This is a genomic window from Micromonospora sp. NPDC048040 (assembly GCF_055587185.1).
Genome location: NZ_JBVJGT010000021.1, coordinates 54,593 through 101,067, shown reverse-complemented (window position 1 = coordinate 101,067; position 46,475 = coordinate 54,593). Strand labels below are relative to the sequence as shown.

The 46,475-nt window shown below is 74.3% G+C and carries 39 protein-coding genes, 1 rRNA gene and 1 pseudogene; 30 read left to right on the top strand and 11 right to left on the bottom strand.

The genetic code is table 11. The features are described 5' to 3' along the window. Nucleotides 1–93 (top strand): 5S ribosomal RNA (rrf, locus tag ACZ6O2_RS20865); the annotation flags it as partial. Between the two features lie 554 nt (nt 94–647). On the opposite strand, the gene ACZ6O2_RS20860 is transcribed toward rrf, so the two are convergent. Then, complete coding sequence (locus ACZ6O2_RS20860) at nt 648–1,322, bottom strand: hypothetical protein (protein WP_466023962.1); 675 nt, start codon at nt 1,320–1,322, stop codon at nt 648–650. A gap of 69 nt (nt 1,323–1,391) precedes the next feature. Here ACZ6O2_RS20860 and ACZ6O2_RS20855 point away from each other — a divergent pair, with 69 nt between their 5' ends. The 3 genes from ACZ6O2_RS20855 to ACZ6O2_RS20845 are packed head-to-tail and all read left to right on the top strand — an operon-like array spanning nt 1,392 to nt 5,769. Continuing rightward, nucleotides 1,392–4,010 carry a valine--tRNA ligase gene (locus ACZ6O2_RS20855; protein WP_466023961.1) on the top strand — a complete coding sequence of 873 codons (2,619 nt, stop codon included), beginning with the start codon at nt 1,392–1,394 and terminating at the stop codon, nt 4,008–4,010. Beyond that, the gene (locus tag ACZ6O2_RS20850) at nt 4,007–5,341 is read left to right on the top strand and encodes a bifunctional folylpolyglutamate synthase/dihydrofolate synthase (protein ID WP_466023960.1); all 1,335 of its coding nucleotides are present in this window, start codon (nt 4,007–4,009) and stop codon (nt 5,339–5,341) included. Before ACZ6O2_RS20855 ends, ACZ6O2_RS20850 begins: the two co-directional genes overlap by 4 nt. Beyond that, nucleotides 5,338–5,769, top strand: a complete 432-nt coding sequence (locus tag ACZ6O2_RS20845; RefSeq protein WP_350710886.1) for a DUF4233 domain-containing protein — start codon at nt 5,338–5,340, stop codon at nt 5,767–5,769. The genes ACZ6O2_RS20850 and ACZ6O2_RS20845 overlap by 4 nt, the downstream gene beginning before the upstream one ends. A gap of 39 nt (nt 5,770–5,808) precedes the next feature. Here ACZ6O2_RS20845 and ACZ6O2_RS20840 read toward each other — a convergent pair whose 3' ends face one another. Next, nucleotides 5,809–7,179 (bottom strand): VOC family protein, encoded by a 1,371-nt coding sequence (locus tag ACZ6O2_RS20840; RefSeq protein ID WP_466023959.1) that lies wholly within the window; start codon nt 7,177–7,179, stop codon nt 5,809–5,811. A 143-nt stretch (nt 7,180–7,322) separates the two neighbouring features. Between ACZ6O2_RS20840 and ndk the strand changes: the two genes are divergently transcribed. Beyond that, complete coding sequence (gene ndk / locus ACZ6O2_RS20835; RefSeq protein WP_350710882.1) at nt 7,323–7,748, top strand: nucleoside-diphosphate kinase; 426 nt, start codon at nt 7,323–7,325, stop codon at nt 7,746–7,748. Nucleotides 7,749–7,854: 106 nt separating this feature from the next. On the opposite strand, the gene sigJ is transcribed toward ndk, so the two are convergent. Next, on the bottom strand, nt 7,855–8,733 hold the full coding sequence (gene sigJ / locus ACZ6O2_RS20830) for an RNA polymerase sigma factor SigJ (RefSeq protein ID WP_466023958.1): 879 nt from the start codon (nt 8,731–8,733) through the stop codon (nt 7,855–7,857). Further along, complete coding sequence (locus tag ACZ6O2_RS20825; protein ID WP_350710878.1) at nt 8,730–9,170, bottom strand: carboxymuconolactone decarboxylase family protein; 441 nt, start codon at nt 9,168–9,170, stop codon at nt 8,730–8,732. The genes sigJ and ACZ6O2_RS20825 overlap by 4 nt, the downstream gene beginning before the upstream one ends. A 209-nt stretch (nt 9,171–9,379) precedes the next feature. On the opposite strand from ACZ6O2_RS20825, the gene ACZ6O2_RS20820 reads away from it, so the two are divergent. From ACZ6O2_RS20820 to ACZ6O2_RS20810, 3 genes are all read left to right on the top strand, one after another. Next, complete coding sequence (locus tag ACZ6O2_RS20820) at nt 9,380–10,936, top strand: alkaline phosphatase D family protein (protein WP_350710877.1); 1,557 nt, start codon at nt 9,380–9,382, stop codon at nt 10,934–10,936. 405 nt (nt 10,937–11,341) lie between these two features. Then, nucleotides 11,342–14,485, top strand: a complete 3,144-nt coding sequence (ileS, locus tag ACZ6O2_RS20815) for an isoleucine--tRNA ligase (RefSeq protein WP_350710875.1) — start codon at nt 11,342–11,344, stop codon at nt 14,483–14,485. Nucleotides 14,486–14,655: 170 nt separating this feature from the next. Further along, a complete protein-coding gene (locus ACZ6O2_RS20810; RefSeq protein ID WP_466023957.1) occupies nt 14,656–15,354 on the top strand; it encodes a lysophospholipid acyltransferase family protein in 699 nt (232 codons plus the stop codon). A 4-nt stretch (nt 15,355–15,358) separates the two neighbouring features. Here the strand turns inward: ACZ6O2_RS20810 and ACZ6O2_RS20805 are convergent, their stop codons facing one another. Both ACZ6O2_RS20805 and ACZ6O2_RS20800 read right to left on the bottom strand, forming a co-directional pair. Continuing rightward, nucleotides 15,359–16,831, bottom strand: a complete 1,473-nt coding sequence (locus tag ACZ6O2_RS20805) for a cryptochrome/photolyase family protein (RefSeq protein ID WP_466023956.1) — start codon at nt 16,829–16,831, stop codon at nt 15,359–15,361. 51 nt (nt 16,832–16,882) lie between these two features. Then, a complete protein-coding gene (locus tag ACZ6O2_RS20800) occupies nt 16,883–18,025 on the bottom strand; it encodes a hypothetical protein (protein WP_466023970.1) in 1,143 nt (380 codons plus the stop codon). Between the two features lie 678 nt (nt 18,026–18,703). Between ACZ6O2_RS20800 and ACZ6O2_RS20795 the strand changes: the two genes are divergently transcribed. From ACZ6O2_RS20795 to ACZ6O2_RS20760, 8 genes are all read left to right on the top strand, one after another. Next, on the top strand, nt 18,704–20,689 hold the full coding sequence (locus ACZ6O2_RS20795) for a TIGR03960 family B12-binding radical SAM protein (protein WP_466023955.1): 1,986 nt from the start codon (nt 18,704–18,706) through the stop codon (nt 20,687–20,689). Between the two features lie 192 nt (nt 20,690–20,881). Next, nucleotides 20,882–21,601 (top strand): TIGR03936 family radical SAM-associated protein, encoded by a 720-nt coding sequence (locus ACZ6O2_RS20790; RefSeq protein ID WP_350710910.1) that lies wholly within the window; start codon nt 20,882–20,884, stop codon nt 21,599–21,601. 131 nt (nt 21,602–21,732) lie between these two features. Further along, complete coding sequence (locus tag ACZ6O2_RS20785; protein WP_466023954.1) at nt 21,733–24,852, top strand: Rne/Rng family ribonuclease; 3,120 nt, start codon at nt 21,733–21,735, stop codon at nt 24,850–24,852. Between the two features lie 116 nt (nt 24,853–24,968). Further along, nucleotides 24,969–25,484, top strand: coding sequence for a hypothetical protein (locus ACZ6O2_RS20780; protein ID WP_466023953.1), 516 nt, complete (start codon nt 24,969–24,971; stop codon nt 25,482–25,484). A 165-nt stretch (nt 25,485–25,649) separates the two neighbouring features. Further along, nucleotides 25,650–25,964 (top strand): 50S ribosomal protein L21, encoded by a 315-nt coding sequence (rplU, locus tag ACZ6O2_RS20775; protein ID WP_088982529.1) that lies wholly within the window; start codon nt 25,650–25,652, stop codon nt 25,962–25,964. Nucleotides 25,965–25,975: 11 nt separating this feature from the next. Beyond that, nucleotides 25,976–26,230, top strand: a complete 255-nt coding sequence (rpmA, locus tag ACZ6O2_RS20770) for a 50S ribosomal protein L27 (RefSeq protein WP_013288010.1) — start codon at nt 25,976–25,978, stop codon at nt 26,228–26,230. A gap of 93 nt (nt 26,231–26,323) precedes the next feature. Next, nucleotides 26,324–27,802, top strand: a complete 1,479-nt coding sequence (obgE, locus tag ACZ6O2_RS20765; protein WP_350710862.1) for a GTPase ObgE — start codon at nt 26,324–26,326, stop codon at nt 27,800–27,802. A gap of 70 nt (nt 27,803–27,872) precedes the next feature. After that, nucleotides 27,873–28,322 carry a GNAT family N-acetyltransferase gene (locus ACZ6O2_RS20760; RefSeq protein ID WP_350710860.1) on the top strand — a complete coding sequence of 150 codons (450 nt, stop codon included), beginning with the start codon at nt 27,873–27,875 and terminating at the stop codon, nt 28,320–28,322. Nucleotides 28,323–28,419: 97 nt separating this feature from the next. Here ACZ6O2_RS20760 and ACZ6O2_RS20755 read toward each other — a convergent pair. Together ACZ6O2_RS20755 and ACZ6O2_RS20750 are read right to left on the bottom strand one after the other, a co-directional pair. Further along, nucleotides 28,420–28,797 (bottom strand): annotated as a pseudogene (locus ACZ6O2_RS20755) (DUF6766 family protein); the annotation flags it as partial. 35 nt (nt 28,798–28,832) lie between these two features. Further along, nucleotides 28,833–29,312, bottom strand: coding sequence for a DUF4383 domain-containing protein (locus ACZ6O2_RS20750; protein ID WP_350710856.1), 480 nt, complete (start codon nt 29,310–29,312; stop codon nt 28,833–28,835). Between the two features lie 257 nt (nt 29,313–29,569). Between ACZ6O2_RS20750 and ACZ6O2_RS20745 the strand changes: the two genes are divergently transcribed. Genes ACZ6O2_RS20745 through ACZ6O2_RS20735 form a run of 3 tightly spaced genes read left to right on the top strand, consistent with a single transcriptional unit; the run spans nt 29,570 to nt 31,510 of the window. After that, on the top strand, nt 29,570–30,346 hold the full coding sequence (locus tag ACZ6O2_RS20745) for a hypothetical protein (RefSeq protein ID WP_466023952.1): 777 nt from the start codon (nt 29,570–29,572) through the stop codon (nt 30,344–30,346). A gap of 31 nt (nt 30,347–30,377) precedes the next feature. Then, complete coding sequence (locus ACZ6O2_RS20740; RefSeq protein WP_466023951.1) at nt 30,378–30,830, top strand: phage holin family protein; 453 nt, start codon at nt 30,378–30,380, stop codon at nt 30,828–30,830. After that, the gene (locus ACZ6O2_RS20735; protein ID WP_466023950.1) at nt 30,827–31,510 is read left to right on the top strand and encodes a DUF3618 domain-containing protein; all 684 of its coding nucleotides are present in this window, start codon (nt 30,827–30,829) and stop codon (nt 31,508–31,510) included. Before ACZ6O2_RS20740 ends, ACZ6O2_RS20735 begins: the two co-directional genes overlap by 4 nt. Nucleotides 31,511–31,748: 238 nt before the next feature. Here the strand turns inward: ACZ6O2_RS20735 and ACZ6O2_RS20730 are convergent, their stop codons facing one another. Together ACZ6O2_RS20730 and ACZ6O2_RS20725 are read right to left on the bottom strand one after the other, a co-directional pair. Continuing rightward, nucleotides 31,749–32,807: a glycosyltransferase family 2 protein gene (locus ACZ6O2_RS20730; RefSeq protein ID WP_466023949.1), complete on the bottom strand. Its 1,059-nt coding sequence runs from the start codon at nt 32,805–32,807 to the stop codon at nt 31,749–31,751. 162 nt (nt 32,808–32,969) lie between these two features. Further along, nucleotides 32,970–34,217, bottom strand: a complete 1,248-nt coding sequence (locus ACZ6O2_RS20725; RefSeq protein WP_466023948.1) for a cytochrome P450 — start codon at nt 34,215–34,217, stop codon at nt 32,970–32,972. A gap of 286 nt (nt 34,218–34,503) precedes the next feature. Here ACZ6O2_RS20725 and ACZ6O2_RS20720 point away from each other — a divergent pair, with 286 nt between their 5' ends. Beyond that, complete coding sequence (locus ACZ6O2_RS20720) at nt 34,504–34,896, top strand: hypothetical protein (RefSeq protein WP_466023947.1); 393 nt, start codon at nt 34,504–34,506, stop codon at nt 34,894–34,896. Nucleotides 34,897–34,989: 93 nt separating this feature from the next. On the opposite strand, the gene ACZ6O2_RS20715 is transcribed toward ACZ6O2_RS20720, so the two are convergent. Next, entirely contained in the window at nt 34,990–35,208 is a 219-nt protein-coding gene (locus ACZ6O2_RS20715) for a DUF397 domain-containing protein (RefSeq protein WP_088992395.1), read from the bottom strand. Between the two features lie 68 nt (nt 35,209–35,276). On the opposite strand from ACZ6O2_RS20715, the gene pepN reads away from it, so the two are divergent. The 10 genes from pepN to ACZ6O2_RS20665 all read left to right on the top strand — a co-directional run bounded on the left by pepN (nt 35,277) and on the right by ACZ6O2_RS20665 (nt 46,443). Continuing rightward, a complete protein-coding gene (pepN, locus tag ACZ6O2_RS20710; RefSeq protein WP_350710842.1) occupies nt 35,277–37,790 on the top strand; it encodes an aminopeptidase N in 2,514 nt (837 codons plus the stop codon). 69 nt (nt 37,791–37,859) lie between these two features. Next, a complete protein-coding gene (gene nadD, locus ACZ6O2_RS20705) occupies nt 37,860–38,456 on the top strand; it encodes a nicotinate-nucleotide adenylyltransferase (protein ID WP_350710840.1) in 597 nt (198 codons plus the stop codon). 110 nt (nt 38,457–38,566) lie between these two features. Continuing rightward, complete coding sequence (gene rsfS, locus ACZ6O2_RS20700) at nt 38,567–38,977, top strand: ribosome silencing factor (protein ID WP_350710838.1); 411 nt, start codon at nt 38,567–38,569, stop codon at nt 38,975–38,977. Then, nucleotides 38,974–39,603 carry a histidine phosphatase family protein gene (locus tag ACZ6O2_RS20695; RefSeq protein WP_350710836.1) on the top strand — a complete coding sequence of 210 codons (630 nt, stop codon included), beginning with the start codon at nt 38,974–38,976 and terminating at the stop codon, nt 39,601–39,603. Before rsfS ends, ACZ6O2_RS20695 begins: the two co-directional genes overlap by 4 nt. A 39-nt stretch (nt 39,604–39,642) precedes the next feature. Further along, nucleotides 39,643–40,503, top strand: coding sequence for a DegV family protein (locus ACZ6O2_RS20690; RefSeq protein ID WP_466023946.1), 861 nt, complete (start codon nt 39,643–39,645; stop codon nt 40,501–40,503). Between the two features lie 117 nt (nt 40,504–40,620). After that, nucleotides 40,621–41,388, top strand: coding sequence for an SDR family NAD(P)-dependent oxidoreductase (locus tag ACZ6O2_RS20685; RefSeq protein WP_466023945.1), 768 nt, complete (start codon nt 40,621–40,623; stop codon nt 41,386–41,388). Nucleotides 41,389–41,513: 125 nt separating this feature from the next. Further along, nucleotides 41,514–42,455, top strand: a complete 942-nt coding sequence (locus tag ACZ6O2_RS20680) for a ComEA family DNA-binding protein (RefSeq protein WP_466023944.1) — start codon at nt 41,514–41,516, stop codon at nt 42,453–42,455. A gap of 41 nt (nt 42,456–42,496) precedes the next feature. Continuing rightward, nucleotides 42,497–44,902, top strand: coding sequence for a ComEC/Rec2 family competence protein (locus ACZ6O2_RS20675; RefSeq protein ID WP_466023943.1), 2,406 nt, complete (start codon nt 42,497–42,499; stop codon nt 44,900–44,902). Between the two features lie 123 nt (nt 44,903–45,025). Then, a complete protein-coding gene (gene holA / locus ACZ6O2_RS20670; protein WP_466023969.1) occupies nt 45,026–46,006 on the top strand; it encodes a DNA polymerase III subunit delta in 981 nt (326 codons plus the stop codon). Then, complete coding sequence (locus tag ACZ6O2_RS20665; protein ID WP_350710828.1) at nt 46,003–46,443, top strand: hypothetical protein; 441 nt, start codon at nt 46,003–46,005, stop codon at nt 46,441–46,443. The genes holA and ACZ6O2_RS20665 overlap by 4 nt, the downstream gene beginning before the upstream one ends. The last annotated feature ends 32 nt before the right edge of the window (nt 46,444–46,475 follow it).

Genomic DNA, 46,475 nt, shown 5'->3' with positions numbered 1-46,475 from the left:
ACGCCCGGTTACATTCCGAACCCGGAAGCTAAGCCCTCCAGCGCCGATGGTACTGCACTCGGGAGGGTGTGGGAGAGTAGGACACCGCCGGACAACCTTTCGTTCAGGGCCACCCCCGTTTGGGGGTGGCCCTGAACGCATTCCCGGGCCTTTGTTCGCCGACCCGGAAAGACGTTCCGGCGGACACGGTGAAGACGCCTGCGGACCGGGAAACGACCCTTCCTGCGGGCATGGGGAAAGGGATGCTTGTCGGGGCCCCAATGTGGGCATGAACGCGGCCACCAGGGCCACCAGGGCCGCCATGGTGACTGGGCACCGCCCCCGCCGAACCGAGCCCGGCCGGGAAGACCCCCGCAAGCACGGGAAAGCGGCCCGTCGCGGACCCGCAACATGGGCGTGAACGCGGGCCGTGAAGGCACGGACGACGGGTGACCTCGACGGGGGTGGGGCCTGCCGTGCCCGGCGTAGGGATCAAGCCTGACCGCCCGGAGCCGGGCACGGCAGGCCCCACCCCACCCACCCGACACCGCAACAGATGCTCAGGCAGCACCCACCCCACCCGGCACCGCAACAAACGAGAACGAGTTCAGGCAGAGGGCCACCCGACCACCCCAGCCCCCACAACCGGACACGGAGGCGGGGCGGCGTCACTTGCGGGTCTGTATCTCCTCGCGCATCTCGCGGAACAGCCCGCCGGCGTCATCGACGGAGCGGCCGGGGAACATCGCCATCACGACGCTGCCGTGGTCGGCCCACCCGCAGACGGCGAAGTCGCCGCCGTCGCCGCTGGTGGTGCCGCACTTCATCACGCCGCCCAGACGGCCTGCGGGCACCTCCCGCAGCCCCGTCACCTTGCCGGTCTCGTCAGTCAGCAGGCCGAACAGACTGTCCAGGTCCCGCTCCGGCTGCCAGAGCAGCGTCGTGCCGCCGAAGACGAGCACCGAGCGCTTGTCGTCTGCCGGGTCCCGGTAGACGGTGCCGAAGCTGCCGTCCAGGTCGATGTCGGCGGCGAAGCCGCTGCGCAGGTAGTCCGACGTGCTGCGGGCCCGTTCGCTGTCGTCCCGGACCAGTCCCGCCACCCGGTCCGGGGTGGTCAGGTCCGCGTCCTTCTGCTGGACCACCCGCCACCCGGCCGTACCCAGGGTGGCGGCGCCCGCGAGCCCGACCAGCGCCGCCACGGCCCAGGCCACCCGCCGGCGCCGCGACCGGCGCCCGGTGGCGTGCTCCGGGTCCCGGTTGCTGAGCTGGATGGGCTCGTCGGTCAGGTCGATCGGCTCGGAGCCGTCGTTGACCGTCCGCTCGGTGAGATGTGCGTCGGACATAGCCGACACCGTACGCGAACGGCAGGTGGCGCACGTCGGGTCCGGAGAAGCCCTCCGTAGACTTTCAGGGTGACCGAGAGACTGGATGCCCGACGCCCCGACGCCCCGACCCTGCCCGGCCAGTACCAGCCGGGCGAGGTAGAGCAGCGACGGTACGAGCACTGGGTAGCCGCCGGCCACTTCCGGGCGTCGGCGGAGAGCGACAAGCCCCCCTTCACCATCGTCATCCCGCCGCCGAACGTCACCGGCTCCCTGCACATGGGCCACGCCCTCGACCACACGGTGCAGGACGCGCTGGTGCGGCGTAAGCGGATGCAGGGCTACGAGGCGCTCTGGCTGCCGGGCATGGACCACGCCGGCATCGCCACGCAGAACGTGGTGGAGCGGCGGCTCGCCGGCCAGGGCCTGTCCCGGCACGACCTGGGGCGGGAGCAGTTCGTCGAGCGGGTCTGGCAGTGGAAGGCCGAGTCCGGCGGCGCCATCCTGGGGCAGATGCGCCGTCTCGGCGACTCCGTCGACTGGGACCGCGAGCGCTTCACGATGGACGAGGGGCTGTCGCGCGCCGTACAGACGATCTTCAAGAAGCTGTACGACGACGGCCTGATCTACCGGGCCAACCGGATCATCAACTGGTGCCCCCGGTGCCTGACCGCCCTGTCGGACATCGAGGTGGAGCACACCGACGACGACGGCGAGCTGGTCTCGATCCGCTACAGCGACGAGGTGGTCGTCGCCACCACCCGGGCGGAGACGATGCTCGGCGACACGGCGGTGGCGGTGCACCCGGACGACGAGCGCTACCAGCACCTGATCGGCACCGAGGTCGAGCTGCCGCTGACCGGGCGGCGCATCCCGATCGTGGCCGACGCGCACGTCGACCCGTCCTTCGGCACCGGCATGGTGAAGGTGACCCCGGCGCACGACCCGAACGACTTCGAGATCGGCCAGCGCCACGACCTGCCCGCGCTCACCGTGATGGACGAGCGCGGCGTGATCACCGTGCCGGGGCCGTTCGAGGGCCTGGACCGCTTCGAGGCGCGCCCCGCGATCGTCGCGGCGCTGCGCGAGCAGGGCCGGATCGTCTCGGAGAAGCGCCCGTACGTGCACGCGGTGGGCCACTGCTCGCGCTGCCGTACGACGGTCGAGCCGCGGCTGTCGCTGCAGTGGTTCGTGAACACCTCGCCGCTGGCCAAGGCCGCCGGGGACGCCGTGCGCGACGGGCGGGTGCGGATCGAGCCGGCCGAGCTGGCCAAGCGGTACTTCGCCTGGGTCGACAACATGCACGACTGGTGCATCTCCCGGCAGCTGTGGTGGGGTCACCGCATCCCCGTCTGGTACGGCCCGGACGGCGAGGTCGTCTGCGTCGGCCCGGACGAGCAGCCGCCCGCCGGGGAGGGCTGGCGTCAGGACGAGGACGTCCTGGACACCTGGTTCTCCAGCGCCCTCTGGCCGTTCTCCACGCTCGGCTGGCCCGAGCAGACGCCTGACCTGGCGAAGTTCTATCCGACGAGCGTCCTGGTCACCGGCTACGACATCCTCTTCTTCTGGGTCGCCCGGATGATGATGTTCGGCCTGTACGCGATGGACGGCCGGCAGCCGTTCGACGTGGTGGCCCTGCACGGCATGGTCCGCGACCAGTTCGGCAAGAAGATGTCGAAGTCGTTCGGCAACGTGGTCGATCCGCTGGACTGGATCGACCGTTTCGGCGCCGACGCCACCCGGTTCACCCTGGCCCGGGGCGGCAACCCCGGGCAGGACGTGCCGGTGAGCGAGGAGTGGTGCCAGGGCTCCCGCAACTTCTGCAACAAGCTCTGGAACGCCACCCGCTTCGCGCTGATGAACGGCGCGCACACCGACGGTCCGCTGCCGGCCGCCGAGCAGCTGTCGACCGTCGACCGGTGGATCCTGTCCCGGCTGGCGCACGTCACCGCCGAGGTGGACGAGCAGTTCGAGGCGTACGAGTTCGCGAAGGTGTGCGACCTGCTGTACCACTTCGCCTGGGACGACGTCTGCGACTGGTACGTGGAGCTGACCAAGCCGGTGCTCGCCGAGGGGGACACGGCCGCCGAGGCCACCCGCCGGGTGCTCGGGCACGTGCTGGACCAGCTGCTGCGGCTGCTGCACCCGATCATCCCGTTCGTCACCGAGGAACTGTGGATCGCGCTCACGGGGGGCGAGACGGTGATGACGGCCGCCTGGCCGGCGGCCGACCGTACCCTCGTCGACGACGCCGCGGAGGCCGAGGTCGGCACCGTCCAGCGGGTGGTGACCGAGATCCGGCGGTTCCGCTCGGACCAGGGGCTGCGCCCGACGCAGCGGGTCGCCGCCCGGCTCGACGGCCTGGCCGCCGCGGGCATCGTCGCGCACGAGCCGCTCATCCGGTCGCTGGTGCGGTTGGACCCGGCCGGCGACGGCTTCCAGGCCAGCGCGACCCTCGCCATGCCCGGCGAGGTGAGCGTGGCCCTGGACACCCGGGGGTCGATCGACGTGGCCGCCGAGCGGGCCCGGCTCACCAAGGACCGGGCGGCCGCCGAGAAGGAGGCCGCGCAGGCCCGGGCCAAGCTCGACAACCCCGCGTTCGTCGGCAAGGCGCCGGAACCGGTGGTCGCCAAGATCCGCGACCGCCTCGCCGTCGCCGAGGCCGACCTGGTCCGCATCGACGCCGCTCTGGAGGCGCTGTCCTCGTGACCGACCGCACCGATTTCGCCGCCGTCGAGGCCGAGCTGGCGGGCCGCGGGTTCACCCGCATGGCCTTCGAGCTGGACAAGATCGAGTCGCTGCTGGACCTGCTCGGCAGCCCGCAGCGGGCGTACCCGTCGATCCACCTGACCGGCACCAACGGCAAGACCTCGACGGCCCGGATGATCGACTCGCTGTTGCGGGCGTTCGGGCTGCACACCGGCCGCTACACCAGCCCGCACCTGGAGACCGTCCGGGAGCGGATCAGCCTGGACGGCGAGCCGGTGGGCGAGGAGCGGTTCACCGCCACGTACCGGGAGGTCGAGCCGCTGGCCCGGCTGGTGGACGAGCGCTCGGCGGAGCCGCTGACGTACTTCGACATGACCACCGCGCTGGCGTTCGCGACGTTCGCCGACGCCCCGGTTGACGTGGCGGTGGTCGAGGTGGGCCTGGGCGGCGCCGAGGACGCGACCAACGTGATCCAGGCCGGGGTGTGCGTGCTCACCCCGATCGGGCTGGACCACACCGAGTGGCTGGGCGACACCATCCAGGACATCGCGCTGGCCAAGGCTGGCATCATCCACTCCGGCGCGACGGTCATCTCCGCCGCGCAGGAGGAGGAGGCGGCCCGGCCCGTCCTGGAACGCTGCGCCGAGGTCGGCGCGACCATCGCCCGGGAGGGCTCCGAGTTCGGGGTGCTCCGGCGGGCGGTCGCCGTCGGCGGGCAGGTGCTCACCCTGCAGGGCCTCGGCGGCGTCTACGAGGAGGTCTTCATCCCGCTGCACGGCGCCCACCAGGCGCAGAACGCGGCGGTGGCGTTGGCGGCGGTGGAGGCGTTCCTCGGCGCCGGCGCGAAGCGGCAGCTCGACGTCGAGACCGTCCGGGAGGGGTTCGCCACGGCCACCTCGCCCGGCCGCCTGGAGCGGGTACGTAGCGCGCCGACCATCCTGCTCGACGGCGCGCACAACCCGCACGGCATGGCCGCCACGGTGACCGCGTTGCAGGAGGAGTTCGCGTTCAGCAAGCTGGTGGCGGTCGTCGGCGTCCTCGGCGACAAGGACGCGGCCAGCCTGCTGGAACTGCTGGAGCCGGTGGTCGACCAGGTCGTGGTGACCCGGAACAGCTCGCCCCGGGCGATGCCGGCCCGGGAACTCGCCGCGCTGGCCGCCGAGGTCTTCGGCCCCGACCGGGTCGAGGTCGCCGAGGAGATGCCGGACGCGATCGAGACGGCGGTGGCGATGGCCGAGGAGGACGTACCGGGGGAGCTGAGCGGGGTCGGGGTGTTGGTCACCGGATCGGTGGTGACCGTGGCCGACGCCCGCCGGCTGCTGAAGCGATGACCGGCCCGGTGCGGGGCACCGCGGGCGACGACCGCCCGGAGGGCACGGCTGCCGGGGGCGACCCGGGCCGTCCGCCGGCGGGTGGGCCGCGACGGTCCGGGCTGCGGAACCCGGAGCGAGCGGTGCGCGGGCTGGGGGCCGGCACGCTGATCCTGGAGGCGCTGGTGCTGGTCCTGGCCATCCAGCCGATCCGCATGGTCGGCGGCGACCTGGGTGGCGCGGCGATCGGCGCGGTCCTGGCGCTGGCCGTGGCGGCGGTGCTGCTGGCCGGCATGATGCGCCGGCCGTGGGCCTGGCACGCCGGCACCGTCCTGCAGGGACTGCTGATGCTGGCCGGCCTGCTGCACTGGTCGCTGCTCGCGCTGGGCGTCGTCTTCGCCCTGGTCTGGGCCTACGCCCTGCACGTCCGCCGGGTCATCCTCGGCTGACGGGCTGACGGGCCGACGGCCGTCAGCCCGGCAGCGGGGTCAGGCGTCGGCGCGTTCGCGCCACTGGGTGAGGGCGATGCCGTGGCCGTCCGGGTCGCGGAACGCGGCCGCCCACACCTCCAGCTTCGTGCCCCGGTTGACCACGCGGGGGGCGTACGTGAACCGGACGCCGGACCCGCGCAGCCGCTCGTACGCGGAGTCGATGTCGTCCACCTCGAGGTTGACGTGCACCAGGCGGCGGCTGATCGGCGCCGCCTCGGTCACCTCCCGCAGCACCAACCGGGTCGTCCCGGAGGCGAGGACGGCGTTGCCGGAGCCCCGGTCGACCTCGGTGAAGCCCAGGTCCCGGTAGAAGGCCAGGGAACGCGGCAGGTCGGTGACCAGCAGCGTCAGGCCCACCCCGGCGATCGGCGCGCCGAGATCGTCCTCGTCCTCCACGACCCCGGTCTCGTCGTCACCGGTGGTCGCCTCGGGGCCGAAGATCGCCTCGTCCAGCTCCTCCGGGCTGATCCGCTCCTCGCGCGCCCGGTCCCGGGGCGGGATCGGGTCGTCCAGGGGCAGGTCGATCGGGTCGAGCGGCTCCGCCGGCGGCCCGGGCGGGTCGGTGCGCCCGCCGGCCGGGGCCGGCGGGTCGAACCGCTCCTCGGCGGGCGGGCGGGGCGTCGGGGTGGCCCGGCGTGGCAGGGTGCCGGTCGTGGACTGTTCGACGAGGGTGCCCTCCAGCACGACCGGCCCGCCGGGGCGCTGGTGCACCACGACGGGCTCGCGCTCCTCCGGGCGCCGGACGGGCTCCCCGCCGAGCGGATCGCCGAGCGGATCGCCCAGCGGGTCGACCAGCGGCTCGCGGAAGTCGTCCCGGAAGTCGTCGTCCGGCGCACGGTCGGCCCACGGCGGCGCCTCCTGCTGGAGCAGCACGTCGTCCAGCGGGTCCGGGCCCGCGTACTCGGGTGGGAGGTCGGCGGCGACGGTGGCGGCGGATTCGGCGTGGGTGGGCACCTCGTCCCAGAGCACGCGGACGTGCCGCTGGTCGTCCAGGGCCACCCGGATCGGCAGCGTCTGCCCCAGCGACGGCCACTTCGCCACCGGCACCCGCGGCTCGATGATCTTTTTGGAACGGGGCGGCAGGCCCGGCGCGTCGATCACCAGTTGCAGCTCGCAGCGGCCGAAGGCGTACTGGGTGGGTGGCTCGGAGGCGCTGTGCACGTGGCCCACGCCGACCACCCAGGTGCGCCCGCCGCCGCGCACGGTGGCCAGCGCGATGGCCAGCACCAGCAGGGCGACCCCGAGCGCCACGATCGCCCAGCTGGTCATGCCCAGCCCGAAGAGGATCACGAAGGTGGCCACGGTGCCGAGCACCGCGGCGATCAGCTTGCGTACCGGCGCGATGGGCCGGTTCCCGCCATTCGCCACTGTGGACCTCCCGGGGGTCAAGGGCCAGGCTAGGCCGGATCGGCCGCCGGGGGAAAGACCGGCCGCCGCGCCGGCGCCGGGACCGGGTCGCTAGGCTGACCGTACCCAGCCCGACCGCCTTTCGCGCACAGGAGGAATCCAGCGTGTCCAGCAGCAGCCCCGATGAGCGCACCCTCGTACTGATCAAGCCCGACGCGGTCCGCCGCGGGCTGGTCGGCGAGGTGATCTCCCGCTTCGAGCGCAAGGGGTTGCGGATCGACGCGCTGGTGTCCCGGACCATGGACGCCGCGCTGGCCGACGAGCACTACGCCGAGCACGTGGACAAGCCGTTCTACCCGCCGCTGAAGGACTTCATGACCGGCGGCCCGCTGGTGGCGCTGGTGCTCTCCGGCGACCAGGTCATCGACGTGGTGCGGGGGCTGGTCGGGTCGACCGACGGGCGCAAGGCGGCGGCCGGCACGATCCGCGGCGACCTCTCGCTGTCCAACCGCGAGAACCTGGTGCACGCCTCCGACTCGCCGGACAGCGCGAAGCGCGAGATCGCGCTCTGGTTCCCCGAGCTGGGCTGACGGCCGACCGACGCCGCGAGCAGCGGTCGTGCCGGACCCGGCACGACCGTCCGCTCAGGGCGTCCGCCGCGACGCGTCCAGGCCGTCGACCGGCACGACCGTCCGGTCAGGCCGTCCACGGCAGCTTGTCCGGGTTGCCGACCACGTAGAACCCGGTGATCCGGCCGCCGGCCGCGCCCAGGGTCAGCGCGTACCTGCCGCCGTCGGGGCGGATGATCAGGGCGGCCGGCTGGCCGTTGAGTTCCAGCCGGCGCGCGGTGAAGTGTCGGCCCGGGCCGTACAGGCCGACGAAGAAGCGGGCGACCCGGTCCGCGCCGGTGACGGGGTTGCGCGCCGCCTTGACCCGGCCGCCGCCGTCGGTCCAGGCGATGGCGTCCCTCGCCACCAGCCCGGTCAGCGCGGCCAGGTCACCGTCGCGGGCGGCGGCGAGGAAGGCGTCCAGCAGCCGTTCCTGCTCGGCCCGGCCGGCGGTGAACCGCCGCCGGTCCTGCCCGATCCGGGCCACCGCCCGGTGGTGCAGCTGCCGGCAGTCCGCCACCGACCGGTCCAGGATCTCCGCGATCTCGGCGTACGGCAGGTCGAAGGCGGTGTGCAGCACGTAGACCGCGCGCTCCGGCGGGGTGAGGCGTTCCAGCAGGTGCAGCAGGGCGGTGGAGATCGAGTCGCGCAGCTCGACGGAGTCCAGCGGCCCGAACGGTGACGGCGCGGTCGGCACCGGCTCGGGCAGCCACGGCCCGACGTACGTCTCCCGGGCGGCCCGCCGGGCGCGCAGCCGGTCCAGCGCCAGGTGGGTGACCACCCGGGACAGGTAGCGGCGCGGCTCGGCGACCGCCGCCCGGTCCGCCCCCAGCCAGCGCAGGTACGCCTCCTGGAGCACGTCCTCCGCGTCGTGCCGGCTGCCGAGCAGGCGGTACGCCAGGGCGAGCAGCATCGGCCGGTGCGCCTCGAGCGCACCGGCCGCCTGCGTCGCGTCGGTGACCGTCACACGTCCGTCGGGAGTTCGTTCCGGCAGGTCACGGCGATACGGTTCCACACGTTGATTGTCGCGATGGCCATCAGCAGGTCGACCAGCTCCTTCTCGGGCCACACCTTCGCCGCCGCGTCCCAGACCTCGTCGGGCACCCCGTGCTCGCCGAGGCGGGTCACCGCGTCGGTGAGCGCCAGCGCGGTCCGCTCCCGCTCGTCGAAGAAGGGCGCCTCGCGCCAGGTGGAGACCGCGAAGAGCCGCCGGCTCGACTCGCCCTCGGCGAGCGCGTCCCGGCTGTGCATGTCGACGCAGAACGCGCAGCCGTTCAGCATCGACGCCCGCATCTTCACGAGGTGGAGCACGGTGTGGTCGACGTTGGCCCGGACGTACTTCTCCAGCCCCAGCACCGCGTGGTACGCCTCCGGCGCCACCTTGGCCGCGTTGATCCGCTGCATGACAACCTCCCTGATCCGTGGTGGTGACACCGACACGACGACACGACGGGGGTTCGGCGTGACGGTCCGGGCCTGTGACGCCGGTCATGCCGGCCGGACCACCGACCACCCCGGACCACCGGAGTTCCGGCCCCGGTCACCCGGCACGCCGCCGCCGGTCATCTCCGCCCGGTAGACCCACGGGGGCAGTCCCCGATCCGGGAGGAACGATGACCGAACTTGACCGACGTACGTTGCTGCGCGCCGGCCTGATCGCAGGTGCCGGTGTCGCCGGCGGCGCCCTGCTCGGCGCGCCCGCCGCGCCCGCCGCACCGGCCTGGCGGCCGACCGGCCGACCGGTGCTCACCCACGGCGTGCAGAGCGGTGACGTGACCGCGGACTCCGCGTTGGTGTGGACCCGTGCCGACCGCCCCGGTCGGATGCTGGTGGAGGTGAGCCGCCGGCCGGACTTCCGCGGTGCCCGGCGGGTACGCGGACCGGTGCTCGACCCGACCGGCGACTTCACCGGCAAGGTGCGGCTGCGCGGGTTGCCCGGTGGCGAGCGGCTGCACTACCGGGTCCGGGTGGAGAGCCTGGACCGGCCGGGACTGGCCAGCGAACCGCTGACCGGCACGCTGACCACCGCCCCGGGTCGGCACGACCGCGGGGACGTCCGGTTCGTCTGGACCGGTGACATCGCCGGGCAGGGCTGGGGCATCGCCCCGGACCTCGGCGGCATGTCGATCTTCCGGGCCATGCGGGCCACCCGGCCCGACTTCTTCCTGTGCAGCGGCGACACCGTCTACGCCGACGGCCCGCTCGCCGAGACGGTGACCCTGCCCGACGGGCGGGTCTGGCGCAACCTGGTCACCCCGGAGAAGAGCAAGGTCGCCGAGACGCTGGCCGAGTACCGGGGGCAGTTCGCGTACAACCTGCTCGACGAGCACCTGCGCGCGTTCGTCGCGGAGGTGCCGCAGATCAACCAGTGGGACGACCACGAGGTGACCAACAACTGGTACCCGGGGGAGATCCTGACCGACGCGCGGTACACCGAGCGCCGCGTCGACGTGCTCGCCGCCCGGGCCCGGCAGGCGTTCGACGAGTGGCTGCCGGCGCCGGTCGACGGGCCGCGGTACCGGCGGCTGTCGTACGGGTCGCGGCTGGACGTCTTCGTGCTGGACATGCGGACCTGGAAGGACCCCAACGACGGCAACACCTACGCCGACCCGGCGCGTGGCCTGCTCGGCCGGGAACAGCGGGAGTGGTTGATCCGGGAACTGACCCGGTCCCGGGCCACCTGGAAGGTGATCGCCGCCGACCTGCCGATCGGGCTGGTGGTGCCGGACGGGGCCGCCGCCCAGGAGGGCGTCGCGCAGGGCGACCCGGGCGCGCCGGCCGGGCGGGAGCTGGAGTTCGCGCAGGTGCTCGGCGCGGCGCACCGGGCCGGGGTGACCGGGATCGTCTTCCTCACCGCCGACGTGCACTACACCGCCGCGCACCACTACGACCCGGCCCGGGCGTCGGTCGCCGAGTTCACCCCGTTCTGGGAGTTCGTCTCGGGGCCGGCGCACGCCGGCGCGTTCGGCCCGAACGCCCTGGACGGCACGTTCGGGCCGAAGGCGGTCTTCGTCAACGCTCCGCCGCGGGCCAACACCTCCCCGGCCGAGGGCTTCCAGCACTTCGGTGAGGTCGCCGTCGACGGCGCGTCCGGTGCCTTCACCGTCCACCTGCGCGACCGCGACGGGGTCTCCCTCTGGACGACCACCCTGCCCGCCCCGACCCGCTGACCTCGCCGTCCGTCCGTCGACCATGAGGCTGTCGCCACCACCCGCCGGGGGCACCGTGACAGCCGCATGGTCGCCGCGGGTGGGATCAGCGGGTGTCGAGCAGGGCCCGGCGGCGAGCGGCCGCCGTTACTCGGCGGCGATCCCGGCGGGCGGTCGGGTAACCTTGACGGCCGTAAGGCGATGACCCGGCCATCACCGGCGAGCCTCCGGAAGAACAGCCGGGTGACCGGCCCAGTAGAACCGGACGGGTCCGGCCCGTCACAGCCGGCCAACGAGCGGGCGGTCGATCCTGACCGCCAAGCGGGGTGGTACCGCGGGCCACCCGGGGCGCCGGCACGGCGTACCGGATCGGCTCGTCCTCGCAGACCCACACGACCGTGAGCTGCGCGAGGAGAGCGACCCCCGATGGCCTATCCGTTGCACGACCCGACCGCCGCCGTCCCGGCGAGCCCGGACCTGCCCGCGGTCGAACGCCGGGTCCTGGAGCACTGGACGGCCGACAAGACCTTCGAGGCCAGCGTCGAGGCCCGTCCCGCCGGCACGGACGGGAAGAACGAGTACGTCTTCTACGACGGCCCGCCGTTCGCCAACGGCCTGCCGCACTACGGCCACCTCTTCACCGGCTACGTCAAGGACGTGGTGCCGCGCTACCAGACCATGCGCGGACGCCGGGTGGAGCGGCGCTTCGGCTGGGACTGCCACGGCCTGCCCGCCGAGGTGGTCGCCGAGAAGCAGCTCGGCATCACCAGCAAGGCGGAGATCCTCGACCTGGGCGTGGCCCGGTTCAACGAGGCGTGCCGCACCTCGGTGCTGGAGTTCACCCAGGACTGGGAGCGCTACGTCACCCGGCAGGCCCGCTGGGTCGACTTCGCCAACGACTACAAGACCCTCGACCTGGACTACATGGAAAGCGTCATGTGGGCCTTCAAGACCCTGCACGACAAGGGTCTGGTCTACGAGGGCTTCCGGGTGCTGGCGTACTGCTGGCGCTGCGAGACGCCGCTGTCGAACACCGAGACCCGGATGGACGACGTCTACCGGGACCGGCACGACCCGACGCTGTCGGTGTGGTTCGAGCTGACCCCCGACGAGAGCGCGCCGGAGCTGGTGCGCGGGCCGGTGCGGCTCGGCGTCTGGACCACCACGCCGTGGACCCTGCCGTCCAACCTCGCGCTCGCCGTCGGCCCCGACATCGAGTACGCGGTGCTGGAGCGCGACGGCGCGCGGTACGTCGTCGGGGCGGCCCGGCTGGCCGCGTACGCCAAGGAGCTGGAGGGGTACGAGCAGGTCGGCACCGTCTCCGGCCGCGACCTCGTCGGCCGCCGCTACACCCCGCTGTTCGACTTCCTCGTCGAGCAGGCGGGCCCGAACGCCTACCAGGTGCTCGGCGCGGAGTTCGTCACCACCGAGGACGGCACCGGGATCGTGCACCTGGCCCCGGCCTTCGGCGAGGACGACCAGAACACCTGCAACGCCGCCGGCATCCCGACCATCGTCACGGTGGACGACCACACCCGGTTCACCGCGCTGGTCCCGCCGTACCAGGGCGAGCAGGTCTTCGACGTCAACAAGCCGGTGATCCGGGAGCTGAAGGAGCGGGGGGTGGTGCTCAAGCAGGACACCTACACCCACTCCTACCCGCACTGCTGGCGCTGCGACACCCCGCTGGTCTACAAGGCGGTGTCGTCGTGGTTCGTCGCGGTGACGCAGTTCAAGGACCGGATGGTCGAGCTGAACCAGCAGATCAACTGGACCCCGGGGCACATCAAGGACGGCTCGTTCGGCAAGTGGCTGGCCAACGCCCGCGACTGGTCGATCAGCCGGAACCGGTTCTGGGGTTCGCCGATCCCGGTGTGGAAGTCCGACGACCCGAACTACCCGCGGCTGGACGTCTACGGCTCGCTGGAGGAGATCGAGCGGGACTTCGGCGTACGCCTGACCGACCTGCACCGGCCGGCGGTGGACGAGCTGGTCCGCCCCAACCCGGACGACCCGACGGGGAAGTCGATGATGCGCCGGGTGCCGGAGGTGCTGGACTGCTGGTTCGAGTCCGGCTCGATGCCGTTCGCCCAGGTGCACTACCCGTTCGAGAACCGCGACTGGTTCGAGCACCACTACCCGGGCGACTTCATCGTCGAGTACATCGGGCAGACCCGCGGCTGGTTCTACACCATGCACGTGCTGGCCACCGCGCTGTTCGACCGGCCGGCGTTCCGCAACTGCCTCAGCCACGGCATCCTGCTCGGCTCCGACGGGCGCAAGATGTCCAAGAGCCTGCGCAACTACCCGGACGTCTACCACGTGTTCGACTCGTACGGCTCGGACGCGATGCGCTGGATGCTGATGTCCTCGCCGGTGCTGCGCGGCGGTGACATGGCGGTCACCGAGTCGGGCATCCGGGACGCCGTCCGGCAGGTGCTGCTGCCGCTGTGGAACGTCTGGTACTTCTTCTCGCTCTACGCCAACGCGGACGGCCACACCGCGAAGCGGCGGGTGGACTCCACCCACCTGCTCGACCGGTACGTGCTGGCGAAGACGAACGAGCTGGTGTCGACCGTCGGCGCGCAGATGGACGCGTACGACATCTCCGGCGCCTGCGCCACCGTGCGGTCCTACCTGGACGCGCTGACCAACTGGTACGTCCGGCGCTCCCGGGACCGGTTCTGGTCCGGCGACGCGGACGCGTTCGACACGCTCTGGACGGTGCTGGAGACGCTGTGCCGGGTGGTGGCGCCGCTGGCGCCGCTGACCGCGGAGGAGATCTGGCGCGGCCTGACCGGTGAGCGGTCGGTGCACCTGACCGACTGGCCGGACGCGGCGCAGTTCCCGGCCGACCACGAGCTGGTCGCCGCGATGGACGCCACCCGGGCGGTCGCCTCGGCGGCGCTGTCGCTGCGCAAGGCCAAGGGGCTGCGGGTGCGGCTGCCGCTGTCGAAGCTGACCGTCGCCTCCCCGGCGGCGGAGCAGCTGCGGCCCTTCGCCGACCTGGTCGCCGACGAGGTCAACGTGAAGGCGGTGGAGTTCACCGGCGAGGTGTCCGCGTACTGCCAGCAGGTGCTGACGGTGGTGCCGCGCGCGCTCGGCCCCCGGGTCGGCAAGCAGGTCCAGCAGGTCATCAAGGCGGTCAAGGCGGGCGAGTGGGAGCTGGTCGACGGCGCCCCGGTGGCCGCAGGCATCACCCTCGCCGAGGGCGAGTACGAGCTGCGCCTGGTCGCCGCCGACGCCGAGCACTCCGCGCCGCTGCCCGGCGGCGAGGGCGTGGTCGTGCTGGACACGGAGGTCACCCCCGAGTTGGCCGCCGAGGGGCTGGCGCGGGACGTCGTCCGGGTGGTGCAGCAGGCCCGCCGGGACGCCGACCTGGACGTCTCCGACCGGATCGCGCTGCTGCTGTCGGCCTCCGAGGAGGTGCGCGCGGCGGTGGCCGGGTACACCGACTTCGTCGCCCGGGAGGTGCTGGCCGACTCCGTCGACTTCGCCGACGGGGTGGCGGGCTTCACCGGCGAGGTCGGCGAGGGCGACCGGGTGACGGTCGCCGTCCGGCGGGTATGAGGCACTAAGACGGTGGCGGTCCGGCGTGCTCCGCCGGGCCGCCACCACCGGCCCCGCCCGCGCCCGACAGGCCCGCTCACCAGCCGGTCGGCCCGCCACCCCCGCGGGGCCACGTGGACCCGTCCGCTACCGTGACACCGCCTGCCCGCACACGATCCGCCGGAGGACCAGTGCCCCTGCTCTACACCATCGGCAAGCTCACCGTGGCGCCCGCGCTCCGGTTGGCCTTCCGTCCGACCGTGGAGGGGTTGGAGCACATCCCGGAGACCGGTGGTGCGATCTTCGCGGGCAACCACCTCTCCGTCGCCGACGAACTCTTCCTCGGCACGGTCGTGCCCCGGCACCTGGCGTTCTGGGCCAAGTCGGAGTACTTCAAGGGCACCGGCCCGAAGGGCGCCTTCTCCAAGTTCGTGCTCACCGGCCTGGGGGCCATCCCGGTCGAGCGGGCCGGCGGCCGGGCGGCGCTGGCCGCGTTCGACGCCGCCATCCCGGTGCTCAAGGCCGGCGACCTGGTCGCCGTCTATCCCGAGGGGACCCGCTCGCCGGACGGCCGGCTCTACCGGGGGCGCACCGGCGCGGCCCGGCTGGCGGTGGCGGCCGGCGTGCCGGTCATCCCGGTCGGCATGATCGGCACCGACAAGGCGCAGCCCATCGGCACCCGGGTGCCCCGTCCCGGCCGCGCCAAGATCACCGTACGGTTCGGCAAGCCGCTGGACTTCACCGGCCGGCCGGACGACCGCACGTCGCTGCGGGAGATCACCGACGAGATCATGACCGAGATCCAGAAGCTCACCGGGCAGGAGTACGTGCCCCGCTACGCCCCGCCCCGCGCGCAGCCGCCGCTCGCCGGCGAGCAGGGCGCCGGCTGAGCTGTCACGGTGCGGCGTCGCCGCGCCGCTTCTCCTGGCGGACGACGTCGTCCACGTCGCCGAGCCGGCCGAGCTGGGCGATGGCGCGGGCCATCCGCGCGTTGGGCGGGATCCGGTCGCGGTTGCGGGCCAGGAAGGCCCAGTAGCCGGCGGTGTACGGGCACGCGTGCTCGCCGACCCGCTTCTTCGGGTCGTACCGGCAGCCGCCGCAGTAGTCGCTCATCCGGTTGACGAACGCGCCGCCGGAGACGTACGGCTTCGTGCTCATCCGGCCGAGGTCGGCGTACTGGCTCATGCCGACGACGTTGACCGTCATCACCCAGACGTAGCCGTCGACGAAGCTGCGGTGGAAGAAGTCCACCATCTCGGCCGGACGCCAGCCGCGCTGCAACCCGTAGTTGCCGAGCACCATCAGCCGCGGGATGTGGCGCACCCAGCCGTGGTCGCGCAGGTCGGCCAGGACGTCCGACAGGCAGTGCGCCTGCACCGCGTCGGCGTCGAGGTCGCGGAACCAGTCCGGCACCGACCGGCGGGCCGTCAGCTCGTTGCTGGCCTGGTAGCCGGGGCCGAAGTACCAGTACAGGTTCCAGACGAAGTCCCGCCAGCCGATCAGTTGCCGGACGAAGCCCTCGACGCTGGCCAGGGGCGCGCCGTCCCGGCGGTACGCCTGCTCGGCGCCGCGGACCGCCTCCATCGGGTCGAGCAGGCCGAGGTTGAACGAGGACGACAGCAGGCTGTGCGCCAGCCACGGGTCGCCGGCCAGCATCGCGTCCTCGTACGGGCCGAACTGGGCCAGCCGGTGCCGGAGGAAGTGCCGCAGCCGCGCCTTCGCCTCCTTCGTGGTGGCCGGGAACCGGCGCGGGCCGTCCCGCCCCACGAACCGGATGCCCTCCCGCTCCCAGCGGTCCAGGTCGGCCCGGACCTCGGCGTCGATGTCGTCCTCCTTCGGCATCGGCGGGGCGGGCAGGTCCAGGCGTTCGGCCCCCTTCGGCGGCGGCCGGCGGTTCTCGACGTCCAGGCTCCACCGGCCGCCGACCGGCTCGTCGGAGTCGACCAGCACCCGGTGGTGCTCGCGGGCGAACCGGTAGAACGCCTCCATCCGCAGCGCGCCCCGCTTCGCGTCCGCCCACCGGGCGAAGTCGTCCAGGGCGGTCACGAAGCCGCGCGGCGGCAGCACGGTGACCCCGTCCAGGCCGCGGACGAACTCCAGGGCGGCGCGCGAGGTCGGGTGGCACACGTCCAGCGGCTCGCGTACCTTCCGCAGCCCCTCCCGGTAGGTCTCGGTGCGCAGGAAGATCGCCTGGTCGCCCAGCTCCGCCGCCCGGTGACGCAGGGCGGAGAGAACCAGGTGCGCCTTCTGCCGGTGGAACGCGCGGCGCCGGAAGACCGCCTTCGACTCGATCAGCAGCACCGGCTGGCGGCGGTCGTCGAGGAAGTGCGGCCCCAGCTGATCGGCGAAGAGCCAACGCCGCGGCATGCCCGGATTGTCCCCCGGGAGCCAGCTTCGGCGAGGGAAGAAAGGCCCGGTTCAGCCCTGTTTGGCGGTAACGATTTGGTCCCGCAGGGTGCCGAGCAGGGTGGCGCTGTCGTCGACGGAGAGCCGGGTGAAGACCGCGGTGGCGATGCTGCCGTGGTCGACGGAGGTGCAGACCACCACGTCGCCGCCGTCGACGCGGCCCACCGCGCAGCGCGCGTGCCGGCCACGTACGCCGGTGTCGACCTCCTGCGCCTCGCCGAGGGAGTACTGCTCGGTGAGCCGGGTGATCTCGTCCTGCGCGTCCGACTCGGGGGTGAACCGGAAACCGGTGCCGCCGAAGACCGTCACCCGCTTGCCGCCGGGCGTGCCGTAGACGCCGGCGAAGGTGTCCTCGGCCAGCCAGTGCGCCTTGCGTACCTCCGCCTCCAGTTGCCTGGCGGTCTCCTTGCTGCGGCTGTCGTCGCGCAGCCGCAGGTCGGCCACCTCGGCGGGCAGGGCGGCGCTGGCCGGGTACTGCGTGACCATCGGCGTCCCGTAGTAGGCCGGGCAGCCGCAGCAGCAGGCCAGGGTGAGCAGCAGCACCCACGGCCAGCGGCGACGCTTGCGGACGGCGACCGGGACGTACCCCTTGGGGGCCTGGAAGCCGGGCGGCGGCCCGGCCGGCGGCGTCTTCGCCCGCCGCTGCCTCGGCGGCGTGGGCGGCGGGGGCGGGGCAGGCGCCGGCCGCACCGGGACGGGCGCCCGGGAGGCCGGCGGCGGGGCCGGGTAGGCGACCGGCGGCGGCGACACCGGGTAGGCGACCGGCGGCGGGGCGGAACGCGGCGGGGGCGGCGGCGCGGGGGAGCGGACGGGCGGTGCCGGCGGCACGGGGTGTGACCGGGCCGGTGGCGCGGCCGGGTACGGCAGCGTGGGTGGCAGCGGCGGCAGCTCGGCCGGCGGCAGGTCCCACCCGCCGGTGTCCGCGCCGGCCCACGGGTCCACCGGGGTGCGGTGCTCGGGCGGCTCCGTCGGGCTCGGCGGCACCGGCGTGGGCTCGGCCGACTCGCCCCAGGCCCGCTTGCGCGGCGGCGGGGGAGGGACGGGCGCGGAGCCGCTCCACCGGGGTGCGGGGGGCTGCTCGTCGGCGGGGAGCATGCGGGTGCCCTGCGGTCCGGCCGCCGGGCGGTCGGCCGGCGGTTCGTCGGCGGGGAGCATCCGGGTGCCCTGCGGCCCGGCCGCCGGGCGGTCCGTCGCGGGCCGGTCGGCGGGGAGCGGGCGGGTGCCCTGCGGTCCGGCGGCGTCGGTGCCCTCCGCTCCGGCGGTGTCGGACCCCTCCGGCCCGGCGGTGTCGGACCCCTCCCCTCCGGCGGTGTCGGACACCTTCGGCCCGCTGGCGAGGGCGCCGTCCGGGGCGGTGGCCGCGTCCTGCCGGGCGTCGGCGGTGCCCTGCGGAGCGTCGGCGTCCGGCGGAGCGGTGGCGGTGGCCGGCGGGGCGGTCACGTCGGCGTCGGCGCGGTCGGTCGCGGTCGCCTCCGACCCCTCGACGGGCAACTCACGGGTGCCCTCCGGGCCCGCGGGGCCGGCGGGGGCGGCGGGGGCGGCGGCTGCGGGGGAGGACGTGTGCTCCTCGGTGACCGCCGGATCCCGGCCCTGGTCCGGGCCCGGGATGCTCCCGTCGGCCGGCCGGTCCGGTCCCGGCTGCGGCTGCGGCATCGCGGCAATCTCCTCTCGCGCCGGTCCGAGGTTAGTACCGACTCGCCAGCGCGGCGATCCCGGCCACCGCTCGGGCGGCAGGGGCCGGGCCGACGTCCGGTCGGAAGCTGTGGCGACCGACCGGCCCGCGCGGCGGCGTCCGCGCGGTCGCCGCCGACGGGGCGCGTACCCTTGGGCATCATGAGCGTCCCGTCCACCACGCCGCGTCCCGTCGCGGCCAATTCCGTCTGGCCCCGGCTGGAGCCGCTGCTGCCCCAGGTGACCAAGCCCATCCAGTACGTCGGTGGCGAGCTGGGTGCGGTGGTCAAGGACTGGGACACCACAGCCGTGCGCTGGGCGCTGATGTATCCCGACGCCTACGAGGTCGGCCTGCCCAACCAGGGCGTGCAGATCCTCTACGAGGTGCTCAACGAGCTGCCCGACGTGCTCGCCGAGCGGACGTACGCGGTCTGGCCGGACCTGGAGAAGCTGATGCGCGCCCACGGCGTGCCGCAGTTCACGGTCGACGCGCACCGCTCGGTGCGCGACTTCGACGTGTTCGGCATCTCCTTCTCCACCGAGCTGGGCTACACCAACCTGCTCAGCGCGATCGACCTGGCCGGCATCCCCATGCTCGCCGCCGACCGCACCGACGCCGACCCGGTGATCGTGGCCGGCGGTCACGCCGCCTTCAACCCGGAGCCCATCGCCGACTTCGTCGACGCCGCGGTGCTCGGCGACGGCGAGGAGGCCGTCCTGGAGATCACCGCGATCGTCCGGGAGTGGAAGGCGGAGGGCTCCCCGGGCGGGCGCGACGAACTGCTGCTGCGCCTGGCCCGCACCGAGAGCGTCTACGTGCCGCGCTTCTACGACGTGGACTACCTGCCCGACGGCCGGATCCAGCGGGTCGTGCCGAACCGGGCGGACGTGCCGTTCCGGGTGCACAAGCGCACGACCATGGACCTGGACGCCTGGCCGTACCCGAAGAAGCCCCTGGTGCCGCTCGCCGAGACGGTGCACGAGCGGTACGCGGTGGAGATCTTCCGGGGCTGCACCCGGGGCTGCCGGTTCTGCCAGGCCGGCATGATCACCCGGCCGGTGCGCGAGCGCTCCATCACCACCGTGGGGCAGATGGTGCAGCAGGGGCTGGAGTTCTCCGGCTTCCACGAGGTGGGCCTGCTGTCGCTGTCGTCCGCCGACCACTCCGAGATCGGCGACATGTGCTCGGGCCTCGCCCAGCAGTACGAGGGCACCAACGTCTCGCTCTCGCTGCCGTCGACCAGGGTCGACGCGTTCAACATCGACCTCGCGCAGGAGCTGTCCCGCAACGGGCGGCGCACCGGCCTGACCTTCGCGCCGGAGGGCGGGTCGGAGCGGATCCGCAAGGTCATCAACAAGATGGTGTCGAAGGAAGACCTGATCCGCACCGTCGTCACCGCGTACACGAACGGCTGGCGGCAGGTGAAGCTCTACTTCATGTGCGGTCTGCCCACGGAGACCGACGAGGACGTCCTCGAGATCGCGGACATGGCGCACGAGGTGATCAGGGCGGGTCGGGCGGCCACCGGGTCCAAGGACATCCGCTGCACCGTCTCCATCGGCGGTTTCGTGCCGAAGCCGCACACCCCGTTCCAGTGGGCGTCCATGGAGCGGCCGGAGGTCATCGACGGCCGGCTCAAGCTGCTCAAGCAGGCGATCAACTCGGACCGCTCGCTGGGCCGGGCGATCGGCTTCCGCTACCACGACGGCGAGCCCTCGTTGATCGAGGGCCTGCTCAGCCGGGGCGACCGCCGGGTCGGCGCGGTGATCCGCAAGGTCTGGGAGAACGGCGGCCGGTTCGACGGCTGGAGCGAGCACTTCTCCTACCAGCGCTGGGTGGAGGCCGCGGCCGAGGTGCTGCCGCAGTTCGGGGTCGACCTCGACTGGTACACCACCCGCGAGCGCGACGAGCTGGAGGTCCTGCCCTGGGACCACCTGGACTCGGGCCTGGACAAGGACTGGCTCTGGCAGGACTGGCAGGATTCGCTCAGCGAGTACGAGCAGGACGACTGCCGGTGGACCCCGTGTTTCGACTGCGGCGTCTGTCCCGCCATGGACACCGAGATCCAGATCGGCCCGACCGGGAAGAAACTCCTCCCGCTCACCCCGATCAACGGCCTGAAGCTCCCCACCGGCGCCCAGCAGTAGCCCGCCGCGGGCGGGTGGCGCCCTCGCGCCGCCCGCCGCGCACCGGGTCGATCATGCGGCTGTCGTCAGCGGCACGCGCGTTGTCGCGCGGGTGCCTTCACGACCAGCCGGTCTCTGACACCGAGGAGCACGACGATCAGTAGGAAACCACAGCCAGAGGGCGGCCAGGCCCCGGTCGTCCAGCGCGTCCGGATCCGGTACGCCAAGCGCGGTCCGCTGCGCTTCACGTCGCACCGGGACTTCGCCCGGGCGTTCGAGCGGGCGTTGCGCCGGGCCGGCGTGCCGATCGCCTTCTCCCAGGGCTTCACCCCGCACCCCAAGATCTCGTACGCCAGCGCGGCCCCCACCGGCGTAGCGAGCGAGGCCGAATATCTGGAGATCGGCCTTCGTGAGCCGGTCGACCCGCAGGAGCTGCGCGCCGCCCTGGATGCCGCGCTCTCGCCGGGGCTCGACGTGCTCGACGCCGTCGTGGCCGGCGGCGGGAGTCTTGCCGACCGGATCGAGGCGTCGCACTGGCGGATCGAGCTGCCCGAGGTCGACCCCGCCGTCCTGGAACGGGCGGTTTCCGCCTTCACGGCCGCGGACGAGGTGCTCGTCGAGCGGATGACCAAACAGGGCCGGCGCACCTTCGACGCCCGATCAGCGGTGATTCACATCGATGTCGCGGCGTCGACGGAGACGCCTTCCGGGGTCCCGGCCGTACCGTGTGCGATACTCGAACTGGTCGTGCGGCAGGTCACCCCCGCCGTGCGGCCCGATGACGTCCTTTCCGGCCTCCGCGTGGTGGCCGACCTGGAGCCGCCGGTCTCCCCGAGGGTGATCCGGCTGGCACAGGGCACGTTGACCGCGCAGGGTGCGATCGCGGATCCGTTGGACGCGGACCGCGACGGGGCAACCATCGGTGAACGCTGACCGACGGTCGGCGTTCAGGCAGGCAGACTTCGGCGGTCGCGCATCCTGCGTGCCCGGCGGAAACACTTTTGCGGCAACCCTGCGTGGCAGCGCTCACCCGCGCCCGGGGCAGCCAGAACTGGAGAACGTCCATGCTCGAGAACGAGCCCGAGGGCGGCGAACGGACCGGTTCACAGCCGGCCGACGAGACCGCTGACAACAGCACCACCGAGAACGCCACCGGCCCGAGCGGCGCCACCGAGGCGGGGAGCACCGCCGGGGCGGAGAACGCCGCCGTCGGCACGGCGGACGCCGGAGCCACCGAGGCGGGACAGGCCCCGGTCGCGCCCGCCCGACGCCGTACCACTCGGCGGCGCGCCGCGCCCCTGAACCAGCCCGAGCAGACCGACGCGCCGGTGCAGGCGTCGACCGAGGCCGTGCCGGGCAGCGCCGAGGCGCCGCAGGCCGAGGTGCTCGCCCCGGTCACCGGCGACCTCGACGCCGCCCCGAAGGCGCCGCGCCGCCGCCGCAAGGCCACCACCGCCAAGGCCACCGGGGAGCCCGCGGCGCAGGCCGAGGAGCCCACGGCGCAGGCCGAGGAGCCCGCGGCGCAGGCCGCCGGAGAGCCGTCGGCCGCGGTGGAGGAGGCCCCCGCCGAGGCGGCGAAGCCGGTCAAGGCCACCCGTGCCCGCCGGAAGAAGGCCGCCCCCGCAGCGGCCGAGCCGGCCGCGGAGACCCCGGCCGGCACCGCCGAGCCGGCCGCCGGTGACGAGGCCGCCCAGGCCGCGCCCGGCGAGGCCGAGCAGCCCGGCCGGGCCGAGCCGCAGGCCGGCACCGAGTTCGGCGCCGCCGCGCCGCCCGCCACGGCCGGCGGCGCGGAGACCCGCGCCGGCGAGGTGCCGCCGGGCGCCGCGCCCGCAGCGGAACCGACCGCCCAGGAGGAGGCCGCCGCCGAGCCGGAGCCGCGTACCCGCCGCCGGCGGGCCGCGCTCTCCGCGCCCACCGTGCTCTTCATGGCCCCGCAGCCGGAGGAGATGCCGCCGGCCCGGGTCGTCACGCCCGCCCCCGCCGCCGTGGAGCCCGCCGCAGAGGAGGAGCCGGCCGAGCCGACCCGCCGCCGCCGGCGCGGCCGCCGCGACGTCGAGCTGGCCGAGGCCGTCGAGGCCGAGGAGGAGCCGACCGAGGAGGCCGAGGAGGCCGCCGAGGACGAGGAAGAGGACGAGGACGACACCGCCGCCCGCCGTCGCCGCCGCCGGGGCCGCCGGGGCCGGGGCCGGGGCAAGGGCGGCGCGGAGGACATCGAGGACGAGGAGGCCGAGGAGGCCGCGCAGGCCGAGGCGGAAGAGGCCGAAGGCGAGGAGGACGAGGAGGCCGAGGGCGGCGACGCGCTGACCCGCCGTCGCCGGCGGCGCCGTCGCCGGGGCGCCGGCGACGTCGAGGCGGGTGCCGACGACGGCGTGCCGACGGTCGTCAAGATCCGCGAGCCGCGCAAGACCGTCGACGAGGTGCAGGGCGTCTCCGGCTCGACCCGCCTGGAGGCCAAGCGCCAGCGCCGCCGCGACGGCCGCGAGCAGCGCCGGACCCGGCCGCCGATCCTCAGCGAGTCGGAGTTCCTGGCCCGCCGGGAGGCCGTCGACCGGGTGATGGCGGTACGCCAGCGCGGCGACCGGACCCAGATCGCCGTCCTCGAGGACGGGGTGCTGGTCGAGCACTACGTCACCCGCAACTCCTCCGGCACCATGGCCGGCAACGTCTACCTCGGCAAGGTGCAGAACGTCCTGCCCAGCATGGAGGCGGCCTTCGTCGACATCGGGCGCGGCCGCAACGCCGTGCTGTACGCCGGCGAGGTGAACTGGGACACCACCGGCCTGGAGGGTCGGGCCCGCTCGATCGAGCAGGCGCTGCGGTCCGGCGACTCGGTGCTCGTGCAGGTCACCAAGGACCCGATCGGCCACAAGGGTGCGCGGCTGACCAGCCACATCGCGCTCTCCGGCCGGCACCTGGTCTACGTGCCCAACGGCAACGCCTCCGGCATCAGCCGGAAGCTGCCCGACACCGAGCGCAAGCGGCTGCGGGACGTGCTGAAGAAGCTGGTGCCGGACGGCGCGGGCGTGATCGTCCGGACCGCCGCCGAGGGCGCCAGCGAGGACGAGCTGGCCCGCGACGTCAAGCGGTTGCAGGCGCAGTGGGAGGACATCCAGGCCAAGGCGGCCGAGGGCGGCGCCCCGGTGCTGCTCTACGAGGAGCCCGACCTGGTCATCCGGGTCGTCCGGGACCTGTTCAACGAGGACTTCCGCGAGCTGGTGATCGAGGGCGACGAGTCGTACGACGTGGTCGAGTCGTACCTGTCGCACGTCTCGCCGGACCTGGTCGCCCGGCTGCGCCGGCACGTCGGCACCACGGACGTCTTCGCCACGTACCGGATCGACGAGCAGATCCTCAAGGGCCTGGACCGGAAGGTCTTCCTCCCGTCCGGCGGCCACCTGGTGATCGACCGCACCGAGGCGATGACCGTGGTCGACGTCAACACCGGCAAGTACACCGGCGCGGGCGGCAACCTGGAGGAGACGGTCACCCGGAACAACCTCGAGGCCGCCGAGGAGATCGTCCGCCAGCTCCGGCTGCGCGACATCGGCGGCATCGTGGTGATCGACTTCATCGACATGGTGCTGGAGTCGAACCGCGAGCTGGTGCTGCGCCGGCTGACCGAGTGCCTGGGGCGGGACCGCACCAAGCACCAGGTCACCGAGATCACCTCGCTCGGCCTGGTGCAGATGACCCGCAAGCGGATCGGCGCGGGCCTGCTGGAGGCGTTCAGCGAGACGTGCGAGTGCTGCAAGGGCCGGGGCCTGATCATCCACACCGAGCCGGTGCCGGAGAAGCCGCGTTCCGGCGGCGGCGCGGGGGAGAAGGTGAAGGCGGTCGCCTCGGCGGTCGCCGCCCCGGCGGCCGAGCAGGGCGGCGGGGCGTCCCGGAAGCGGGCCCGCAAGAGCGCGCCGGCCGAGCGGACCGTGGCCGAGGTCACCGAGCCCGACACCGCGACCAGCCCGGACGCCGACTACCACGACACCATGGGCTACGACCTGTCCCGCTACGAGACGGACACCCCCGCCGCGCCGGAGATCGCCGACAGCCAGACGGGCGAGTCCGCCCGGCTGGCCGCCCCGGACGACCCGGACGCGCTGGCCGACACCGACGGCGACGAGCCGGAGGGCGGCTCCGGCCGGCGCCGGTCCCGGCGCAGCGGCGCGCGGCGGCGCACCCGGCCGTGACCGGCTGAGCAGCCCGGCGTTTGGCAGGGCCCCTTTCCCGGCAATGTCCCGGGGAGGGGGCCTTGTCGTATGGTCGATCCCCGGCCACGATCGGCCAACCGGTCAGGAGAAGAACTATGCGCCGTCTGCTCGCCGTCGCCACGGTCACCGCTGTCCTGCTCACCGGCGCCGGGTGCGCGGCCGAGCGGCCGGAGCCGGCCGCCTCGGGCGCCGCGTCGAGCGGGCCCACCGGCGGTCCGGGCGGCGGGGCGACGGGCACCGGGCCGGGTGGCGGGCCGGGGGCCGGCAGCGGGGCGGCGGGCGGCAACGCCCCCGAGGTGTGCGCCGCCGCGCAGGCGGCCGGGGACACCGCCGTGCGGACGTACGTCGAGGAACTCGGCAAGATGGTCGCGGCGGTCGGGGCGAACGACGGCACCGCGGCCGAAACCGCCCGCAAGCGCATCTCCGAGGCGCTGACCGACTGGCGGGCCGCCCTGCGGCGGGAGTCGGGCCGGGCCGAGGACGCCCAGCTCAAGACGCTGCTCGCGGACATGGCGGCCGAGGTCGGCACGCTGGGCACCGACGTCGACGCGATCGACGAGACCGAGCTGGACCGGCTCCGGCAGCGGCTCGACCAGCTCTGCGCCCGCTGACCTGCGGGGCCGGTTTGGGCGTCGGCCCTCCCATGGCGTACGCTTGCCTGCGGCGCACTTTGGTGTGCCGAGTTCCCGCGCGCCCGCGCCGCCGTGCCTCTGCTACCCGGCGAGCCGCCGTGGGAACACCCGCCAGCAGCCTCAACGACAGGGAGTCCGCCTCCGATGTACGCGATCGTCAAGACCGGCGGCAAGCAGTACAAGGTCGCCGAGGGCGACGTGATCGAGGTCGAGAAGCTCGCCGGTGCGCCCGGCGACGCGGTGAAGCTCACCGCGGTGCTCCTCGTCGACGGTGACGACCTGGTGACCGACGCGGCGAAGCTTGCCGAGGTCGCGGTGTCCGGCGAGATCGCCGCGCACACCAAGGGCCCGAAGATCCGGATCCACAAGTTCAAGAACAAGACCGGCTACCACAAGCGCCAGGGTCACCGTCAGCCGCTGACCCAGGTCAAGGTGACCGGCATCTCCAGCGGGAAGTAGGTCGTCCTCAGATGGCTCACAAAAAGGGTGCGTCCAGCTCGCGCAACGGTCGTGACTCCGCGGCCCAGCGGCTCGGCGTGAAGCGCTTCGGTGGTCAGGTCGTCAGCGCGGGTGAGATCCTCATCCGTCAGCGCGGCACCAAGTTCCACCCCGGTGACCTGGTCGGCCGTGGCGGAGACGACACGCTCTTCGCGCTGGCCGCCGGTTCGGTCCAGTTCGGCACCAAGCGCGGTCGCAAGACCGTCAGCATCGTGCCGCAGCAGTAGTTTCTCCGGCGCAGCGGGCCGCGGACCTCGTGTCCCGGCCCGCTTCGCCTTTTCTCGTGCGGGGAGTCGACCTCGCTGGAAGGATTGACGCCCGTGGCGACGTTCGTTGACCGGGTCGTCCTGCACCTGCAGGCCGGCGATGGCGGGCACGGTTGTGTCTCGATCCACCGGGAGAAGTTCAAGCCCTTCGGCGGCCCCGACGGCGGCAACGGCGGGCACGGCGGCAGCGTGTCCCTCGTGGTCGACCCGCAGGTGACGACGCTGCTCGACTTCCACTTCCGCCCGCACGTCAAGGCCGAGAACGGCCGGGGCGGCGCCGGGTCGAACCGGGACGGCGCGAACGGCCACAACCTCGTGCTGAAGGTGCCGAACGGCACCGTCGTGCAGGCCCTCGACGGCACCGTGCTGGCCGACATGGTCGGCGCCGGCACGACCTTCGAGGTGGCCCGGGGCGGGCGCGGCGGCCGGGGCAACGCGTCGCTGGCCAACGCCCGGCGCAAGGCCCCCGGCTTCGCCGAGCTGGGCGAGCCCGGCGAGCAGCTCGACGTGGTGCTGGAACTCAAGAGCGTCGCCGACGTCGGCCTGGTGGGCTTCCCGTCGGCCGGCAAGTCGTCGCTGATCTCGGTGATCTCCGCCGCCAAGCCGAAGATCGCCGACTACCCGTTCACCACCCTGGTGCCCAACCTGGGCGTGGTCCGGGTGGACAACCACACCTTCACGGTCGCCGACGTGCCGGGCCTGATCCCGGGGGCGGCCACCGGCAAGGGCCTCGGCCTGGAATTCCTCCGGCACATCGAGCGCTGCTCGGTGCTGGTGCACGTCATCGACACCGCCACCCTGGAGCCCGGCCGGGACCCGGTGGCCGACATCGACACCATCGAGGCCGAGCTGACCGAGTACGGCGGCCTGGCCGACCGGCCCCGGCTGGTGGCGCTGAACAAGGTCGACGTGCCGGACGGCCGGGACCTGGCCGAGATCGTCCGCCCCGACCTGGAGGAGCGCGGCTTCCGGGTGTTCGAGGTCTCGGCGGCCACCCGGGAGGGTCTGAAGGAGCTGACGTACGCCATGGCGGAGCTGGTGGAGCAGGCGCGCAGCGCCGCGCCGCCGGCCGAGCCGACCCGGATCGTGATCCGGCCGAGGGCGGTCGACGACGCCGGCTTCACGATCGAGGCCGCGCCGGACGGCGGCTGGCTCGTGCGCGGCGTCCGTCCCGAGCGGTGGGTGCGGCAGACGAACTTCGACAACGACGAGGCGGTGGGCTACCTGGCCGACCGGCTGGCGCGCCTGGGCGTCGAGGAGAAGCTCGGGAAGGCCGGCGCGGAGCCGGGCGACCTCGTCCGGATCGGCGACCGCGAGTTCGACTGGCAGCCGACCCTCTACGCCGGCGCCGACTTCGTCCCGGGCAACCGGGGCACGGACGTCCGGCTGGAGGAGAAGTCGACCCGCGCCTCCGCGGCGGAGCGGCTGGCGGCCCGCAAGGCCCGCCGGCAGCGCCCGGCCGACGAGGTCGAGGCCGGCCCGTCGGACGAGGTCGGCCCGTACGACGGGGTCGGGGAGGGCGACGCCGAATAGCTCGTCGCGCTCCGTGAGCGGGTCGACTGCCGGAAACCTGCCCGAAATCCGCGCCGCCTAGCGTGGCCTGATGCTGATCGAGTCCCGCCCCGCCACGGATCCGGAGATCGACGCCCTGGTCACCGCCCAGCAGCGCGAGCTGCGTGAGGCGGACGGCGGGTTGGACGGCCAGGCGACCGTGACCCACGACGACATCCGCTACCTCGTGGTGGTGGCCGACGGGCGGGCGATCGCCTGCGGCGGGATCCAGGCGCTCGACGACGGCACCGGCGAGCTGAAGCGGATGTACGTCCGCCCGGCGTACCGGGGGCGGGGCATCGCCCGGCAGTTGCTGGCCGCGCTGGAGGAGTTGGCCTTCCGGCAGGGGCACGCGGTGGTCTGCCTGGAGACCGGCACGTACCTGCCGGCCGCGATCGGGCTCTACACCTCGTGCGGGTACGAGCCGATCCCGGTGTACGGCGAGTACGTGAGCAACCCGTACAGCGTCTGCTTCGCCAAGCGGCTGCGCGTGCCGGCCTGACGGCGCCCGCGCCCGGCGCCGGCCGGCCGGTCAGTCGCCGGTGTGCGAGTGCGCGGCGGTGACCGGCTTCGACTCCGGCGACGCGTGCTGACGAGAGGCTGTTCCGGTAGACCACCAGCGGCAGGCCGCTGACGCGCACCGGCCAGGGTGAGTCGGGGGTGGCGCGTCGCTCGTCGTCCTCGGGGCGGTCGGTCTGCCCGACGGGCTTCGACTCGGCCGAGCCCCGCTGCACCAGGTACGCGGTGAGCAGGACGTAGCCGCCCATCTGGAGGAACTCGGACTCCCAGTTCTCGAAGACGGCCTCGGCGAAGTGCCCGCTGCGCAGGTACGCCGGCCAGGCCACGGGCGCCGCGCCGAGATCGGTCAACTCCTCGTTGCGGGCGTGCCAGCCGAACACGCTCTGCAACGCGAGGAAGACGAGGAAGGCACCGAACATCGAGATCGTCAGCGCGTGGTCCCGTAGCCGGCGGAGCATGACGACCTCCATGTCGCGATCCCGGGCCTCCGCGGTCAGGGGCGGTCGAAGGGCCTGTCCAGACGGCCGCCGGTGCCGACCTGGTTGGACAGCAGCAGCCCGAGGGCGAGCATGCCGAAGCCGAGGGCCAGGTGCAGCCAGTTGTCGGCGTCGTTGACCGGGATGAAGTTCAACACGGTCTCCCGGTCGATCGCGAAGCCGTACAGCCACAGGCCGAGGTAGAGCGCGCCGCCGCCGGCGAGGAAGACCCGGGCCCCGGCGACGGTGCGGGCCAGCACCAGCCCGGCCAGCCCGAAGCCCAGGTGCAGCGCGTTGTGCAGGATCGACACCTGGAACAGGCCGAGCAGCCGGGCCTCGGAGTGGTGACCGGCGAACGTCATGTCGCCGTAGTCGGTGGTGACGCCGGGGATGAACCCGAGCACCCCGACCAGGGTGAAGATCCCGGCCGCGGCCACCGCGGCGAACTGCACCGCGGGCTTCGGTCCCGATGGGGCGCCGCGTGCGTTCCGTGCCATCGATGTCACCTCCGTGGACCCGCGGAACGCCCTGCCCGCGGCGCGGGTCGCGGCGACCGACCGTCACTGTCCGTGATGGCATCGGCGTCCGGCCCGACGATCCTCCATTTTGTAGTCCTCGCGGGACGGGCCGCAGGAGAAGTCACGAACGAGGTATGGAAGCGGCGACGGAGGGTAGGTCAGAGGCGGCGACGGCAGCAACGGCGGTCGCATCCCCCCAGCACAACCGCGACGACTTTCCGAGCGGAAGGGACATCATGACTTACGATCTGTCACCCACGACTTCCACGTACGGGCAGGAGTCGACCAACGGCGGCGGTGTCCGCGAGCAGGCCCGCCAGGTCGGGTCGGAGGCGAAGCATGCCGGCGGCGCCGTCGCCGGGACGGCCAAGGAACAGGGCAGGGAGGTCGTCGGCGAGGCGACCCGCCAGGCGCGCAACCTCTACGGCGAGGCCCGCAGCCAGGTGGCCAGCCAGGCCGGTGAGCAGCAGCGGCGCGCCGCCGGTGGGCTCCGCTCGCTGGCCGACGAGATGCGCTCGATGGCCGAGCAGGGTGGTCAGGCGGGGCCGGTGAGCGAGATCGCCCGCCAGGCCGCCGACCGGGTGCACGGCGTGGCCGGCTGGCTGGAGCAGCGGGAGCCCGGCGACATCATCGCCGAGGTGCGGGACTACGCCCGCCGCAACCCGGGCACCTTCCTCGTCGGTGCCGCCGTGCTGGGCGTGCTCGCCGGCCGGCTGACCAGGAACATCTCCGCCGCCGGCGACGGCCAGGGCGGCAACGGCCACTCCGCGTACGGCTCGGGTGCCGGCTACGACCCGGACCGGACGGCGGTCATCCCGACGACGCCGGCCGCGCGTGCGGTGCCGGACGCCGTGCCGCCGGGTGGCTACCTGGAGCCGGCCCCGGGCGCGTACGCCGATCCGCAGACCACCACCGGCTACGCCGACCCGGCGGGTGGCGTCGGTCAGCCGCTGCCGCCGGTGACCCGGACCGACCCGCTGCCGGGCGTGCCGTCGAGCGGGACCCGTCCGTGAGCCCACGAGTCATCCGAAGGGAGGCGGCGGCATGAGCGTGCCGACGCAGGGTGCGGGGCTGAACTCCGGTCACCACCCCCACGACGCGGACGAGATCCGGGGCAGCTCGATCGGTGAGCTGATGCGTCAGGTCACCACCGACCTGTCCACCCTGATGCGGCAGGAGGTCGAACTCGCCAAGGCCGAGATCCGCCAGGAGGGCAGGAAGGCGGGCAAGGCCGCCGGCTTCTTCGGCGGCGCCGGCTTCGGCGGCTACATGGTGGCCCTGTTCCTGTCGCTGGCCCTCTGGGCCGGGCTGTCCAACGTGATGGACGCCGGCTGGGCGGCGCTGATCGTGGCCGTCATCTGGGGCGCGATCGCCGCGGTCCTCTACTCCATGGCCAGGAAGAACGCCGAGCGGATCCGCGGCCTCAAGCAGACCAACGAGAGCGTGCAGCGGATTCCCGACGCGCTCAAGCCCCACCCGCAGGAGGTCACCCGATGAGCACCGACCCGGACCAGATCCGCCGGGAGATCGAAGCCACGCGGAGCAACCTGAGCTCCGACGTGGACGCGCTGGCGTACAAGGTCAGCCCCGCCCGCATCGTCGACGACCGCAAGCAGCGGGCCCGCAACGCACTGCAGAATGTGAGGGACAAGGTGATGGGAACCGCTTCCGACCTGGGTCACAGCACCAGGCACGGCGCCCACTCGGTGGGCGACCACGCCTCGTCGGCGGCGTCCGGCGTCAGCGACAGAGCGCACTCGGCCGCTTCGACGGTCAGCGACGCCGCGCACTCGGCCGCCTCGACGGTCAGCGACGCCGCGCACCGGGCCCCGCACGCGATCCGGCAGAAGTCCGAGGGCAACCCGCTGGCCGCCGGCCTGATCGCCTTCGGCGTCGGCTGGCTCGCCTCCTCGCTCATCCCGGCCACCCGCCGCGAGCAGCAGGTGGCGACGCAGGTCAAGGAGAAGGCAGGCGGGCACGCCGGGGTGGTGAAGGAGAAGCTGGGCGAGGTCGCCAGCGAGCTGAAGGAGGAACTGCGGGAGCCGGCGCAGCACGCCACCGAGTCGGTGAAGTCCACCGCGCAGGAGGCCGTGCACGCCGTCAAGGACGACACCCGCTCCGCCGCGCAGGACGTGAAGGACCAGGCGCAGCAGTCACGCGAACAGGTGCGGTACTGACCGACCCGGCCACCGCACGCCGCAGCTCGCGGCCACTCCCGGGAACGTTCCGGAGAGTGGCCGCGAGCTGTCGCGTGCGTCCCGCCCCCGCGCCGCCCTCCGCCCTCCCGGCCGCCGCGATCTTGCAGTTTGCGCCCACCATCTGCGGCTTTGTGGCCGGATTATCCGGGCATGAAGCGCAAGATCGCGTGGGTGTGAGCGTGGGCGTCCGGGTGGCGCGGGAGAGGCGTGGGGCGGGTCAGCGGAGGCGGCGGCGGAGGGTGCGGTCGAAGTGGGCGGCGCGCCGGACCCGGCCGCCGGCGTAGCGGACCCCGCCGAAGAGGAGCCGCCGGCCGAGGGCGAGCCAGCTGCACGCGCCGCGTTCCAGCACCCAGAGCGGCGCCGCCAGGGCGGCGGTCGGCGGGAAGACCGCGCTGCCGCCGGCCCGGCGCCGGCCCGCCTCGGCTAGCACCACGGTGGTCCCGGCCGCGCCGAGCAGCAGCCCCGGTCGCCGGGCCGCGACCGCCGCGGCCAGCGCCGGCAGGACCGCGAGCGAGGCCACCAGGCGGGCCGGCTGGGCCAGGTCGTCGTACGCCTGGCGCACCCGCTGGCGCAGGAAGTGGGCGGTGTCGGGCGGCAGCCGGCGTACGTGCAGCCAGGCGGGTGCCGCCTCGGTGCCCCCGTACGCGCGCACGGTGCGGATCAGCTCCAGGTTCTCGAAGAGCACGTCCGGGTCGTAGCCGCCCATGGCGAGGAAGGTGCTCCGGCGCACCGCCAGGGTGCCGGGGTAGTCCACGCCGAGCGCCCGGTTGAGCAGGGTCCGCCCGGTGTCCCACCACGCGTGCCAGGGCAGCGGGTCGAAGTAGTTCTGCGGCCGGACCAGGTCCACCCGGTCGAGCAGCCGGTGCACGGCGCGCAACCCCGCCTCGTCGTACCGGACGTCGTCGTCGGCGATCACCACGTGCTCGTGCCGGGCCGCGGCGACGCCGGTGAGCACGCCGGTCACCTTCCCGTTGACGCCCCGTACGGCAGGATCGGGTGGCAGGTGCCGGACCCGCTCCCGCCAGGCCACCCGGTGCCGGGCGAACAGCTCCGGCGGCGACCCGTCCACCACGGTCACGTCGACCCGCGAGCTGAGCCAGCGCAGGTAGCCGGTCAGCGCGGGGAGCCCGGCGTCGTCGGTCCAGCGCAGCGGCAGGACGTACGCGACCGGCAGCCCGCGGTCGTCGACGGTCGCGGCGTCCGGTGCGAGGTGGGCGTACGTCTCGTCGTGGACCTGGGCCACGTGCCGGCCGTACTCGCTGGCGTCGAAGGACAACGGGTCTCCCGGTGACGGTGGGTGCCCGCAGCAGGTGCCCGCATGTCGGCCGGTCAAACCGGTTCGCCGATCCGTCGGGCGGTCACGGGCGGCGAGCCGGGAGCGGGCGGCCCGTCCCCGGGCACCGGTCGCCGACCGACCAGACCGGCCGGGGTGGTGCGCTCAGGCGGTGCGGCGGACGTTCGTGATCACGAAGCCGCTGGGCGGCAGCGCCGGCATCCGGCTCAGGCTCAGCGCCAGGTCCTGCGGGGGCACGTCGTAGCGCATGGCGGTGGTCAGGTTCGTCACCGCCCGCCTCATCAGCTCGATGGTGATCCACTCACCGGCGCAGCGGTGGCCGGACAGATGGTTCCCGCCGCCCTGGGGGACGAAGCGGAACGGGTCGTCCCGCCAGCCGGTGAAGCGCTCCGGGCGGAACCGCTCCGGCTCGGGCCAGAGCTCCGGGTGGTGGTCGGTGCCGTACAGGTCGAGCAGCACCCGCCGGCCGCGCGGGAAGTGGTAACCCTGCCAGTCGAAGGAGCGACGGACCCGGGCGGCGGCCACCGGGAAGAAGGGGTAGAAGCGGCGTACCTCCTGCACGAAGCTCTCGGTGGCCTCCTCGCTCTCGCGGGTCCGCTGCCGCCAGGACGGGTGGTCGTGCAGCGCGAGCGCGGCGAACACGACGAACCGGTCGACGGCGACGGTGGGGCGCAGCACGTTGAGCAGTTCGACGGCGGCGATCCGGCGCGGGAGCAGCCGCCCGCGGGCGTCGCGGTGCTCGGCGATCACCCGCAGCGCGCTGCCCTCGGGCGCCGGGAGCGTGCCGACGCGCTCGCGGTCGATGACGCCGCCGATCCAGCGTTCGCCCCGGCGGCGGCCCAGCAGGCCGCGCCAGTGCCGGGGGCCGAGCGCCGCCGGCCCCTCGATCATCGCGTGCAGGTCGGCGGTGCGCCGGTCGACCTCGGAGGCCGCCAGCGGCACGCCCGCCCAGGCGCAGACCGCGCGCGTCAGCATCCGGCCGACCTCGTCGTACAGCACGACGGGCCCGCCCGCCTCCCAGGCCGGGACGCGGGCCCGCCACTCGTCGTCGAAGAGCTGGCCGAGGTGCCGGACCGCGGTCGGCGTCATGATCGACATGATCATGGCCTTGCGGTCGCGGTGGTCGGCGCCGTCCAGGCCCTGCACGCCGCCCCGGCCGGTCAGGGTGCGCTGCGCCCGCATCGGGGTCGCACCCGCGCGGACGAACCGCTCGGTGTCGTAGAACAGCTCGGCCGCCGGGCGGCCGCGCAGGCAGATGGTGCGCTCCAGCAGCAGCCGGGCCTGGAAGATGTCGCCGCCGTGGCGGTCGCAGCGGCGGCCGACGAAGCGGTAGCCGTCGCGCAGGAACGCCACCGAGCTCTCCGGGCTGCGCTCCGTCGGGATGGTCGCCATCGGGCCTCCTGCAGCGGGCGGCGGCCGTTGCCGGCCGGCCGGTCTCGTCGATGCCTCTGCGTCTACCCAGGCCGGCCGGGCGCAATCCCGCGGCAGGCGGAACGTGAGGGGAGGGGGCCAGCGCACGGCGCGCCCGCTGGCCCCTCCCAGGGGAGCGGAAAGCTGGTTGGCTCGGGGGAGCGGTCCGGTCGGGCCGCCGACGGCGTGCCGACGGCAGGCAGCCGGGCCGGAACCCGGGCGGGTCACCTGGGGGAGGGCCGCGTCCACGATCGCCACGGGAGGACCCATGCGGGACAACAGGCCGCCGTACTGGCGGCAGCGGCAGGCGCTGGGGGCGCTCGGCGCGGCACGGGACGCGGCCGGCGCCCCGTTGATCGCGCCGCCTCGCCGCCCGGCCCGGCCGGGCCGGTTCTTCACCGTGCACCTCGGCTTCACCGCGCCCGACCTGGAATCGGCCCGGGAGGTCGCCGTCGGATACGCGGAGGCGCTGAGCCTGCTGCGACCCGAGCTGGCCCTGGGTGCGTCGGCGCTGTCGCCGGCCGAGGCGTGGCAGAACGCCGAGCGGCTGTTCTGCGGCGCGTCCGGGCCGGACGGCGAGCGCTGCGTCGACGTGGCCGGCCACCCCGGCTTCCACCACGCCCCCGGCCCCGGCGGACTGGGCTGGGGCGACGGCGACTAGGGCCGCGCGGCCCACGGGATGCCCGGCCCGCCCGCGGGGGCGGGCCGGGGGCCGACGGCGGTGTCGCCGACCGACCCGACCGGCGTCCTCGGCTCAGTCCAGGTCGAACTCGCCGTCCTGGGCACCGGCGACGAAGGCGTCCCACTCGGCCTGGGTGAAGACGAGCACGGGGCCGTCCGGCTCGGCGGAGTTGCGCATGCCGATCAGGTCGTCGACGAAGGCCACCTCGACGGCGCTCTCGGAGGTGTCGCCTTCGGCCCGCTGCCAGACCGCCCGGGAGAGGTCGAAGTCGCCCTTGGGGTGCGAAGCCATGGTTCAGTCCTCCAGTGCCACGGGGTCATGGGAAACACGTGCGGATCCCCATCGGGCAGGATAAGCGGATGCCGAGCCTGACCCGTGTAGAGGCGACCGCGCGTGGCGCGGCGATCACCGTCGAGTCCTACCAGGTGGACCTCGACCTGACCGGCGACGGCGAGCGGTTCCGCTCGACCGCCACCATCCGGTTCCGGGCCGCCGCCGGGGCGCAGACCTTCGTCGACGTCAAGCCCGCGAAGCTGCTGACGGTACGCCTCAACGACCGGGACCTCGACCCGGCCGCGCTGGCCGACGGCCGGTTCCCGCTGGCCGACCTGGCGGCGGAGAACACGCTCACCGTCACCGCCGAGATGGCGTACTCGAACACCGGCGAGGGGATGCACCGCTTCGTCGACCCGGCCGACGGCGAGACGTACTTGTATGCGATGTCCTTCCTGGACGAGGCGCCGCGCATCTTCGCCGCCTTCGACCAGCCGGACCTGAAGGCCCCGGTGACGCTCTCGGTCACCGCCCCGGCGGAGTGGACGGTCGCCGCCAACGGGGCGCTCGCCGCGAACCCCCGGCCGGGGCGCTGGGAGTTCGCCCCCACCGCCCCGCTGGCCACGTACTTCTTCTCGGTGGTCGCCGGCCCCTGGCACGTCCGCCGCGACTCCCACGACGGCATCCCCCTCGGCGTGTACTGCCGCCGTTCCCTCGCCGCCCACCTGGACGCCGACCTCGACGAGATCCTCACCGTCACGAAGCAGTGCCTCGACCGCTTCCACCAACTCTTCGCCGATCGCTACCCGTTCGGCAAGTACGACCAGGCGTTCGTGCCCGAGTTCAACGCCGGCGCGATGGAGAACCCCGGCCTGGTCACCTTCCGGGACGACTACGTGTTCCGCTCGGCGGTCACCGACAGCCAGCGCGAGGTGCGCGCCACCACCATCGCGCACGAGATGGCGCACATGTGGTTCGGCGACCTCGTCACCATGCGCTGGTGGGACGACCTCTGGCTGAACGAGTCCTTCGCCGAGTACCTGGGCACCCGGGTGACCGCCGAGGCGACCCGCTTCGACCGGGCCTGGACGACCTTCGCGATCCGCCGCAAGTCCTGGGGCTACACCGCCGACCAGCGGCCGTCGACCCACCCCGTCGCCCCGGCCGAGGTTGCCGACGCCGCCGAGGCCCTGCTCAACTTCGACGGCATCTCGTACGCCAAGGGGGCCAGCGTGCTGCGGCAGCTCGTCGCCTGGCTGGGCGACGAGGTGTTCCTCGCCGGGCTGAACGCGCACTTCGCGAAGCACCGGTTCGGCAACGCCACGCTGACCGACCTGCTGGCCGCCCTCGGCGACGCCGGCGGGCGGGACCTGGGCGCCTGGGCCGACCGGTGGCTGCGCAGCGCGCAGGTCAACACGCTGCGCATCGAGACCTCGGTCGACGCCGACGGGCGCTGGCGGGACGCGGCGATCGTGCAGACCGCCCCCGCGTCGCACCCGGTGCTGCGCCCGCACCGCGTCGGCGTGGGCCGGTACGCCGACGGCACGGCGAGCCGCTTCGAGGTCGACCTGGACCCGGACGCCGACGGCGGGCGGACCACGCTCACCCCGCTGCTCGGCGAGGCGGCCACCGGGCTGCTGCTGCCGAACGACGGCGACCTGACCTTCGCCAAGATCCGCCTCGACCCGGCTTCGGCCGACGCGGTGCCCATGGTGCTGCCGGGGCTCGCCGACCCGCTGGCCCGGGCCCTGCTCTGGGGCGAGGCGCTCGACGCGGCCACCGACGGGGAGCGCCCGGTCACCTCGCTGGTCGCCCTGGTCGCCGCGGCGCTGCCCGCCGAGACGGAGGTGACGATCGCCGAGGAGGTGCTCACCCTGAGCCGCCGGCTGATCGACCGCTACCTGGACCCGCTCGCCCGGGACGCCGCCCTGCTCCGGGTCGCCGGGGCGTGCGCGGCGCTGCTCGCCGGGGCGCCGGCCGGGGGCTCGTTGCAGCTCGCCGCCGCCCGGGGCCTGATCGCCGCCACCACCGACACCAGGCTGCTCGCCGGGTGGCTGGCCGGTGACGGCGTGCCGGAGGGCCTGGCCGTCGACGCCGACCTGCGCTGGGCGCTGCTGCTGCGTCTGGTGGTGCTGGGCGCGGCCGGCGAGGCGGAGATCGCCGCCGAGGCGGCCGCGGACCGTAGCGCCACCGGGGCGGAGCGGGCCGCCTGCTGCCGGGCGGCGCTGCCGGACGGGGAGGCCAAGCGGGTCGCCTGGGAGATCGTGGTGCGCAACACCGAGCTGTCCAACCGCCTCGTGGAGGCGACCGCCGAGGGTTTCTGGCAGCCGGAGCAGGCCGAGCTGACCGCACCGTACGTCGAGCGGTACTTCGCCGACATGCCGGCGGCGGCTAAGCTGCGTACCCCCTGGGTGGCCGACGATGTCACCGTGCGGGCCTTCCCCCGGTACGCCGTGGCGCAGCCCACCCGGGAATTGGCCGCGGCCCTGCTGGCCCGGGACGACCTCACGCCCGGCCTGCGGCGCTGGGTCACCGACCTGGACGACGACCTGCGCCGGGCGCTGGTGGCCCGGACGGCGACGGCCGCCGCGTCGGCCTGAGCGGACCGTAGGCGGGGACGGCCGGCGGCCCCGGGTCGCCGTCGGCCGTGCCCGGCCTACGATCATCGGATGGAGGAGGACATCCGGCGGATCGGCATCATGGGCGGGACCTTCGATCCGATCCACCACGGGCACCTCGTCGCGGCCAGCGAGGTGGCGGACCGGTTCGGCTTGGACGAGGTGGTCTTCGTCCCCACCGGCCAGCCGTGGCAGAAGGAGGACCAGCCGGTCAGCCCGGCCGAGGACCGCTACCTGATGACGGTGATCGCCACCGCCTCCAACCCCCGCTTCCAGGTCAGCCGGGTCGACATCGACCGGGGCGGGCCCACCTACACGGTCGACACGCTGCGTGACCTGCACGCCGAGTACGGCCCGAAGGTGCAGCTCTTCTTCATCACCGGCGCCGACGCGCTGGAGAAGATCCTCTCCTGGAAGGACCTGGACGAGATCTTCGAGCTGGCCCACTTCATCGGGGTGACCCGGCCCGGCTTCGAGCTCACCGACGCGCACCTGCCCGCCGACACGGTGAGCCTGGTGCAGGTCCCGGCGATGGCCATCTCGTCCACGAACTGCCGCGCGCGGGTCGCCCGCGGGGAGCCGGTCTGGTACCTCGTGCCGGACGGTGTGGTGCAGTACATCGCCAAACGGCGCCTCTACCAGCAGTGATCCGACCCGGTATCGGGTGGTTCGGCCGGGTAACGCGTCAGAACTGACGAGTCGGGATTCTGCCGTGTGTGAGAGGCTTGGAGGATCGCACGGTTGATCGAAGGAGAACGGTGACAGTTTCCGAACGCGCTCACGAGTTGGCGATCGCCGCCGCCCAGGCCGCGGCCGACAAGAAGGCGCAGGACATCGTCATCATCGACGTGGGCGACCAGCTCGCCATCACCGACGCGTTCCTGCTCGCCGCCGCCCCGAACGAGCGTCAGGTGCTCGCCATCGTCGACGCCATCGAGGAGCGCCTGCTCCAGCTTCCGGAGAAGGCCAAGCCGGTCCGGCGCGAGGGTGAGCGGGGCGGCCGGTGGGTGCTGCTGGACTACGTCGACATCGTGGTGCACGTCCAGCACACCGAGGAGCGCGAGTTCTACGCCCTCGACCGGCTCTGGAAGGACTGCCCGACGATCCCGTTCGTCGATCGGGACCTGGTCGACGCCGAGTCCGGCACCGGCTCCGCCGCCGCGGAATGACCCGTCTGATCATCTGGCGGCACGGCAACACGGACTGGAACGCCGCCAGCCGGGTCCAGGGACAGACCGACGTGCCGCTGAACGACCTCGGCCGCGAGCAGGCCCGCACCGCCGCGCCCCTGCTCGCCGCGCTGCGGCCGGACGCCATCGTCGCCAGCGACCTGAGCCGCGCGGCGGACACCGCCGCCGCGCTGGCGGCGCTGACCGGGTTGCCGGTGCGCACCGACCCGCGGCTGCGGGAGCGGCACTTCGGGCTCTGGCAGGGGCTCGTGCTCACCGAGGCGGCCGAGCGACACCCCGCCGAGTTCGCCCGCTGGCGGGCCGGTGACCCGGATCCGGGCTCCGGCATCGAGACCCTCGACGATCTCGGCAAGCGGATCGGCGCGGCGTTCCAGGACGCCGCCGACCTGGCCCCCGGTGGCACCGTCGTGGTGACCACCCACGGCGGCGGCGCCCGGCAGGGCGTCGGCCAGCTGCTCGGCTGGGAGCACGCGGTGCTGCGTACCGTGGGGTCGCTGTCCAACTGCCACTGGACGGAGCTGCGGCACGACGACGCCCGGGGCTGGCACCTGCGCGCCCACAATGTCGGCCTGATCACTGTGCCGGCCACCACCGAGGCCGTCTGACCCCGGCGTTCCCCGCCGCGATCGGCTAGCGTGCCGGGCATGCCCGTCGCGGTCGTCACCGACTCCACCGCCTACCTCCCGCCCGAGCTGCTGCACGCCCGCCGGCTGACAGTGGTGCCGTTGACCGTCGTGCTCAACGGCGCGGAAGGGCTGGAGGGGGTGGAGGTCACCCCGGCCGACGCCACCCGGGCGCTCGGCGCTCGACGGGTCTCGGTGAGCACCTCCCGCCCCGCCCCCGAGCAGTTCGCGCGGACGTACCGGGACCTGTTCGACTCCGGTGCCGACGGCATCGTGTCGGTGCACCTGTCGGCCGAGCTCTCCGGCACGGTGGAGGCCGCTCGGCTGGCCGCCGCCGAGTTCGGCGACCGGGTCGCCGTGGTCGACAGCCGCTCGACCGGCATGGGCCTGGGCTTCCCGGCCGTCGCCGCCGCCACGGCGGCCGAGCGGGGCGGGGACCTTCCGGGCGTACGCGACGCGGCGCTGGCGGCGGTCGACCGCACCAGCATCTGGTTCTACGTCGACACGCTGGAGTTCCTGCGCCGGGGCGGCCGGATCGGCGCCGCGGAGGCGCTGCTCGGCACCGCGCTGTCGGTCAAGCCGATCATGCACATGCCGGACGGGGCGATCGTCGTCAGGGACAAGGTGCGCACCGCCAGCCGGGGCGTGGCCCGGCTCGTCGACCTGGCCGTCGAGGCGGCCGGCGACGACGACGTCGACCTGGCCGTGCACCACCTGGCCGCGCCACAGCGGGCCGAGGCGCTGCTGGAGACACTGACCGCCCGGCTGGGCGACCGCCTGCACCACGCGTACGTCTCGGAGGCGGGCGCGGTGGTCGCCGCGCACGCCGGGCCGGGCCTGGCCTGCGTGGTCGTGCACCGCCGGCCGCCCGCCACCGACTAACGTCGATTCCGCGACGGTCGTGCCCCGCCGACGCTGTCGAGCTGCCCCACCGGACGGGGCAGCGGGGGCGGCCGACACGCGGCCGGCGGCGCCGCCGACGGAGTCGGGGAGGATGCGATGTCCTGTGTGGTGACCGGTGGCGGGCGCGGGATCGGCCGGGCCGTCGTGGAGCGGCTCCTCGGCGCGGGGGACGCGGTCGTGGTCGTGGAGCACGATCCCGACGCGGTGGCCTGGCTGACCGCGCACCCGGCCGCCGACCGGCTGGCGGCGGTCGTCGGTGACGCCGGCGATGAGCAGGTCGCCGCCCGGGCCGCCGACCTCGCCGAGGAGACCGGGCCGCTGACCGGCTGGGTAAACAACGCGGCGGTGTTCCGGGACGCCTCGCTGCACGCCGATCCGGTCGGCGAGGTGCTCGACCTGATCGGGCGCAACCTGCGTCCCGCCGTGGTCGGTGCGGCGACGGCGGTGCGCCGTTACCTGGCGGCCGGCACGGGCGGGGCCATCGTGAACGTCTCCTCCCACCAGGCTCGGCGGCCGGTGCCCGGCTGCCTGCCGTACGCGACCGCGAAGGCCGCCGTCGAGGGGCTGACCCGGTCGCTGGCCGTCGAGTACGGCCTACAGGGCATTCGGACCAACACCGTGGCGTTGGGCTCGATCGCCACCGAACGGCACGCCGCCTTCCTGGCCGGGCAGGAGCCGGCCGCGGCGGAGTGGATCGACGCCGAGCTGACCCGGCTGCACCCGGTCGGCCGGATCGGCCGGCCGGAGGAGGTGGCGGAGGCCGTCGCGTACCTGCTGTCGCCGGTGGCGGGCTTCGTCAACGGGGTGACCCTGCCGGTCGACGGGGGACGGTCGGTCTTCGGTCCGGATCCGGAGGCGCGCTGACCTGCGGCTTGCCGGGGCCTAGCACAGCTTGGGCATGATCAGGCGGTTGTCCACAGGGGGCTGCGCCGTCCACAGCCGGCCTCGCGGCCCCCTCCGGACGGCCACCGCGGTCCTAGCCTCGCGTCGTGTCAGACGACGAGGAGACGGTGGTCCGGGAACGGCTGCGCCGGCTGGTGACGGGCCCGCCCTCGGCCGGTACGCCGGCGCGCGAGGCCCGGTTCGCCGAGCACACCGGATGGTCTCCGTCGGCACCGGCCGGGACCGACCCGGAGTCGTGGCCGGGGCCCGGTCCCGGCACCGCTCCGGCGTTCCGGTCGGCGCCGGCCCTCGCCCCGGTCCCGGCCGGGCGGACGGCGCCGCCGGAACCCGATCCGCCGCCTGGGACCACGGCGGCCACGGCCGAGGCGGCGACGTCCTCCCGGTTGCCGGGGCCGGGCGCGTTCGACCCCGGGCGGCGGGGTGTGCGGGCGCTGGCCGTCGTCGCCGTGCTGGTGGTGCTCGGGGCCGGCTTCTGGGCCTGGCGGTCCCGACCGCAGGCCGAGCCGGTCCGGCCGGTGGCCACCGCCGAGCCGCCCGTGGTGTCGGCGACCGGGCCGGTGGAGCCGGGGGCGTCCCCCGCCGGCGAGCTGGTGGTCGCGGTCGCCGGCAAGGTACGCCGTCCCGGGCTGGTCCGGGTGCCGGCCGGCGCCCGGGTCGCCGACGTGGTCGAGGCGGCCGGCGGGGCGCTGCCCGGAGTGGACGTGGCCCTGCTCAACCCGGCCCGGAAGGTCACCGACGGGGAGCTGATCCTGGTCGGCGTCGCCGCCGCGCCGGGCGCGACACCACCGCCCGGCGCGGCGCCCGGCGGGGCTCCGGGAGCGGCACCCGGCGCGGGCGGCCGGCTCAACCTGAACACCGCGACGCTCGCGCAGCTCGACGCCCTGCCCGGAGTGGGTCCGGTGCTCGCCCAGCGCATCCTCGACCACCGCGACCAGCAGGGCGGCTTCCGCTCGGTCGGCGACCTGCGCCAGGTCGACGGCATCGGCGACGCCCGGTACGAGCAGCTCAAGGACCTGGTGACGGTGTGACCGCGGGCGGAACGCCGGCGCGGGCCGAGGGACCGTCGCCGGTGACGGCTGCCGTCGGCGGCACGCCGGGCGCCGTGGGGCGCCGGCCGGCGGAGGAGCCGGACCTGCGGCTGGCCGGCCTGGCCGTGGCGGCCTGGCTCGCCGCGCTGGCCGGGCTGCACCTGACCGCCGGCGTGACGCTGTTGCTGGCGGCGGTGGCCGCCGGGGTGGCGGGCCTGGCCGGGCTCCACCTCGTCGGCGCCCTCGGCCGGCCGTCCGCCCCCGTCCGGCGGTACGGCTGGATCGCCGTCGCGGTGCTGATCGGCGTGGTCTGCGGCGCGACGGCGACCGCCGCCCGGGTGTCCCTCCGCGACGCCGGGCCGGTACGCGCACTGGTGGAGGAGCGTGCCGTCGTCACCGCCGAACTGGTCGTCCGCGACGATCCCCGCCCCGTACGCGGTGTCGCCGGGCGGCCGGCCACCCTGCTCGTGCCGAGCGAGCTGACCGGGGTCACCGGCCCGGACGGGCGGCGGGTCGTCGCGCCGGTCCGCGTGCTGGTCCTCGCCGCCGACCCGGGCTGGAAGGGGTTGCTGCCCGGGCAGCGGCTGACCGCCGAGGGGAGGCTGGCCGTCCCGCGCGGCGGGGACCTGACGGGCGCCGTGCTGAGCGCCGCCGGCCCGCCGGAGCGGCACGGTGCCGCGCCGACGTCGCAGCGGGCGGCCGGGGCGCTCCGCGCCGGCCTGCAACGCGCCTGCGCGCCGCTCCCCGACGAGCAGGGCGGCCTGCTGCCCGGCCTGGTCGTGGGCGACACGAGCCGGTTGCCGCCCACGGTGGAGGAGGACTTCCTCGCCACCGGCATGACCCACCTGAACGCCGTCTCCGGCTCCAACGTGGCCATCGTCGTCGGCGCCGTGCTGCTGCTGGCCCGTTGGGCGAGGGCCGGCCCCTGGCTGGCCGCCGGGCTCTGCGGGCTGGCCCTGGTGGGGTTCGTCGTCCTGGTCCGCCCCTCGCCGAGCGTGGTGCGGGCCGCCACGATGGGCGCGATCGGGCTGGCCGCGCTGGCGGCCGGGCGTCCCCGGGCGGCCCTGCCCGCGCTGTCCGCCGGCGTGGCCGTGCTGTTGCTGTTCGACCCGGAACTGGCCGGTGACGCCGGCTTCGCGCTCTCCGTCCTGGCCACCGGCGGCCTGCTGCTGCTCGCCCCGAGGTGGCGCGACGGGCTGCGCCGCCGCGGCGTGCCGGCCGGGTTCGCCGAGGCACTGGCGGTGCCGGCCGCCGCGCAGCTCGCCTGCGCCCCGGTGGTGGCCGGGATCTCGGGCACGGTGAGCCTGGTCGCCGTGCCGGCGAACCTGCTCGCGGTGCCGGCGATCGCGCCCGCCACGGTGCTCGGCGTGCTGGCGGCGGCGGTGTCGCCCGTCTGGCCCGCCGGGGCCGAGTTCCTCGCCTGGCTGGCCAGTTGGCCGGCCTGGTGGCTGGTCACGGTGGCGCGGCACGGGGCGCGGCTGCCGGCCGGGACGCTGCCGTGGCCGGGCGGCGTTCCCGGGGCCCTCCTGCTGGCCGGGCTGACCGTCGCGCTGCTGGTGGCCGCCCGACGCCCGGTGGTCCGCCGGCTGGTGGCGGTGGTCGTCGTCGCGGTGGTGGCCGGCGCGCTGCCGGTGCGGCTGGCGGCCCCCGGCTGGCCCCCGGCGAACTGGGTGGTCGCCGCCTGCGCGGTCGGCCAGGGAGACACCGTCGTGCTGCCGGTCGCCCCGGGCCGGGCGGTGGTGGTCGACGCCGGGCCGGATCCGGCGGCGGCGGACGGCTGTCTGCGCCGGCTCGGCGTACGCGAGGTCGCGCTGCTGGTGTTCAGCCACTTCCACGTCGACCACGCGGGCGGTGTGGCGGGCGTGTTCCGGGGACGGCCGGTGGACGCCGTGCTCGCTCCGCAGTGGGCGGAGCCGGCGGCCGGGCGGGATCTCGTCCGCGCCGAGGCGGCGGCGCACTCGACCGAGGTGGTCGCCGGCCGGGCCGGTTGGCGGTACCGGGAGGGCGTGCTCGATCTGGTCGTCGTCGGTCCGCCCCACCCGCTTCGGGGCACCCGGTCGGACCCGAACAACAACTCGCTGGTGCTGCTCGCCACGGTCGCCGGGGTGCGGGTCCTGCTCGCCGGCGACGCCGAGACCGAGGAGCAGCGGGCGCTGCTCGACAGCGCCGTGCCGGGCGGGTTGCGGGCCGACGTGCTGAAGGTGGCCCACCACGGCTCCGCCTACCAGGATCCGGCCTTCCTGGACGCGGTCCGCCCGGCGGTCGCCCTGGTGCCGGTCGGGGCCGGCAACACGTACGGGCATCCGCACCCGGCGGTGCTGGGGCGGCTGGCCCGGGGCGGGGCGCGGGTGCTGCGTACGGACACCGACGGGGACGTGGCGGCGGTGCTCGGCCGGTCGGGCCTCGCGGTCGTGACGCGCGGCACCCCGCCAGGCCGACAGCCGTAGGAGTCGATGCCAATTCTCGGCTTTGGCGGCGTACTGAGATAAATGTCTGGATTTGCACTGAGTGCGGGCTCTGCCGTCACAGTGCGGATGAGCAGGCTGGATCGGGCCGCCGGCCGTGCGAATATGGGCGGCGTGACCGCCGCCAGCCTCGCTCCCATTCTGCTCGTCCTCGGCGACGAGGAGCTGCTCGCCACGCGCGCGGTCACCGAAGCCGTCGCCCGGGCCCGCAGTGTCGACCCCGACGTGGACGTCCGCGAGTACCAGGCCGGCGCCCTGACTGTCGGCGAGATCGCCGAGATGCTCAGTCCTTCCCTCTTCGGCGGGCGGCGGGTGCTGGTGCTCCGCGCCGGCCAGGACGCCCGTAAGGACCTGGTGGCGGCCCTGCTGGCGTACGCGAAGAATCCCGACCCCGAGGTGCAGCTCGTCGTGCTGCACCTCGGCGGGGCCAAGGGCAAGGCGTTCGCCGACGGGCTGAAGGCGGCCGGCGCGACGGTCGTGCCGGCGGCCAAGCTCAAGGGACACCGCGACCGGGTGGCGTTCGTCCGCGACGAGATCCGCCGCGCCGGCGGGAAGTGCACCGACGACGCCGCCGAGGCGCTCATCGCGGCGGTCGGCAACGACCTGCGTGAGCTGGCCGCCGCCTGTTCCCAGCTGATGGCCGACACCGACGGCCGGATCGGCGCCGACACGGTCGCCCGCTACTACCGGGGCCGGGTCGAGGTGAGCGGCTTCACGGTCGCCGACGCCACCATGGTCGGCGACGTGCCGGCCGCCCTGGAGGCGCTGCGCTGGGCGCTGCACGTCGGGGTCGACCCGGTGCCGATCGCCGACGCGATCGCCGACGGCGTACGCACCGTGGCCCGGGTGGCGTCCGCCGGTCGGGGCAGCCCCTACCAGTTGGCGAGCAGCCTGGGCATGCCGGCGTGGAAGATCGAGCGGGCGCAGCGCCAGGGGCGCGGATGGACGCCCGAGGGCCTGGTCGAGGCGATGCGGGCCGCCGCCGAGTGCAACGCGGCCGTCAAGGGCGGGGCGGACGACCGGGCGTACGCGCTGGAGCGGGCCGTCTTCTCGGTCGCGGCCGCCCGGCAGGGTGGCGCCCGGTGAGCGGAGCCCTCCGCGGCTCGTGGGCCACGATCCCCGCCGACGAGGAGCGCTACCGGCCGCTCTACGCCCGGGTCCTCGGGCTGCGCGTCGTCAACCCGGGCGGGGTGCTCTGCTTTCTCTTCTTCGAGGGCGCCGTCGCGCTCGCCGCGCTGCTCGCCCTCGCCGAGCTGGTCACCTGGTGGGCGGTGCTGATCCTGCCCGCGACGGTGGCGGTGATGGTGAAGCTCAACGACATGGTGGCCGCCATGGTGGTCCGGTCCGCGGCCCTCGTGCCGGAACAGGAGCGGGACCGCTTCCGCCAGCAGATGCAGCCCGTGGTCGGGCGGGCCAGGGTCGACTGGATCACGCACAGCGTGCCCGGCGTGGTCGTCACGGCCGAGCCGGTGGCGCGGGCGGCCGGTGACGGGACGGAGACCCGCCGGCCCGTCCAGCCGTGACCGTCCGCCTGTTTCGGCCGTGATCCGCAGCC

Coding starts and splice junctions, on each gene's coding strand:
- ACZ6O2_RS20750 (WP_350710856.1), bottom strand. CDS start 29,312: ATGGCACGGAACGCACGCGGCGCCCCATCGGGACCGAAGCCCGCGGTG.
- ACZ6O2_RS20685 (WP_466023945.1), top strand. CDS start 40,621: ATGTCCTGTGTGGTGACCGGTGGCGGGCGCGGGATCGGCCGGGCCGTC.
- holA (WP_466023969.1), top strand. CDS start 45,026: ATGGGCGGCGTGACCGCCGCCAGCCTCGCTCCCATTCTGCTCGTCCTC.
- ACZ6O2_RS20820 (WP_350710877.1), top strand. CDS start 9,380: ATGACCGAACTTGACCGACGTACGTTGCTGCGCGCCGGCCTGATCGCA.
- ACZ6O2_RS20725 (WP_466023948.1), bottom strand. CDS start 34,217: ATGGCGACCATCCCGACGGAGCGCAGCCCGGAGAGCTCGGTGGCGTTC.
- ACZ6O2_RS20720 (WP_466023947.1), top strand. CDS start 34,504: ATGCGGGACAACAGGCCGCCGTACTGGCGGCAGCGGCAGGCGCTGGGG.
- ACZ6O2_RS20690 (WP_466023946.1), top strand. CDS start 39,643: ATGCCCGTCGCGGTCGTCACCGACTCCACCGCCTACCTCCCGCCCGAG.
- ACZ6O2_RS20860 (WP_466023962.1), bottom strand. CDS start 1,322: ATGTCCGACGCACATCTCACCGAGCGGACGGTCAACGACGGCTCCGAG.
- rpmA (WP_013288010.1), top strand. CDS start 25,976: ATGGCTCACAAAAAGGGTGCGTCCAGCTCGCGCAACGGTCGTGACTCC.
- ACZ6O2_RS20800 (WP_466023970.1), bottom strand. CDS start 18,025: ATGCTCCCCGCCGACGAACCGCCGGCCGACCGCCCGGCGGCCGGACCG.
- ACZ6O2_RS20780 (WP_466023953.1), top strand. CDS start 24,969: ATGCGCCGTCTGCTCGCCGTCGCCACGGTCACCGCTGTCCTGCTCACC.
- pepN (WP_350710842.1), top strand. CDS start 35,277: ATGCCGAGCCTGACCCGTGTAGAGGCGACCGCGCGTGGCGCGGCGATC.
- ACZ6O2_RS20785 (WP_466023954.1), top strand. CDS start 21,733: ATGCTCGAGAACGAGCCCGAGGGCGGCGAACGGACCGGTTCACAGCCG.
- ACZ6O2_RS20745 (WP_466023952.1), top strand. CDS start 29,570: ATGACTTACGATCTGTCACCCACGACTTCCACGTACGGGCAGGAGTCG.
- ACZ6O2_RS20795 (WP_466023955.1), top strand. CDS start 18,704: ATGAGCGTCCCGTCCACCACGCCGCGTCCCGTCGCGGCCAATTCCGTC.
- ACZ6O2_RS20740 (WP_466023951.1), top strand. CDS start 30,378: ATGAGCGTGCCGACGCAGGGTGCGGGGCTGAACTCCGGTCACCACCCC.
- ACZ6O2_RS20825 (WP_350710878.1), bottom strand. CDS start 9,170: ATGCAGCGGATCAACGCGGCCAAGGTGGCGCCGGAGGCGTACCACGCG.
- ileS (WP_350710875.1), top strand. CDS start 11,342: ATGGCCTATCCGTTGCACGACCCGACCGCCGCCGTCCCGGCGAGCCCG.
- ACZ6O2_RS20735 (WP_466023950.1), top strand. CDS start 30,827: ATGAGCACCGACCCGGACCAGATCCGCCGGGAGATCGAAGCCACGCGG.
- ACZ6O2_RS20715 (WP_088992395.1), bottom strand. CDS start 35,208: ATGGCTTCGCACCCCAAGGGCGACTTCGACCTCTCCCGGGCGGTCTGG.
- rplU (WP_088982529.1), top strand. CDS start 25,650: ATGTACGCGATCGTCAAGACCGGCGGCAAGCAGTACAAGGTCGCCGAG.
- ACZ6O2_RS20695 (WP_350710836.1), top strand. CDS start 38,974: ATGACCCGTCTGATCATCTGGCGGCACGGCAACACGGACTGGAACGCC.
- ACZ6O2_RS20845 (WP_350710886.1), top strand. CDS start 5,338: ATGACCGGCCCGGTGCGGGGCACCGCGGGCGACGACCGCCCGGAGGGC.
- ACZ6O2_RS20805 (WP_466023956.1), bottom strand. CDS start 16,831: ATGCCGCGGCGTTGGCTCTTCGCCGATCAGCTGGGGCCGCACTTCCTC.
- nadD (WP_350710840.1), top strand. CDS start 37,860: ATGGAGGAGGACATCCGGCGGATCGGCATCATGGGCGGGACCTTCGAT.
- ACZ6O2_RS20760 (WP_350710860.1), top strand. CDS start 27,873: ATGCTGATCGAGTCCCGCCCCGCCACGGATCCGGAGATCGACGCCCTG.